This is a genomic window from Streptomyces sp. NPDC043685, from assembly GCF_056436585.1.
This window is the reverse complement of record NZ_JBWKCH010000001.1, coordinates 796749-851099: the sequence shown is the minus strand read 5'-3', so window position 1 is coordinate 851099 and position 54351 is coordinate 796749. Positions and strand designations below refer to the sequence as shown.

The window sequence follows — 54351 nt, the reverse complement described above, 5'->3', positions numbered from 1 at the left end:
CTTCGCCGTGTGCCCATCTGTCGGTCAGGCGGCGGTGCCGACCTTCGACGGCTCGGCGCGGATGCCGGCCTCGCGTGCGTCGTTGACGTTCCGCGCGTGCACCGGGTTGCGCCGGGAGACAAGCACGATGCCCGCCGCGAGGGCCGCGCCGACCAGGGCGACGACGGCCGTTCCGGTGTCCCCGCCGGCCTGCACGACCGCCGCGGCCAGACCCCCGATCAGGGCGGCGGCGGGCAGGGTGACCGTCCAGGCGACCGCCATCCGGCCCGCGACGCCCCAGCGGACCTCCGCGAGCCTGCGGCCGAGCCCGGCGCCGAGGATGCTGCCCGTTGCCACCTGGGTGGTGGACAGGGCGAAGCCGAGGTGGGCGGAGGCCAGGATGACGGTCGTGGAAGCGGTCTCGGCCGCGAAGCCCTGCGGCGACTGGATCTCGGTGAGCCCCTTGCCCATGGTGCGGATGATCCGCCAGCCACCGAGGTAGGTGCCCAGCCCGATGGCGAGGCCGGCGGAGGCGACGACCCACAGCGGAGGCCCGGCGTCGTGCCGGAGCGCCCCGGCCGAGATCAGGGTGAGGGTGATGACGCCCATGGGCTTCTGCGCGTCGTTGGTGCCGTGGGCGAGGGAGACCAGCGAGGCGGAGGCGATCTGGCCGATGCGGAAGCCCTTGGTGACGGAGTCCTCGTGGGCGCGGTCGGTGAGCCGGTAGGCGAGGTGGGTGGCGATCAGCGCTGCGACACCGGCCACGACCGGGGAGGCCACGGCCGGCATCAGCACCTTCTCGACGACCTTGTCGGCGTTGACGCCGTGACTGCCCGCCCCGACCCACACGGCCCCGATCAGCCCGCCGAACAGGGCGTGCGAGGAGCTCGACGGCAGACCGACGAGCCAGGTCAGCAGATTCCACAGGATCGCGCCGACGAGTCCCGCGAAGATCATGCCCGGCGAGACGAGGGTGTCGTCCACGATGCCGTCCGAGACGGTCCGGGCGACCTCCGTGGACAGGAAGGCACCGACGACGTTGAGGACACCGCTGATCAGGACCGCCGTACGGGGAGCGAGCGCGCCGGTGGCGATGGACGTGGCCATCGCGTTCGCCGTGTCGTGGAATCCGTTGGTGAAGTCGAAGGCGAGTGCCGTGACGATGACGACTGCCACGAGGAACGTGATGTGGTCCATTCCTGAATGCAAACAAGCGCGGGCCGAGGGAGGGGGTCGGTGCGGCGGCGGCCGGTCCAGGTTCACGCGGGTGGCGGGGGCGCACGCCCTCTACGATCGCGCCCATGACGATCAGCTGGACGTACGCCTTCATCGACCGCCCGCGTGAGGCCTTCGGCGCCGCCTGCGACTTCTGGACGGCGGTCACGGACACCCGGCTGTCCGAACTGCGCGGAGACCACGACGAGTTCGTCACCCTGCTGCCCGACGGTGCCGACGCGTGCGTGAAGGTGCAGGCGGTCGGGCCGGATGCCGGCGGCGCGCACCTCGACTTCTGTGTGGACGACGTACCGGAGTTCGCCGCCTCGGCGGTGCGGCTCGGGGCGAGCGTGGTGGCCGACCTCGGTTCGCTCGTCGTGCTGCGCTCGCCCGCCGGGCAGTTGTTCTGCGCCGATCCGTGGCGCGGGCAGTCGTCACGCCCGGGCGTGGTGCGGGGCAGCCGGCTCGACCAGGTGTGCGTGGACGTCGCGGCCTCGGCCTTCGACGCCGAAGTCGCCTTCTGGGGCGCGCTGCTCGCCGACTGGGAGTCGCTGCCGGGCTCCCTCCCCGAGTTCCACGTGGTCAAGCCGCCGCCCGGCCTTCCCGTCCGTCTGCTCCTGCAACGCCTCGGCGAGGAACGCCCGGCCTCCGCCCACCTCGACCTCGCCTGCGCGGACATCGCGACGACCCAGGCCCGGCACGAGGAACTCGGAGCCGCCTTCGTGTCCGGCTTCTCCGGCTGGACCGTCATGCGCGACCCGGCGGGCGGCACGTACTGCCTGACGTCCCGGGACCCGGAGACGGGTTCGGTGCGCGGCTGACGGCCCATGCTGGGCTGAGGGCGGCCGGGGTGGGGCGGAAGGTCGGGCGTCTCGCCGGGCTCGGCGTTCTGCCAGACGTACGGGCCCCGCGGCTCCACCGAGTCCCGCATCCACAGCGTCAGCCCGCCCGCGACGGCCACGGCCAGCACCCACCCGATCACCACCAGGCGCCACACCCTGCCGCGCCGCTTCCCCGTTCCACCCATGCCGCACACTCTGGACCGGACACGGCCTAGTCGTTCAACCGGGCCGCCCTGGACCGCAGATAGCGCTGCTCGGGCAGGCTGAGGGTCCGGTCGGCCGCCGACTCGTAGGCGGCCCGCGCGGCTTCGGGCTCGCCCGCGCGCTCCAGGAGGTGCCCTCGTACGGCGTCCGGGCGGTGGTCTCGCAACTCGTCGGTCAGGGCGTCCACTTCGGACAGCCCCGCGTGCGGGCCGTGGACCATGGCGACGGCGACCGCGCGATTGAGGCGTTCGACCGGGCCGGGAACCAGCCCCACCAGGACGTCGTACAGGCCCAGGATCTCGGCCCAGTCCGTCGCCTCGGGAGTGGGCGCCTCGTCGTGGACGGCGGCGATCGCGGCCCGCAGCTGGTAGGGCCCGGGCCGGCCGCGCGACAGAGCCCGGGTGACCAGTGCGACGCCCTCCTCGATCGCGGCCCTGTCCCAGCGGGCCCGGTCCTGCTCGTCGAGGGGGACGAGCTCGCCGTCCGGTCCGGTGCGCGCATCGCGCCGGGCGTCGGTGAGCAGCATCAGCGCGAGCAGTCCGGTCACCTCGCCGTCGTCGGGCAGCAGCCGGTGGACCGTGCGGGTCAGCCACAGCGCCTCACCCGCGAGGTCACGGCGCTGGAGCGCGGCACCGGAGGTGGCCGTGTAGCCCTCGTTGAAGATCAGGTAGAGGGTCTGCAGGACGGACGGCAGCCGCTGCTCCCAGCGCTCCGGGCGGCCGAACCGCACGCCCCGCACCTTCTGCTTGGCCCGGTTGATGCGCTGCGCCATGGTCGCCTCCGGGACCAGATACGCCCGGGCGATCTCCGCCGTGGTGAGACCGCCGACGGCCCGCAGGGTGAGCGCGACCTGCGCCGGCGGTGCCAGGTCCGGATGGCAGCAGAGGAACAGCAGCGACAGGGCGTCGTCCTCGCGGGGCGCCCGCTCCTGCGGCGCCGGTGCCGTGAAGGCGTCGCGGGGCGTGAGCGCCGCCGCCCGCTCCTCGCGCTGCCGCCGGGCCTCGGCGCTGCGCAGGGCGTCGGTGAGCCGCCGGGAGGCGACCTTGATCAGCCAGCCACGCGGGTTGCCGGGCACGCCGGCCGAGGGCCACCGCACGGCTGCCGCGAGCAGCGCCTCCTGGACAGCGTCCTCGGCCGCGTCGAAGTGCCCGTACCGCCTGACCAGCGCGCCGAGGACCTGCGGCGCGTGCCGGCGCAGCAGGTCCTCGATCTCGGGTGTGGTCCTCACCAGCGTGTCCGTCGGTGCCGTCCCGTGCGTCAGATGTCCCCGGAGCCGTCCATGATCGGCCGGATCACGACCGGGTGGTCGGGGGCGCCGGCCGGCTGGGGGCAGCGGGCGACCCGCTCGGCGATCTCCGTGACCCGCTCCAGGCTCTCGCATTCCAGGACCCAGTAGCCGGCCAGCAGCTCCTTCGTCTCGCCGTACGGCCCGTCGGTGATCACTGCCTTGCCGTCGCCACCGAGGGTGACGTGCCGGGTCTGGGCCGGCTCGGCCAGGCCCTGGCCGTCGACGAACTCTCCCGTCTCGGCCAGGTCGTCGTTGATGGCGCCCATGTAGGCGAACATGGTCCGGATCTCCTCCTGGCTCCAGGCCGGGGAGGTCGCCGAGGCCTTGCCGCGCATGGCGTCGTAGTCCGCCTGAGTGCCCTGCACCATGACCAGGTACTTCATCGGTCCGCTCCTTCGGCTCTCACCACCCTGGCGGGTGGCTCTTCACCAGGGACGTCGGAGCCGGGCCGCGCATCTCGACACGGACTCAGGAGTTTTTCGCGACGGTCTCTTCGGGGGACGTGTCCCCCGGGGCCGTCTCGGGTGGTCTCGAGGCGGGTTCGGCGGGGGTGCCGGAGGCGTCCGTGTCGGCGCCCTCTACGTCGTAGGCCCCGCATTCGGGGTTGCGGCACGGGCCCGCCACCCAGCGCGGGACCCAGGTGCCCAGCGTCTTGTGACGCCGGACGACCGTTTCCACCGGCTGTCCACAGCTGGGACAGACGTGTTCTTGGCTGCCCATGTCCTCAGGGTAGGCCGGTCGGGAGCTCAGCGCTTCCCGCCGTGTTTGTCCTGCGACGAGAGGGACCTAGGGACATGAGGAACCTAGGCGGGCCGCTGCGGCCGGGGCTCGCGCCACATGGGCCACATCCGCGGGCCGTCCGGCAGGACGAGGACCGGGCCGGCGGGCTCGAAGCCGAGGCGCTCGTACAGCTTGCGGCTGCGGTCGCTGCTGGCCTCCAGGTAGGCGGGCAGACCCTCGCGGTCGCAGCGGTCGAGGACGTCCTCGATGAGCGCGGTGCCGAGCCCCTCCCCCTGGCGACCCGGGGCGACGCCGATCATCCACAGGTACTCGTGGGCCCGCCCCGCGGGATGGACGGCGGCCGTCAGCCGACCGATCATCTCGATGCGTTCGTTGTCCGGGTCGACGGCCTGGCGCACCTGGGCCGGGCCTTCGTCCTCCGCGTCACCGTCGTGGTCCTCGTCCGCGGGTATGGAGAGCCACAACGCGCAGGCCGAGCCGTCCTCGGTGACGTCGACACGGCCGGCCGCGAGCACGATGTCGGTGAAGGCGGCCATGAGACCGGGGTGCTTGGCTCGGCGGTCGCGCGCGTCGGGAAAGACCCAGCCGCTGACGGGGTCGTCCTGGAACGCCTGGTCCAGCAGCCGGACGATCAGCTCCCTGTCCTCCGCGCCCGCAGTCCGGATGGCCACACCCATGCCCCGCCCCTTCGTTCGCCCCGACGGGCGTGATCGTAGGGCGGCCGGGCCGCGCGGAGGGATACGCGCGGGATCTTGGCGGGATTCGATCGAACGGTTGCTCAAATCCGACCCACGCGACGTACGGGGAGGGGGCGGGCCCCGCACACCGTGGGGCAGTGCGGGACCCGCCGGCCGGAGGCCGGGGGCGTGCGGGGTCAGGAGCCGCACGCCCCCCGGCCTGCCGGGGCTCTGCCCTTCGGTCGCCCGAAGGTCGTCACAGGTACTGCACGTGCTGCCGTCGACCACCGGTCACCGAGAGCGGGCACGGGTCGTCAACCGGTGCGCCTGGTCACGAACTCGGCGAGTGCCAGCAGGCCGCCCGCCGCCTCCGGGTCCGGCACCGCGCGGGCCAGCTGCTGCATCGCCCGGGCCATCCGGTCGGCCGCCTGGCCCTGTGCCCAGTCCCGGCCGCCCGCCCGCTCCACGGTCAGGGCGAGGTGGCCGAGGTCTTCCTTCTCGGCGGGCCGGGCGTACAGCTCGGCGAGTTCGGCCGCCGCCGGTGTGCCGGAGGCGAAGGCCGCGACCACCGGCAAGGACTTCTTGCGGGCTGCGAGGTCGGCCCTGACGGGCTTGCCGGTGCGGTCCGGGTCGCCCCATATGCCGATGACGTCGTCGATGAGCTGGAAGGCGAGCCCGGCCTCCCGGCCGAACGCGTCCAGCGCCCCGACTTCCTCGTCCGAGGCGCCGGCGTACAGCCCGCCGATCGCGCAGGCACTCCCGATCAGGGCGCCCGTCTTGGCCTCCGCCATGGCGAGCACCTCGTCGAGCGTGACGTCGGCCGGGTCGCACCGCTCCATCGCCGTGTCCGCGTGCTGTCCCGCGCACAGTTCGACCACGCAGTCCGCGAGCCGGGCTGCGGCGGCCCGGGCCGCCGGATGCGGGTCCTGTGCCAGCAGCCGCAGGGCGAGCGCCTGAAGGGTGTCCCCTGCGAGGATGGCGTCGGCGTCGCCGAACACCGTCCACGCGGTGGGCCGGTGACGGCGAGTGGTGTCGCGGTCCATCACGTCGTCGTGCAGCAGCGTGAAGTTGTGCACCAGCTCCACCGCCGCGGCGGCCCGAGTCGCCCCCGCCCGCGCCTCGGGCCCGCCGAGGGCAGCCGCCGCGGCCAGCACGAGCGCGGGCCGGATCGCCTTGCCCGAGCTCCCGTCCCCCGGGGTGCCGTCGGTCTGCTCCCAGCCGAAGTGGTACTGCGCGATCCGGCGCATCGACGCGGGCAGCGAGCCGAGCGCGGCCCGCAGCACCGGGTCGACCTCCGCTCGGGCCCGCTCCAGCAGCATGAACGCCTCATGCCCTTCGGCCCGTCCCGGTCCGCCGTCCCGCGGTGTCCCGATGACCCCCGGTCCTCCCGCGGCCCCGGCGGCCCGCCGGGACTCGGCGTCGCGCTGCCGCCCGGGGGCGGGCAGCGTCGTCTCCCCCCTGGACTCCGTGAGGGACTCACCCATGGGACCGCCTCGGAGAATGAGCGGACGGTGGCGCTTCCGCTGCCGCTGGGCTCGCACTCCCGGGATGTACCCGCCTTGCCGGGCGGGAACACGGCCGGCGCACCGGGATCGTCACCGCCAGCGGCCGATCTCGACGTTCTCCAGGACGCCGAGCGCGTCCGGTACCAGCACCGCCGCCGAATAGTAGGCCGTGACCAGGTACTTGATGATGGCCTGTTCATTGATGCCCATGAAGCGCACCGACAGGCTCGGCTCGATCTCGTCCGGGATGCCGGAGGCGCGAAGGCCGATGACACCCTGGTCGGCCTCACCGGTACGCAGGGCGATGATCGACGTCGTACGGGCGTCCGACACCGGGATCTTGTTGCACGGGAAGATCGGCACGCCGCGCCAGGTGGGAATGCGGTTGCCCGCCATGTCGATGGTCTCGGGGACCAGCCCGCGCTTGTTGAGCTCACGGCCGAACGCGGAGATGGCGCGGGGGTGCGCCAGCAGCATCTTGGTGCCGCGGCGCCTGCTGAGCAGCTCGTCCAGGTCGTCCGGGCTGGGCACGCCGTCGTGCGGCTGGAGCCTTTGGTCGTACTCGCAGTTGTGCAGGAGCCCGAAGTCGCGGTTGTTGATGAGCTCGTGCTCCTGGCGCTCCTTCAGCGCCTCGACCGTCAGCCGGATCTGCTGCTCGGTCTGGTTCATGGGCTGGTTGTAGAGGTCGGCCACACGCGTGTGGATGCGCAGGACGGTCTGGGCGACGCTCAGTTCGTACTCGCGGGGCCGGGCGTCGTAGTCGACGAAGGTGTGCGGGATGTCCGGCTCGCCGGAGTGGCCCGAGGAGAGGTCGATCTCCTTCTCGCCGTACTTGTTGGAACGCTGCGAGGGGATCGCGCGGCGCTGCTGAAGGTGCTCGCGCAGGGTGTCCGAGCGCTCGGTGATCTGCGCGAAGTCCTGGCGGGACAGCACGAGCACGGTGCACGCGGTGAGCGCGCGGACCGTGTACTCCCAGATCGCGTCGTCGTCGAGCAGCGCGTCGTCGCCGAAGTAGGCGCCGTCGGCGAGGATGCCGAGGGACTCGTCGTCCCCGTACGGGCCCGCGCCGACCTTCTCCACCCGGCCGTGCGCCAGGAGGTAGACCTCGTCGGACGCGCTGCCGAACGAGGCGATCACCTCGCCCGCCGGGATCTCCCGCTGCTCGCAGCGGCGGGCGATCTCGAAGAGCACCTCCTCGTCCTCGTAGGACCGCAGCGCCGGCAGCTCACCGAGCTCGGCGGGGATGATCTCGACGCGGTCGCCGGTCTTCACGAACGTGAGCCGGCCGTCGCCCACGGCGTACGTCAGCCGCCGGTTCACCCGGTACGTACCACCCTGGATGTCGACCCACGGCAGCATCCGCAGCAGCCAGCGGGAGCTGATCTCCTGCATCTGTGGCACGGACTTGGTCGTGGTGGCCAGGTTCCGCGCGGCCGCCGTGCCGAGACTCTGCTGCGGCTTGGTCTGCTCCGTGCGGACCTCTTCGCCTACCGACATAGAGAACTGCCCTCCCGGTTGTGACCGACGCCCATATGCCTCGGGCATCGATGTGCACGGGCAAGCCTTCCTCACTCAGCGTCGCGGTGCTATTACCCGAAAGAGCGGGAATGGATCTTCGCTCGGCTGGGCAGAGGGGCCCCTTCCGGGGTTCGAAAGCGTCGTTCGGCGGCTTCGGCGCGGCTGGCGACAACCCGTCGGAACCTGTCGCCAATGCCTCTGGGGGGCCGGCGGGTCCGGGCCTAGCGTGATGAGCCGCTCCCCCGACTCCTCGCAGAAACGGCCCCGTCCATGCAGTACATCGCGCCGATCGGCGTCGGCGTCCTCTACGCCCTGTTGATGTCCCTGGTACGTGAACCGCACCGGCGGCGCCTGAACGCGCTCATGGTCGGCGGTGCCGGAGCCGCCTATCTCAGCGGCGGCGGTCTCGGCGGCTGGGAGTTCGCCTTCACGGCGCTCCTCACGTACATCGCCTTCCGCGGCCTGGAGTCCTGGACGTGGATCGGCGTCGGCTGGCTGCTGCACACGGCGTGGGACGTCGTCCACCACATCAAGGGCAACCCGATCATCCCGTTCGCCCACACCTCCTCGATGGGCTGCGCGATCTGTGACCCGGTCATCGCGGTGTGGTGCCTGCGGGGCGGGCCGTCGCTCATCGCGTGGGCGCGGAACCGGCGGTGGCCCGGGCAGCGGCAGTCCGGCGCGACGTCGGACGTCGACAGCGGCTCCGAGACGGCCGGCCCGGACCGGGCCGCCACGCCCGCCTCTGCCACGCCCGGGTGACAATGGCCCGATGACCAGCCCCGACTCTCCCGGCCTCGACGCGCTCCGGCCCCGGCTTCCCTCGCCGGTGCAGGAGATCGTCGACGGCCGTTTCGAGCGCCGGGGCGTGCGGCTGCTGCTGAAGCGGGACGATCTCATCCACCCCGAGCTGATCGGCAACAAGTGGCGCAAGCTGGCACCGAACCTCGCGGCCGCTGACGGCCGCGCCATCGCCACCTTCGGCGGCGCCTGGTCGAACCACCTGCGCGCCACCGCCGCGGCCGGCCGGCTGCTCGGGATCGCCACGGTCGGTGTCGTACGCGGCGACGAGCTCGCGGACCGGCCCCTCAACGCGTCACTGGCCCGCTGTGCGGCCGACGGCATGCGGCTGCACTTCGTCGACCGCTCGACGTACCGCCGCAAGTCCGAACCGCACACCCTGACCGCGATCCTGCGTGCGGCGGGCGCCGAGGACGCGTACGTCGTCCCGGAGGGCGGCAGCAACGCCGAAGCCGTACGCGGCTGCCAGGAGCTCGGCGCCGAGCTGCGCGGCCGGGCCGACGTCGTCGCCGTGGCCTGTGGGACGGGCGGCACTCTGGCAGGGCTGGCGGCGGGCCTCGCTCCTGAGCAGCGCGCGTTGGGCGTGCCGGTCCTCAAGGGCGGCTTTCTGGCCGCCGAGACCGAGACCCTGCAACGGCGGGCCTTCGGCGGCCGACGGGGCACCTGGAGCCTGGACGACCGCTTCCATTTCGGCGGCTACGCGCGCGTGCCCGCCGAGCTGGAGGCCTTCGCCGCGGACTTCGAGGACCGGCACGGCCTGCCGGTGGAGCGCCTGTACGTCGCCAAGCTGCTGTACGGGCTCGTCACCCTGGCCGGCGAAGGCGCCTTCGCGCGCGGGACGGCCGTCGCGGCGGTGGTCACCGGGCGGCCCTTCTCCTAGGCGCCTTCCGTGAGGTGCCCACCTGACCCCACGTTCCCGAGGCCTCGCCCCGCCGTCACGCCGCCTCCCGGAAGGCCGCGGCCTCCTCCAGGTCCAGCCTGCGCAGCAGGGTGCGCAGCATCTCGTCGTCGATGTAGCGGCCGTCGCGGAGTCGTACGAACACCTCGCGTTCGGCACTGATCATCTCCCTCGACAGCCGCCGGTAGGTGTCGTCGACGGACTCCCCGGTGACCGGGTTGGCCTGCCCGAGCCGTTCCCAGACGGCGTTGCGGCGGCGTTCCAGAACGATGCGCAGACGGTCGGCGAGCGGGGCGGGCAGGGCGTTGCGCTCGTCGGCGAGGAGTTCGTCCAGGCGCCGTTCGGCGGCCCGGGAGGCCTGGGCCTGGGCGTTGGCCTCGGCCAGCGTCTCCGACTGCGCGTCCCGCCCGGGGAACTTCAGCAGCCGGATCAGCGGGGGCAGGGTCAGGCCCTGCACGACCAGGGTCCCGATGACCGTGGTGAAGGTCAGGAAGAGGATGAGGTTGCGCTGCGGGAACGGTTCCTCGCCGTCGTGCAGGGTGAGCGGGATCGAGAAGGCGATGGCCAGCGAGACCACGCCCCGCATTCCGGCCCACGCGATGACGAACGGCCCCTTCCAGGTCGGGCTGTCCTCCCGCTCCCGCACCCGGGCCGACAGCAGCCGCGGCAGGAAGGTCGCCGGATACACCCAGACGAACCGGGCCGCGACGACGACCAGGAAGACGGCGACCGCGTACCAGGCGGCCTGGACACCCTCGAACTCCCCGAGGCCCTTGAGGACCACCGGCAGCTGGAGCCCGATCAGCGCGAACACCGCCGACTCCAGGACGAAGGCGACCATCTTCCAGACCGCCTCCTCCTGGAGTCGCGTGGCGAAGTCGACCTCCCACGCGCGGTGCCCCAGGTAGAGCGCCACGACCACGACGGCGAGCACCCCGGAGGCGTGCACCTGCTCGGCGACGGCGTACGCGACGAACGGGATCAGCAGGGACAGCGTGTTCTGGAGCAGCACTTCCTTCACGTGCGTGCGCAGCCAGTGGATCGGCGCCATCAGCAGCAGCCCCACCACGACTCCGCCGACCGCCGCGAGCAGGAACTCCCCGATGCCCTCGGCCCAGGTCGCGCCCTCGCCGACGGCGGCGGCCAGGGCCACCCGGTAGGCGGTGATCGCGGTCGCGTCGTTCAGCAGGGACTCGCCCTGGAGAATCGTGGTGATCCGCGAGGGCAGCCCGACCCGGCGGGCCACCGCCGTCGCCGCGACCGCGTCCGGGGGCGCCACCACAGCGCCGAAGACCAGGGCCGCGGTCAGCGGCAGGTCCGGCACGATCAGGTACAGGGCCCAGCCGACGGCGAACGTCGCGAACAGCACGTATCCGACGGACAGCATCGCGACCGGCCGCATCTGCGCCCGCAGGTCGAGGTAGGAGCTGTCGGTGGCGGCCGTGTGCAGCAGCGGGGGCAGGATGAGCGGCAGGACGATGTGGGGGTCGAGGGTGTACTCGGGCACTCCGGGGACGTAGCTGACCACGAGTCCCACGGCCACCAGCAGCAGCGGGGCCGGCACCGGGGTGCGCCGCGCGGCCGCGGCGATCGCCGCACTGCCCGCCACGAGCAGCAGCAGTGGCATCACATCCATCGTTCTCGCCCACCCTCGTTTTCGACGCGGTCTTCCGCCCGACCGTCGTAACCTGGCAATCATGAAACAGTGCACGCACGCCGACGCGCTGCCGCACCCCGAGCCCGGCCCGCTCAGCGAGACCTGTCCGGAGTGCCTGGCGGAGGGCCTGGACCCGGTGCAGCTTCGGCTGTGCCTCAGCTGCGGTCACGTCGGCTGCTGCGACTCCTCGCCGGGACGGCACGCGGCGGAGCATCATAAGGAGTCGGGCCATCCCGTCATGCGGACCCACGAGCCCGGGGAGACCTGGCGCTGGTGCTTCGTCGACCATGTCCTGGTGTGACGCCACGAGGCCCCGGCGCCGGACGGTTCGACCGCCTGACGTCTGGGTACGTCAACCCGGCGCGCGCTCTTCCCATTTGGGCCCGCCCAACCCCTAGACACGGAGCGTATCCACAGGTTTACTGTGAGTGACGACAAGGGGTTGGGGTCCCGGGGACAGGACCGTCGAGAGCGCGATAGCGTCACCGCTGAACCACGTATCGCGTTGTTCCGAGGGGCGACCCTCGGCCCTGAAACGCTTGTACCACCATGGAGGTGAGGGTGTCCCAGATCGCAGGCGAGCCCGCGACCCAGGACTTCGTCGAAGTCCGGCTGCCGGCCGCGGGTGCCTACCTGTCGGTGCTGCGTACGGCCACGGCCGGTCTCGCGGCCCGTTTGGACTTCACCCTCGACGAGATCGAGGATTTGCGCATCGCGGTGGACGAGGCCTGCGCGATCCTGCTGCAGCAGGCCGTGCCCGGCTCGGTGCTCAGCTGTGTCTTCCGCCTCGTCGACGACTCACTCGAGGTCACCGTCTCGGCACCGACCACGGATGGTCACGCCCCCTCGCGGGACACCTTCGCCTGGACCGTCCTGTCCGCTCTCGCGGGCAAGGTCTCCTCTGCCGTGGACAAGGACAAAACCGTTTCGATCAGCCTCTACAAACAGCGCGGCGCGGGACCCGGGCCGGCGTGAGGAGCGAGGACGGGCCGGTGCGGGACGAAGAGCGCAGCACACGAGAGCTGCCGGCCGAGGGCACGGGCACGAGTGGTCCGAGCGGTGCCCGGCGCATGGCGGACGGCATCGACGGCATTCCCGAGCAGGCCCGCCCCCACCCTGAGGACGACTCCGCGGGGGCCGTCCTCCCGGGCGGCGGGCGGGACCGGGACGGTGCCGTACGGAGCGCGCCTCCGGGCGGGGAGATCACCGCATCCCCGGCCCAGGGGGGTTCCCCCACTCACGCGCAGTCGAGTGTGGCGGAGGAGGCGAGGGCTCGGGGAAGGGCGACGGGCGGGACGATGAGCGAGCACGAGCGACACTCCGAGGACGAGGCGCCGCGCGCCCACCGCGCGCAAAGTGCCCACCACGGCTCCCCGGACCGCAGCGGGGCGCGCGAGATGTTCCTCAAGCTGCGCACCCTGAGCAGTGGCAGCCCGGAGTACGCGGAGCTGCGCAACCAGCTGGTCCGGATGCATCTGCCGCTCGTGGAGCATCTGGCGCGCCGCTTCCGCAACCGCGGCGAGCCGCTGGACGACCTCACCCAGGTCGCCACGATCGGCCTGATCAAGTCGGTGGACCGTTTCGACCCGGACCGCGGCGTGGAGTTCTCCACGTACGCCACCCCCACGGTCGTCGGTGAGATCAAGCGGCACTTCCGTGACAAGGGCTGGGCGGTGCGCGTCCCGCGCCGGCTGCAGGAGCTGCGCCTGGCGCTCACCACGGCCACCGCGGAGCTCTCCCAGCTGCACGGCCGCTCCCCCACCGTCCACGAGCTCGCCGAGAAGCTGGCGATCTCGGAGGAGGAGGTCCTGGAGGGCCTGGAGTCCGCCAACGCGTACTCCACGCTGTCCCTGGACGTCCCCGACACCGACGACGAGTCCCCGGCGGTCGCCGACACCCTCGGCGCCGAGGACGAGGCGCTGGAGGGCGTGGAGTACCGCGAGTCCCTCAAGCCGCTGCTGGAGGATCTCCCGCCGCGTGAGAAGCGGATCCTGCTGCTGCGCTTCTTCGGGAACATGACCCAGTCGCAGATCGCGCAGGAGGTCGGCATCTCGCAGATGCACGTCTCCCGGCTGCTGGCCCGCACCCTGGCCCAGCTGCGGGAGAAGCTCCTCGTCGAGGAGTGACGGCTACTTCTCCGGGTCGCCGGAGTTGCCGGGCCCGCGGATCCCGAGGGCCCGGGTCGTCTCCGGGTTCACCAGCAGCACGAGCGAGGCGACGGCAGCGACCGCGAGGGCGATCCCGCCCGGAATGGCCATGCTGTCGGCCTGCAGCAGGTTGTAGGCCACCGGCAGCGCCATGAGCTGGGTGATCACGGCAGGGCCGCGGCTCCAGCTGCGCAGGGCGAGCAGTCCGCGGGCCGCGAGCAGCGGCAGCAGGGCGAGCACGATCAGCGTGATCCCTCCGGTCACGGCCTGCTGCCGGTCGTCCGGGTGCCCCGTGAGGCCGAGGACCAGGATCCAGACGCCGCCGACGACCAGCGCGAGGCCCTCCAGTGCCGCCAGCAGCGCGGCGTACGTCAGACGCCGGGGGCGGGGGCCGGTGGTTTCCTCGGTGACGGGGATCTGCTCGCTGCTCACCCCTGAAGGGTAGCCCCCGGCGCGCACGCCCCCTGGGGGGCGCTTCACCCCCGCTCTCTTACCGGATCCCTACCTCGGTATGGGCCAGGTACCACCCAGTAGGTACGCTGCCAGTCATGCGTGCACTTCTCGTGGTCAATCCGGCGGCTACCACCACAAGTGCGCGCACACGCGACGTACTGATCCATGCGCTCGCCAGCGAGATGAAGCTGGAGGCGGTCACCACCGAGTACCGCGGCCATGCGCGCGACCTGGGGCGGCACGCGGCCGAGAGCGACGACATCGACCTGGTGGTGGCCCTCGGCGGCGACGGCACGGTCAACGAAGTGGTCAACGGCCTTCTGCACGCCGGCCCCGCCCCGGGGCATCTGCCCGGCCTCGCCGTGGTCCCCGGCGGCTCCACGAATGTCTTCGCCCGCGCCCTGGGCCTGCCCAACGACGCCGTGGAAGCCACCGGCGCCCTGCTGGACGCCCTGCGCGACGGCAGCGAACGGACCGTCGGCCTGGGTCTGACCTCGGGCACGCCGGGCACGGAGGACGAGGCGGTCCCCTCCCGCTGGTTCACCTTCAACGCGGGCCTCGGTTTCGACGCCGGTGTGGTGGGTCGTGTGGAGCAGCATCGCGAACGGGGCAGGAAATCCACACACGCTCTTTACGTGCGCCAGGTGGTGCGGCAACTGCTGGGTGAGCCGAACCGCCGGCACGGGACGATCACACTGGAGCGGGCCGGCGAGGACCCGGTCACCGATCTGGTGCTGTCCATAGTCTCGAACACCTCCCCGTGGACGTTTCTGGGTAATCGCCCGATCTATGCGGCGCCTAAAGCCTCGTTCGATACCGGCCTTGATCTCTTCGGTCTCAGCCGCCTCTCCACCGCGGCGGTTGCCCGGTATGGCACCCAGTTGCTCACTTCGTCCCCCGAGCGTGGACCCCATGGCAAGCACGCCACCTCTCTGCACGACTTGACGGAGTTCACCTTGCATTCGAAGGTCCCGCTCCCCCTCCAGATGGACGGTGACCACCTCGGGCTCCGGACAAGCGTGACGTTCACAGGCGTACGCCGTGCACTGCGTGTGATTGTGTGAGCAGAACTGGCTAAAGTCCTTTCACTCGAACGTTTAGGCCAGGGTCCACCCCATGGAAGTACGGCTGTGACCTAGTAGACACCGAAGAATCAAAAAAAACTTTCCAGAAGGGGTTGTATCCGCCGCTGAGGTTTGCGAGTCTCTACGTGGCGATCGAGACGGCCCGCAACACCGGCCTCCACTGATCACCAGAACCCCTCTTCAACTCACAGGACCTTCGCCGGGGAACCTGGCAGTCGGCCCTTCACTTGTTGAGGGATTCGTGAAAGCGTTCACATTCACAAGCAAGCCCTGCACGTAATACCAAGGAGAGGTAGCAGCCATGGACTGGCGTCACAACGCCGTTTGCCGCGAGGAAGACCCCGAGCTCTTCTTCCCCATCGGCAACACCGGTCCTGCGCTGCTGCAGATCGAGGAAGCCAAGGCCGTCTGCCGTCGCTGCCCGGTGATCGAGCAGTGTCTGCAGTGGGCGCTCGAGTCCGGTCAGGACTCCGGCGTCTGGGGTGGTCTCAGCGAGGACGAGCGCCGTGCCATGAAGCGCCGCGCCGCCCGCAACCGGGCCCGTCAGGCCTCCGCCTGACAACCCACCCCTGCTGACAGCCTGAGCTTGGCGGCGCGTACAGCGCGTACGCATCTCCCGCCCCCGAGCCGCAGCGCGCAGTTCCCCCGATGCGCTTAGTTAAGCAGCAACGAGCTTTAGCCCCGGGCCACTTGGTGGCCCGGGGCTCAATGCTTTCCCGGCCCCGTCACCAGGGCCCGGGCTTTGCGCTACTTCTGTGACCGCACCGGAATGTCCAGGATCACGCGGGTGCCGCGCTCCGGAGCCGGGACCATGTCGAAGGTGCCGCCCAACTCGCCCTCCACCAGGGTCCGCACGATCTGGAGACCGAGATTGCCGGCGGTGTGCGGATCGAAGCCCTCCGGCAGGCCGACCCCGTCGTCCTGGACCGTGACCAGAAGCCGGGCCTCCTTGGTCGTGCCGCCGCGGACCGCAGAGACCTCGACCGTGCCGGTGTCGCCCTCGCGGAATCCGTGCTCCAGCGCGTTCTGCAACACCTCGGTCAGCACCATCGACAGCGGTGTGGCGACCTCGGCGTCCAGGATGCCGAAGCGCCCGGTGCGCCGGCCGGCGACCTTGCCCGGCGAGATCTCCGCGACCATGGCCAGCACCCGGTCGGCGATGTCGTCGAACTCCACCCGCTCGTCCAGGTTCTGGGAGAGCGTCTCGTGCACGATCGCAATCGATCCGACGCGCCGCACCGCCTCTTCGAGGGCCTCGCGGCCTCGGTCGGACTCGATGCGCCGGGCCTGGAGACGGAGCAGCGCCGCCACCGTCTGGAGGTTGTTCTTGACGCGGTGGTGGATCTCCCGGATCGTCGCGTCCTTGGTGATCAACTCGCGCTCGCGGCGACGCAGTTCGGTGACGTCCCGGAGCAGGACGAGGGAACCGATGCGGGTGCCCTTCGGCTTGAGGGGGATCGCGCGGAACTGGATGACCCCGTCGCTGGCCTCGATCTCGAACTCGCGCGGGGCCCAGCCGCTGGCGACCTTGGCGAGCGCCTCGTCCACCGGGCCCCGGGTCGGGGCGAGTTCCGCGGTTGTCCTGCCCAGGTGCTGGCCGACGAGGTCGGAGGCGAGGCCGAGCCGGTGGTAGGCGGACAGGGCGTTCGGGGAGGCGTACTGGACGATGGCGTCGGCGTCGAGCCGGATCAGGCCGTCGCCCACACGGGGCGAGGCGTCCATGTCGAGTTGCTGATTGGCGAACGGGAAGGAACCGGCCGCGATCATCTGCGCGAGGTCGGAAGCGCTCTGCAGATAGGTGAGCTCCAGGCGGCTCGGGGTGCGCACGGTGAGGAGGTTGGTGTTGCGGGCGATGACACCGAGGACGCGGCCCTCCCGCCGCACGGGGATCGACTCGACCCGGACGGGCACCTCCTCCCGCCACTCGGGGTCGCCCTCGCGCACGATGCGGCCCTCGTCGAGGGCGGCGTCCAGCATCGGGCGGCGACCGCGCGGGACGAGGTGGCCCACCATGTCGTCCTGGTAGGACGTCGGGCCGGTGTTGGGGCGCATCTGGGCGACCGAGACGTACCGGGTGCCGTCGCTGGTGGGGACCCACAGCACCAGGTCGGCGAAGGAGAGGTCGGAGAGCAACTGCCACTCCGAGACCAGCAGGTGCAGCCACTCGAGATCGGTGTCGTCGAGGGCGGTGTGCTGGCGTACGAGTTCGTTCATGGAGGGCACGTGTGCGAGCGTACCCGGGGGTTCGTACGGCCCTGAAACACCCGCGGGCCGCGGCGCCTGGGAGGGACCCTCAACCCTCCCGGCACCGCAGCCCGGAGCAGCATCGGCCGTGGGGTGTGCGGTCCCGGTCGGCCGAAGGATGAGGAGCCGGGGCAGTCAGGGCAGAGAGCCTCGGTTCCTCGGTCCGCCTTCCTGTGCGGGGAAGACGGAGTCCGGTGCGCGTGGTTCACGCGCTCTCGTCACGCATTGTGGACTAGACCACTTGCGGGTGTCCATGCGTGGGAGGCTGTTCGTTGTTGTCGTTTCCGCGACACGTCGGACGCGCCGGCGTCCAGCAGGCAGCCTAACCCGTGTGGGTTCCTGTGCGGGGCCAGATGGACAGGGCAATTTCCGCGACGGCCTCCAGTTCCTCCCGGCTCGCCCCGTCGCGCGCCTGTTGTGACATGCCCTGGATCATCGCGCCGGTGTGCCGGGCCAGGGCGGCGGCGTCGGTGGCCGGCGGCAGTACGCCTGCGGCGACATCGGCCCTGATCCGGCTCTCGAACGCGGCGATGTTGGCGTTGCGGCGGTCCCGCAGCGACTGCTCCACCTCGGGGTTCGAGCAGTTCGCGGCGGCGTGGACGACGAGGCAGCCGTGCGGGTGGCCGGGTTCGGTGTAGGCGACGGCGGCCTCGCGCAGGATGCGTTCGACGGCGGCCCGGGCGGTGGGCTCCTCGGCCAGGGCACGGTCGGTGAAGGAGCCGTGCCGCGCGCCGTAGACGCTGACGACCTCCTCGAAGAGGGACCTCTTGTCGCCGAAGGCAGCGTAGAGACTGGGGGCGCCGATGTCCATGACGCGGGTGAGGTCGGAGACGGACGTGGCTTCGTAGCCGTGCTCCCAGAAGGCCAGGAGGGCCTTCTCCAGCGCGGACTCGCGATCGAAGGAGCGGGGGCGACCCCGGGGCTTGGCCTTGACCTTGACCTTTCCGTCACCGGCGGACCTCGCGCTCGCGGCGTCCGGCCCGTTCACGTCGGGCGCCTTCGCACTCGGCGTGTGGGACACCTTCGCGCCTGCGGCGTCGGCGCCCTTCGCGCTGTCGGCGGTTCCGTCGGATACCTCGTCCTTCACCATGGGGTGGATTTTATAGCGGGCGCTAGAGAAATGTCGGCGGACTGCTGTACGGTCATTTTTGTAGCGACCACTACGGAAATGAAGGGGGCGCCGGCATGGGCGTGCTCACAGGCAGGACGGCACTCGTCACCGGGGCGAGCAGGGGCATCGGGCGGGGTATCGCCGAGCGGCTGGGGCGTGACGGCGCGCGGGTCGCGGTGCACTACGGCCGGAACGAGACGGCGGCGAAGGAGACGGTCGCGGCGATCGAGAGCGCCGGCGGCTCGGCCTTCGCGGTGGGCGTGGAGCTGGGCGTACCGGGGGACGCCGAGGCCCTGTGGGCGGAGTTCGACCGGCACGCGGACGGGCTGGACATCCTGGTGAACAACGCGGCGATCGGGAACACGCGGCCGATCGGTCAGCTGGAGGAGCGTGAGTACGACGAGGTCTTCGCGGTGAACGTGAAGGCGCCGTTCTTCATCCTCAAGCACGGCATGACCCGCCTGCGGGACGGCGGCCGGGTCGTCAACATCTCGTCCGGACTGGCCCGGACCGCGGTGATGCCGGACAACATCGCGTACGCGATGACGAAGGGCGCGCTGGACGTCTTCTCGCGTGACATGTCCAAGGTGCTGGGGCCCCGGGGCATCACGGTGAACTCGGTGGCCCCCGGCATCATCGAAACGGACAACACGGCCGACCTGCTGCACGGCAGCCCCGACGGCTGGGCCAAGGCCGCCGCGATATCCGCACTGGGCGGGGTGGGCCGGCCCGCCGAGGTCGCCGACGTGGTCGCGTTCCTGGTCTCGGACGCGGGGCGCTGGACGACGGGGAGTTGGGTGGACGTGACGGGGGGTTCGCTCACCTGACCGCCCCTACGGCTGTGGCTCGGCAGGGCGGCCGCAACGGGCCAGCCGCCGACCCATCGGCCCCTCGGCACGTCGACCCATCGGCTCGTCGGCCCGTGGGCCCATCGGCTCGTCGGTCGGCCCATCGGCTCGTCGGTCGGCCCGTCGGTGACGCTCCGCGACTCCCCCGTTCTCAGCGGGTCTCCGTCACCTTCGCCAACGCCCGCGGAGCGTCCGGGTCCTGCCCCCGGGCGATCGTGACCTCGTAGGCCAGGAGCTGGAGGGGGATGATCTCCAGGACGGGCTGGACCTCCTCGGCCACGTCCTCCGTGGGCAGGACGAAGCCGGCCGACGCCTGCTCGACCTGGTCCCGGGGGCCGATGACGACGAGGTCGGCACCGCGGCCACGCAGCCGGTCCAGCACGGGCTGGAGCGCTTCGCCGCCCTTGCCGTCGGTGACCACGGCGATGACCGGGGAGACGTTGTCGACCATGGCGAGCGGTCCGTGCAGCAGGTCCGCGCCGGAGTAGGAGAGGGCGGGGATGTAGCTGGTCTCCATCAGCTTGAGGGCGGCCTCCTTGGCAGTGGGATAGCCGTAGCCGCGTGAGGTGATCACCATGCGCTCGGCGAAGCGGTAACGGGCGGCCAGGGAACGCACCTCGTCCTGCCGGGCGAGCAGTTGCTCGGCGAGCTCCGGCAACACCCGCGCGGGCGCGCCGTCGCCACCGCGCAGACCCTCGACGAAGAGATAGAGCGCCAGAAGGGAGGCGGTATACGTCTTGGTCGCGGGGAGAGCCTTCTCCGGTCCGGCCATGATGTCGATGTGGTACTCGGAGACGCCCGCGAGCGGGGAGTCCGGGTTGTTGGTGACGGCCAGGGTGATCGCGCCGGCCTCGCGTGCGGCCCGGGTCGAGGCGACCAGGTCCGGGGAGCCGCCGGACTGGCTGACGGTGACGACGAGGACGTCGGTGAGGTCGGGCCGGGCGCCGTAGGCCGTGGTGGTGGACATCGAGGTGAGTCCGCAGGGCAGGCCGAGCCGGATCTCAAGAAGGTACTTCGCGTACAGGGCGGCGTTGTCGGAGGTGCCGCGGGCCGTCAGCAGAACGAAGCGGGGCGCGCGGGCGGCGATCTGCCGGGCCACGTCCTGGATGACGGGGGCGCCTTCGGACAGGATCCGGCGCAGGACGGCGGGCTGTTCCGACATCTCCCGGGCCATGGTCCGGCCCGGGAGCTCGCTGAGGGGATCCGGTGTGGCGGCGGTCATGGCGGAGTTCCTTCCGGGGACGGAGCGGCTGCGGATCCCATTCCACTCCCCCGGGCCGGCGGGCGCCCGCCCGGGTCCTCGATTCACCGTCCTAACCCGTGCGTAGCGGCGCGGTTCACCCCCCTGCTGACCTGGCCGGCACGGCGGCGCCATCCGCCCGGAAGCGGCGGCGGTCACCCTGGGAGAGACGGCTCCGCTCTGTTAGATTGGTCTAAACCACCCGACCCTTTCCGGGTCCAGTCCCAGTTGAGCATTCCTTCCAGATCGGCAGGCCCAGCGTGGAAGTTGTCATCGTTCCGGACGCCAAGGCGGGCGGCGAGCTCATCGCGGAGGCCATGGCCCGGTTGCTGCGGCGCAAGCCCGGAGCCCTGCTCGGCGTGGCCACCGGCTCCACGCCGCTGCCCGTGTACGAGGCGCTGGCGGAGAAGGTGCGCTCCGGCGCTGTGGACGCGGGGCGGGCCCGGATCGCCCAGCTCGACGAGTACGTGGGACTGCCCGCCGATCACCCGGAGTCGTACCGCTCGGTGCTGCGGCGTGAGGTGCTGGAGCCGCTGGGGATCGGGATGGACCAGTTCATGGGCCCGGACGGCACGGCGGAGGACGTGCAGGGGGCGTGCGAGGCGTACGACCAGGCTCTGTCGGACGCCGGGGGTGTGGACCTTCAGCTGCTCGGGATCGGGACCGACGGGCACATAGGGTTCAACGAGCCGTGCTCGTCCCTGGCGTCGCGGACACGGATCAAGACGCTGACCGAGCAGACCCGGATCGACAACGCGCGCTTCTTCGACGGCGACATCGACCAGGTGCCGCATCACGTGATCACGCAGGGCATCGGCACCATCCTGGAGGCCCGGCACCTGGTGCTGCTCGCCACCGGCGAGGGCAAGGCGGACGCGGTCGCGGCGACGGTGGAGGGGCCGGTCGCGGCAGTGTGCCCGGCGTCCGCGCTCCAGCTCCACCCGCATGCGACCGTCGTCGTCGACGAGGCCGCCGCCTCGAAGCTGAAGCTGGCGGACTACTTCCGGCACACCTACGTCAACAAGCCGGACTGGCAGGGAATCTAGGGCTTCCCGGCGGGGCCGCACACTGCGGTCGCCGTCGCTCGGGCCACACCATCGCCGTCCGGGCTGGACACCCATCGGCGCCCGAGCTGGACACCCCCGCCGCCCCGGTCGGACGCCACCACCTGCCGGGTCGCCCCCCCTCGACCCGGTCGACCCCATCGCCTGCCGGGTCGGACGCCCCGTCGCCCGGGTCTGACGCCCTCGCCCCCCCGGTGGCTCGAGCCCAATGAGTCCTCGCGGCCGGAAGCCCTGGTGCCCAACAGCGCCTCGCGGCCGAAAGCCCTGGCGGCCGAACGAAGCCTCGCGGCCGGAAGCCCTGTTGGCCGGATGCTCCAGCGGCCGAAGGCCCTTCGGCCTCAACGGCCGGTGGCCTCCGCCCCCATCACATCGTCGGCCGGTTCGTCCTGGGCGTGCCAGCCGGCCACCCACAGGGGTGTCAGCCAGTGGGTGGCGAGGACGGCGATGAGCAGGGGCGCGGCATAGGCCTTCGGGGCGTCGCCGGCGATCCCGCCCGTGATCAGCAGGGTGGCCGCCGCCGCGACCAGCAGCAGTGTGGTCACGCGGTGGGCCCGGGCCAGGACGCGGTTGCGTTCCGCAGACTGGCGTTCGTCCAGCGCGCGCTCGCGCAGTTCCAGCAGACCTCGGGTGGCACCGTTGATCACGCCGGTCGCGACCATCCAGGGCAGGAGCAGCACCGCCATCACGGCCGCGGCCCACAGCGGCTCGCCCTCGGCGAGGCAGAAGTGGGTCATCAGCCCGCCGAGGGCCAGGCTGAGGGTGACGTGGGTGACGACGACCAGGCGGCGACGTGCCGCCGTGGCGTACCAGGTCGCCGCGCGGCGGTCGTTCATCAGCCGGAGCATGCTCCGGTCGTAGCGGGTCAGGCGTGTCGTCGTCATGGCTGGTTCCTCCCGTAGACCTCGTCCATGAGCGGCCGGAACGGTTCGAGGGAGAACAGGGCCTCGACCGGCAGGCCGAAGAACTTGGAGATCTTCAGCGCCAGGTCGAGGCTCGGGTTGTACTGCCCCCGCTCGATGTAGCCGATGGTCTGGTAGTGGGCTCCCACTGCCTCGGCCAGGCTCTGGCGCGACACCTTACGTTCGGCGCGCACCACGGCCAACCTGTTGTGCACCTGCTCGCTCATGTATAAGAAGTACTACATGTGGAGGCAGTCCTACAACTACGAGTGAGAAGGGAGGTGGGGAAGGGAGAGGCGGGTCAGTGGTGGTGGCCGTGCCGGCCGAGGGTCTCCACGGGGGTCGCACCGGGGCGGGTCCACTGCGGTACGGGGCGGCTGGTCGGGCCCCAGGTGGGGTTGCCGTGGGCGTCCGAACGCCAGGACCAGCAGGAGTCGCGCCCCTCGGGCCACCCCGTGGGGTTGTCCTCCCACGCCTCGCCGCGGCCGTAGGGCGTCATGTCGAGGAGGCCGAGGGAGCCGTTGACGCGTTCGTTGCCGCGGCCTGTCGTGCGGTAGGTGAGGAAGGTCCGGTCGCCGTCGCGCAGGAAGCAGGTCAGGTAGCCCATGGCGCCGCCGACCGGTGCGGCCACGTCGCGCACGGAGTACCAGGGCTGGGTGTAGCCCATGAAGTCGATGTAGGCGGCCACTTCGTCCCAGGGGCCCGTGGTCAGGACGGCGAAGGAGACGCCGCGGGCGTTGAGGTAGACGGCGTCCTGGAGGTGCCAGGCAGTGGTGGTGCAGCCCTCGCACTGCCCCTGGTGCGGTGCGCCGTCGTACCACATGTGCTGGTAGACCACGAGCTCGTCGCGTCCCTGGAAGAGGTCGAGGAAGGGGACCGGCCCGTCGGGGCCGACGACCTCGACCCTCCCGTCGATCTCCACCATGGGCAGCCGGCGGCGGGCCGCGGCGATGGCGTCGCCTTCGCGGGTGTGGGCCTTCTCGCGGCTCAGCAGTTCGTCACGGGCGGCCTGCCAGGTGGCGAGGTCCACCACCGGCGGGCGGCCGGGCAAAGCGGGGGCGGAGTCGTCCGGCGTGGTCGTCATGCTGTCCTCCGTGGAGTCCGTGCCGGGCGGCGCCTCGCGGCACCGCGGCGGGGGTCACCGGAGAAGACCGACGGCCGGACCGGAACTCATCGGCGGAGAGCGCGTGTCCGGGCCGACTTACGCGAAGCGCCACCCAGTACAGCGGCGCGGCCACGTCCCACGCGAAGGCAACCCAACACAGCGGCCGGGTCACGCCCCGCCCAAAGCCCCACCCAACACAGCGGCCCGACCACGCCCCGCGCGAAGGCAACCCAACACAGCGGCCGGGTCACGCCCCACGCAAAGCGCCACCCAACACAGCGGCCCGGTCATGCCCCGCGCAAAGCCATCCGACACAGCGGCCCGACCACGCCCCGCGCCGCCGCCGAGCCACGGCCCCGCTCTCACCGCCCCTTGATCCCGGCGAGCACCTCGGCCGCCGCACGGCCGCAGACGCGGGCCGCGCCGTGGGTGGCGATGTGCAGGGCGCCGCGCGGGACGGCCTGGGGGACGCCCATCTCGATGACGACGGTGTCGGGGCGGGCCGCCAGCAGGACATCGAGGGCGGAGGCCATCCACGGATGGCGGTGTTCGTCGCGGACGACGGCGACGATGCGGCGGGGGCCGGCCGCTTGGAGGGCCGCCCGGCCCGCGCTCTGCCCGGCGTCGCGCCCGGGGCCGTCCCCGGCGGGGAAGCTGCCCGTCACCGTGCCCGGCAGGAGGTGGATGAGCTCGGCGGCGACGCCCCACGGGGTCTCGTCGCCCACGGCGATGTTGGCGACGGGGGTGAGGGCGGCGACGTAGGGGGGTTCGGTGAGGGGCTCGAAGGCGTCGGGGCTGCCGAGGCCCGGCGCGGCCGTCACGGTCAGGGCGCGGCGTGCGGCGTGCAGGCCGATCTCGGTGCCCTGGGAGCCCCGGGTGTCCTCGGGTCCGCGGCCCGCCGTGCCGGTCCAGCGGGCCAGTGCGCGCACCCGGCCGGCGGCCTCGGCGAGCCGTTCCTCCGGGAGTTCGCCGGCCCGCACGGCACTCACCAGGGCGTCGCGCAGACGCAGGACGGTCGCGTCGTCGGCTAGGCCGCCGCCCACGCAGATGGCGTCGGCGCCGGCCGCGACGGCGAGGACGCTGCCGCGTTCGATGCCGTAGGTGCCGGCGATGGCCCGCATCTCCATGCCGTCGGTGACGATGAGGCCCTCGTAGCCGAGTTCGCCGCGGAGCAGGCCGTTGAGAATGCGGCGGGAGAGGGTCGCCGGGTGCTCGGGGTCCAGGGCCGGGACGAGGATGTGGGCGCTCATGACGGCCCGGCTGCCGGCGGCGATGGCGGCGCGGAACGGGGTCAGTTCGCGCTCGGCCAGGACCTCGGCGGAGACGTCGATGCGCGGCAGCGCGTGGTGGGAGTCGACGGCGGTGTCGCCGTGGCCCGGGAAGTGCTTGGTGCAGGCGGCGACCCCGGCGGACTGCAGACCCGTCACATAGGCGGCGGTGTGCCGGGCGGCCAGGTCGGTGTCGGCGCCGAAGGAGCGGACACCGATGACCGGGTTGCGGGGGTCGGAGTTGACGTCGGCGGACGGGGCCCAGTTGAGGTTGACGCCGCAGGCGGCGAGGCGGCGGCCCAGTTCGTGGGCGACCTGCCGGGTCAGCTCCACGTCGTCGACCGCGCCGAGGGCGTGGTTGCCCGGGAAGGAGGAACCGGACCGCACCTCCAGGCGGGTCACGTCGCCGCCCTCCTCGTCGATCGCGACGAGGACGTCGTCGCGCTCGGCCCGCAGCTGGGCGGTCAGGGCGGCCAGTTGGCCGGGGGAGGCGATGTTGCGGCCGAAGAGCCCGACGGAGGCGAGCCCCTCACCGAGCCGGCGCAGCAGCCAGTCGGGGGCGGTGGTGCCGGTGAAGCCGGGCTGGAGAACGGTCAGGGCGTCGCGGGTGAGCGTGTCGGTGCCGCTGGCGAGTGTCGTCATCGGGTGAGGTCATCCCTTCACGGCGCCCGCGGTCAGGCCCGCGGCCATCTTGCGCTGGACGAGGAGGAAGAGGGCGACGATCGGCACGGCCATCATCGTGGCGCCGGCCATCATCGGGGCGTATTCGGTGCCGTGTTTGGTGGTGAAGTTGCCGAGCCAGACGGTCGCGGTCTGGTTCTTCTGGCTGAGCAGCATCAGGGCGTAGAGGTACTCGTTCCAGGCCTGGATGAACCCGTAGACGGAGGTGGCGACCATGCCGGGGGCCAGGAGCGGGAAGACGACCCGCACGAAGGCGCCGGTGCGGGAGCAGCCGTCGACCATGGCGGCCTCCTCCAGTTCCTTCGGGATGTTGACGATGAAGCCCCGCAGCGTCCACACCGTGAAGGGCAGGACGAAGGTCAGGTACGTGATGATGAGGCCGGTCAGCCGGTCGTACTGGCCCAGATCGTTGAGCAGCAGGAACACCGGGATGATCATGGCGACCAGCGGGACCATCTGGACCGCGAGGATGCCCACGATCACTATCTTGCGGCCGCGGAAGGCGAACCGGGAGATGGCGAGCGCGGCCAGCAGTCCGACGGCCATGCCGATGACGACCACGGCCAGCGACACCACCAGGCTGCGGCCCACCGGGCCCCAGAAGTCGGAGATGTTCAGCGCCCGGCTGAAGTTGTCGAGGGTGAGGCCGGTCGGCAGCAGGCTCGGGTCCGGGTCGATGGCGTCCTTGGCGGGTTTGAACGCCGTGTTGAGCATCCAGTAGAGCGGGAAGCCGACGATGACGAAGACCAGGAGGCCGAGGAGGTTCCAGCCCAGCCGTGACCTGCGCCGGCCGGCTCCGGCGAGCGTGCTCATTCGACCTCTCCGATCTTCAGCATCTGCCGCATGTAGACGGCGACCACACCGAGCAGCAGCAGGACGGTGATCAGCGCGATGGCCGAGCCCTGGGCGTAATCGTTGACCACGAACGCCCGGTCGTAGGAGTAGGTGTTGAGGACCTGGAACTCCGGCTCGGGGTGACCGTTGCGCATCACGAACACCTGAGGGAAGACGCCCATGTCCCAGATGACGGACAGGGTCGTGAGCATCACGATGATCGGTTTGAGGACGGGCAGGGTGACATAGCGGAAGACCCCCCAGGAGCCGGCGCCGTCCAGGCGGGCGGCCTCCTCCAGTTCCTTCGGCACCTGGGTGAGGCCCGCGCTGAGCGTGATGACCACGAACGGCACGGCTCCCCAGATCACCAGCAGCATGATCACGGCCAGGCCCTCGGGGCCGCTGGCGAACCAGTTGTGGCCGACCATCTCGACGCCGGGAAGCTTGCTGAGCAGTGCGTTGAGGACGCCGTAGTCGGAGTCGAAGAGCCACTTGAAGACCGTGGTGGCCACGATGACGGGCATGCCCCAACTGGCCACCAGCACGATGTTGATGAGCGTCTTCACCCAGCCGGACACCCGCTGGAGCAGCAGGGCGAGCGCCATGCCGATGACCATGGTGAAGACGACGGCGCCGGTCGCGAAGACGATCGTGCGCACGACGACGGCCCAGAACTCGCCGTCGCCCAGCACCTTGGCGAAGTTGTCGAAGCCGACCGTCTCGGCGGGCTGGAAGCCCCACAGCTGGGACTGCCCGAACTTCTGGAAGGACAGCGTGACCAGGCGGACCAGCGGATAGCCCATGACCAGGGCGAGGATCAGCAGGCAGGGCGCGAGCAGCAGCCAGGGGACGGAGGCGCCGCCCGACGTGCGCTGCCCGCGGGGCCGCCGGTCCTTCGCGGGCGGCGGTGGTGCCTGCCGCGGTGGCGGCACCTTGGTGGGGGTGGTGGTGTCTGCGGCACTCATCGCGCGCTCCTCGGCGGTCCCTCAGGTCTTGACGAGGGCGGGGTCCCACCGGGTGGGGCCCCGCCCGCCAGGTCACTTGGTGTTGATGACCTTGTCGATCGCGGCGTCCGCGTCCTTGGCGGCGGCCTCGACGGACTTCTTGCCGGTGCCGATGCTCTGCAGCATGGTCTGCAGGATCTGCGCCTTCTCGACCTGGCCCCAGCCCGGGGCCATGGGGACGAACCAGCTGGACTCGGCCGCGGTGGCGGGGACCGCCGTCTTCGGGTCGTTCTTGAGCGCCGCGAGGTCGGTCTTGTTGTTGGGCAGGTTGCCCTTGGCCATCAGGCCCTTCTGGCCGGAGGAGCCGGTGAGGGCGTTGATCCACTCGGCGGCCAGGGCCTGGGCGTCGGACTTCACCGGCACGGCGAGGTCGGAGCCGCCCAGGAAGACGGGCATGTTCTTGCCGGAGGGGCCGGGCATCACGAAGTTCTCGAGGTTGCCCTTGAGCTTGCCGCTCTTGTCGTTCTTCGGGTCCTCGGCGGTCGCGCCCTCCCAGGCGGCGGCGAAGATCATGGCGGACTTGCCCTGGCCGTAGACGATGTAGCGGTCGGACTCGTCCTTGGTCTTGTCGCCGTGCATGTACGAGTCGACGACGTTCTTGAACTCCTTGAGGCCCTTGAGCGACTCGGGCGAGGAGAGGGAGGCCTTCCACCGGCCGCCCGACTCCGTGGCGATGGCGCCGCCGGCGTCGTAGACGAAGGACATGGCGGCGTACCAGTCGCGGGTGGGCTGGTACCAGGCGCTGAACTTGTCACCCTGCTTCTTCTGGATCTTGTCCAGGGCGTCGGTCAGCTCCTTGTACGTCTTCGGCGCCGACTTCACCCCGACCGAGGCCGCCACGTCCTTGCGCCAGTTGGCCACGCGGCCGCCCGCGTAGTACGGGACGCCGTAGGTCTTGCCCTCGTAGGTGACGGAGGCCTTGAGGCCGTCGAGCCAGGCGTCGGAGTTGTCGAACGTGCCCTGGTCGAGGGGGGCGAAGGCGCCCTTGACCATGTAGCCGAGCATCTCGGTGTTGCCCATCTCGACCACGTCGGGGGCCTTGTCCGTGGCGAGGACGGCGTCGAGCTTGGCGTTCTTGTCGGGCCAGCCGTAGTACTCGTGGTTGATCTTGACGCCGGGGTGCTTCTTCTTCACCGCGGCGTCGGCGGCCTTCACCAGCTCCGGCCAGTTGTTCTGGGCGTCGACGGTGAGCCAGACGGTCAGTTCCTTGGCGTCCGCGCCCTTGTCGGAGCCGCCGTCACCCTCGCCCCCGCACGCCGCGATGGAGACCATCATGCCCGCGATACCGATCGCGGCTGTCAGCTTGCGCTTCACGCCACCCTCCTCAGGGATGCCACAAACCCCCCTGCTCCCCGCGGTGAGACGTGGGGCGCCAGGACCTGGACCAATGGTATAGACCAGTACGGGGAGCTTGGACCAGACCAGCAGGCCTGTCAAGGGTCGCGATACGGCCCTGACCAGCCGTTATGCGACCTACATATGCAGGAACCTTTAAGTAAGAAGCCAGCGAAAACCCAGGCGGGCACGGCATACTGCGGGTAGACCACAGGGAATGATGGACTAGACCAAAACAGGCGCCGACGGTATACAAGTGGGATCGTTCGGCGGACCGAGCCGGGAAGGCGGAGCATGAGCACCGACGTCAGCAGCGCGGAGAACGAGAACGGGGTGCCCGTCCGTACCGCGCGCGTGCCCAAGTACTACCGCCTGAAGAAGCACCTGCTCGACATGACGGAGACGCAGGCGCCCGGCACACCGGTCCCGCCCGAGCGCACACTGGCGGCGGAGTTCGACACCTCGCGCACCACCGTGCGCCAGGCGCTTCAGGAGCTGGTCGTCGAGGGCCGGCTGGAGCGCATCCAGGGCAAGGGCACCTTCGTCGCCAAGCCGAAGGTCTCGCAGGCGCTGCAACTGACCTCGTACACCGAGGACATGCGCGCCCAGGGTCTCGAACCCACCTCGCAGCTGCTGGACATCGGCTACATCACCGCCGACGACCGCCTGGCCGGGCTGCTCGACATCACGCCCGGCGGGCGCGTGCTGCGCATCGAGCGGCTGCGCATGGCCAACGGCGAGCCGATGGCCATCGAGACCACCCATCTGAGCGCGAAGCGCTTCCCGGCCCTGCGCCGCTCCCTGGTGAAGTACACGTCCCTGTACACCGCGCTCGCCGAGGTCTACGACGTCCGTCTCGCGGAGGCAGAGGAGACCATCGAGACGTCCCTGGCCACCCCGCGCGAGGCCGGCCTGCTCGGCACGGACGTCGGCCTGCCGATGCTGATGCTCTCCCGGCACTCGCTGGACCGGGACGGCCGGCCGGTGGAGTGGGTGCGGTCGGTGTACCGGGGCGACCGGTACAAGTTCGTGGCCCGGCTGAAGCGGCCGGCCGACTAGGTCGTGTCCGCGGCGCTTCCGTCGCTGCTGGGGCGTGGTTTCGGTTGGGTACCGCATTGCGGACGAGGGGTTCCGCTATGGCCACACCCTGACCTAGATTGCCTGCGCATTACAACAGGTGATCACCAAGGGGACGGAGCCGCCTGATGTCGCAAGCACCGCAAGTCAGCAGAGGGCCGGTGGTGACGCCCCTGCGCGTCGTCATCGCCGTCTGCCTCATCGCGCCCTTCGTGGCCATGCTGTGGGTCGGCTCGTACGCGAAGACCGACCCGGCCTTCATCGGGATCCCGTTCTTCTACTGGTACCAGATGGCGTGGGTGCTCATCTCCACCGTCCTGACGATGATCGCCTACAAGCTGTGGCAGCGTGACCAGCGCGCCCGCTCGGCCGCGAAGGGCGGTGCGTCGCGGTGAAGGACGGCGTGAACGGCGTCGCGCTCGGCGTCTTCATCTTCTTCTTCCTGGCCGTGACGGTCATGGGCTTCCTGGCCGCGCGCTGGCGCAAGGCCGAGAACGAGCACAGCCTGGACGAATGGGGCCTGGGCGGCCGCTCGTTCGGGACCTGGATCACCTGGTTCCTGCTCGGCGGCGACCTGTACACGGCGTACACCTTCGTCGCCGTGCCGGCGGCCATCTACGCGGCGGGCGCGGCCGGTTTCTTCGCGGTGCCGTACACCATCCTGGTGTACCCCCTGATCTTCACCTTCCTGCCCCGCCTGTGGTCGGTCTCCCACAAGCACGGGTACGTCACGACCTCCGACTTCGTGCGCGGCCGGTTCGGCTCGAAGGGCCTGTCGCTCGCGGTGGCCGTGACCGGCATCCTGGCGACGATGCCCTACATCGCGCTCCAACTGGTCGGCATCCAGGCCGTGCTGGACGTGATGGGCGTCGGCGGCGGCGAGAACACCAACTGGTTCATCAAGGACCTGCCGCTGCTGATCGCCTTCGGTGTGCTGGCGGCGTACACGTACTCGTCGGGTCTGCGGGCCCCCGCGCTCATCGCGTTCGTGAAGGACACGCTGATCTACATCGTCATCGCGGTGGCGATCATCTACATCCCGATCAAGCTGGGCGGCTTCGACGAGATCTTCGCCAAGGCCGGTGAGGCGTACGGCCAGACCAACCCGGCGACGGGTGCGCCGCGCGGTGCGCTGGTGCCCGCCGAGGCGGGACAGTGGACGTACGCCACGCTGGCGCTGGGCTCCGCCCTGGCCCTCTTCATGTACCCGCACTCCATCACGGCGACGCTGTCCTCGAAGAGCCGTGAGGTGATCCGCCGCAACACCACCATCCTGCCGCTGTACTCCCTGATGCTGGGTCTGCTCGCGCTGCTCGGGTTCATGGCGATCGCGGCCGGCATCAAGGTGCAGAACGGGCAGCTGGCGATCCCGCAGCTGTTCGAGACGATGTTCCCGGACTGGTTCGCGGGCGTGGCCTTCGCGGCGATCGGGATCGGTGCGCTGGTGCCCGCGGCCATCATGTCCATCGCGGCCGCGAACCTCTTCACCCGCAACATCTACAAGGACTTCATCAAGCCGGACGCCACACCGGCGCAGGAGACCAAGGTCTCCAAGCTGGTCTCCCTGCTGGTGAAGGTGGGCGCCCTGGCCTTCGTCCTCACCATGGACAAGACGGTCGCCATCAACTTCCAGCTGCTGGGCGGCATCTGGATCCTGCAGACCTTCCCGGCCCTGGTCGGCGGCCTGTTCACTCGCTGGTTCCACCGCTGGGCGCTGCTCGCGGGCTGGGCCGTCGGCATGGTCTACGGCACGTACGCCGCGTACGGCGTGGCCTCCCCGACCCAGAAGCACTTCGGCGGCTCGGCGAAGGAGATCCCCGGCATCGGGGAGATCGGCTACATCGGCCTCACGGCGTTCGTCCTGAACGTGGTGGTGACGGTGGTCCTGACCTTCGTCCTCAAGGCCCTGAAGGCCCCCGACGGCGTCGACGAGACCAAGCCGGAGGACTACACGGCCGACGCCGGCGACCCGGGCGTCAAGGTCGAACTGCCGCCCGCCACCGCGGGATCCGCCCACTGACGTCCCCGCCGACACCCCCGCGGGCCGCCGAAACGCATGGCGTCGGCGGCCCGCACCCGTACACACTCCTGCCATGGACTTCCGGATCGGCCCCGCACGCCCCGCCCACCACGCCGTCCTCGGCGAGATCACCGCCCGGGCGTACCTCGACGACGGCCTGCTCGACTTCGGCGAGAGCGACGCCTATCTCGCCGAGCTGCGTGACGTCGCCGGGCGCGCCGCCACCGCCGAGGTCCTGGTCGCCACGGCCGACGACGAAGTCCTCGGTGGCGTCACCTTCGTCCCCTCCGGCGGTCCGATGGCCGACATCGCCCGGCCCGGCGAGGCCGAGCTGCGGATGCTCGCGGTGGCTCGCGCGGCCCGGGGGCGTGGCATCGGCGAGGCCCTCGTCCGCGCCTGCGTCGACCGGGCCCGCGCCACCCCGGGCTGCCGCGGCATCGTGCTCTCGACCCAGCGCACCATGCGCTCCGCCCACCGCCTCTACGAACGGGTGGGTTTCGTCCGCACCCCGGAGCGCGACTGGAATCCCCTCCCGGAGCTGGACGACATCACGCTGCTCACCTACGTGCTGACCCTCTGAGAGCGACTGCGACACAACATCTGGGGGTGCCTTCGGCGCCCGGCACAAGATGTATGCTCATGCTCGCTGTCGCCGCAGGGGAATCCGGTGCGAATCCGGAACTGTCCCGCAACGGTGTACCCATGCCCTTTCACAGGTGTATGGGTGTCAGTCCGAGGACCTGCCGACAGCGCACCCGGCCACCCGGCCGGTGTGCCTGACGTCCGGGCCTCGTGGAATGGGCCGGTGGACGCGACGCCGCGTGCGCTCGTGTGCTCCCCCCTGCCCTCGACGAGGCCCCGTGCCGAGCGAGGGAGAGCCCCACGTGACCATCGCGCCAGCCGAACCGGCCTCAGCCGCCGAAGAAGAGCAGGACGCTCCCGGTGCCGCGTTGCTGCGGACCCTGACCGAGCTGACCGCCGACCTCCCCGACACCGATCCCGGCCGGGTCGCCGCCGCCGCGCTGCGCGGCCGGTCCTCGCGTGCGGCCTCCGCCGAGATGATCGCGGAGTTGCGGGAGCTGGCGACGGAGGCCGCGGCCGGTCTGATCTCCGAGGACCCCGCCTACTCCCGGCTGGCCGCCCGGCTGCTGACCATCGGCATCCGCGAGGAGGCCGCCTCCCAGGGCGTCACGTCGTTCACCGAGTCCGTCGCGGTGGGCCACCGCGAGGGGCTCATCGCCGACCGCACCGCCGCGTTCGTACGGCTGCACGCGGCCCGGCTCGACGCGTTGATCGACACCGGCGCCGACGACCGCTTCGGCTACTTCGGCCTGCGCACCCTGCACAGCCGCTACCTGCTGCGGCACCCGATCACCCGCAAGGTGATCGAGACGCCCCAGCACTTCATGCTGCGCGTGGCCGCCGGTCTGGCCGAGGACGACACCAGCCGCTCGGTGGACGAGGTCGCGGCGCTCTACCGGCTGATGAGCCGCCTCGACTACCTCCCCTCCTCCCCCACCCTCTTCAACTCGGGCACCCGGCACCCGCAGATGTCGTCCTGCTACCTCCTCGACTCCCCCAAGGACGAGCTGGACTCCCTCTACGACCGCTACCACCAGGTGGCCCGGCTCTCGAAGCACGCCGGCGGCATCGGACTGGCGTACTCCCGCATCCGCGCCCGGGGTTCGCTGATCCGGGGCACCAACGGGCACTCCAACGGCATCGTCCCGTTCCTGAAGACCCTCGACGCCTCGGTCGCCGCGGTGAACCAGGGCGGCCGGCGCAAGGGCGCGGCCGCGGTCTACCTGGAGACCTGGCACGCCGACATCGAGGAGTTCCTGGAGCTGCGCGACAACACCGGTGAGGACGCCCGCCGCACGCACAACCTGAACCTCGCGCACTGGGTGCCGGACGAGTTCATGCGGCGGGTGAACGCCGACGGGCAGTGGTCGCTGTTCTCCCCCTCGGACGTGCCCGAGCTGGTCGACCTGTGGGGCGAGGAGTTCGACACCGCCTACCGGGCGGCCGAGGCGAAGGGGCTGGCGAGGAAGACCCTGCCCGCCCGTGAACTGTACGGCCGCATGATGCGCACCCTCGCGCAGACCGGCAACGGCTGGATGACCTTCAAGGACGCCGCCAACCGCACCGCCAACCAGACGGCCGAGCCGGGTCACGTCGTGCACTCCTCCAACCTCTGCACGGAGATCCTGGAGGTCACCGACGACGGGGAGACGGCGGTCTGCAACCTGGGCTCGGTCAACCTCGGCGCGTTCGTGACCGGGGGCGGCATCGACTGGGAGCGGCTGGACGAGACCGTCCGTACGGCCGTCACCTTCCTCGACCGGGTCGTCGACATCAACTTCTACCCGACGGAGCAGGCGGGCCGTTCCAACGCCCGCTGGCGCCCGGTCGGCCTCGGCGCGATGGGCCTGCAGGACGTCTTCTTCAAGCTGCGCCTGCCCTTCGACTCGCCCGAGGCCAAGGCGCTGTCCACCCGCATCGCCGAGCGCGTCATGCTCGCCGCGTACGAGGCCTCCGCCGACCTGGCCGAGCGCAACGGCCCGCTGCCGGCCTGGGAGAAGACCCGTACGGCCCGGGGTGTGCTGCACCCCGACCACTACGACGTGGAGTCGACCTGGCCCGAGCGCTGGGCGGCCCTGCGGGAGCGCATCGCCACGACCGGCCTGCGCAACTCGCTGCTCCTCGCGATCGCCCCCACGGCCACCATCGCCTCGATCGCGGGCGTATACGAGTGCATCGAGCCGCAGGTGTCCAACCTGTTCAAGCGCGAGACGCTGTCGGGCGAGTTCCTCCAGGTCAACTCCTACCTGGTGGACGAGCTCAAGCGGCTGGGTGTGTGGGACGCCCGTACCCGGGAGGCCCTGCGCGAGGCCAACGGCTCGGTGCAGGACTTCGCCTGGATCCCCGAGGACGTCCGCGCCCTCTACCGCACGGCCTGGGAGATCCCGCAGCGCGGTCTGATCGACATGGCGGCGGCCAGGACCCCGTTCCTGGACCAGTCCCAGTCCCTGAACCTGTTCCTGGAGACGCCGACGATCGGCAAGCTCTCCTCGATGTACGCCTACGCCTGGAAGTCCGGGCTGAAGACCACGTACTACCTGCGCTCGCGCCCGGCGACCCGTATCGCCCGCGCCGCCCGAGCCGCCGTCCCCGTGCAGGCCACCCCGGACCCCGAAGCGGTCGCCTGCTCCCTGGAAAACCCCGAGTCCTGCGAGGCCTGCCAGTAATGAGCACCCAGAACCTTCTCGACCCCGGCTTCGAGCTCACCCTGCGCCCCATGCGCTACCCGGACTTCTACGAGCGCTACCGGGACGCCATCAAGAACACCTGGACCGTGGAGGAGGTCGACCTCCACTCCGACGTCGCCGACCTCGCCAAGCTCTCCCCCGCGGAGCAGCACCTGATCGGCCGGCTGGTCGCCTTCTTCGCGACGGGTGACTCGATCGTCGCGAACAACCTGGTGCTGACGCTGTACAAGCACATCAACTCCCCCGAGGCGCGGCTGTATCTGAGCCGTCAGCTCTTCGAGGAGGCCGTGCACGTCCAGTTCTATCTGACGCTGCTCGACACCTACCTGCCCGACCCGGAGGACCGCGCGGCGGCCTTCGCGGCGGTGGAGAACATCCCGTCCATCCGCGAGAAGGCGGAGTTCTGCTTCAGGTGGATGGACTCGGTGGAGAAGCTGGACCGGCTGGAGACCCAGGCCGATCGCCGCCGGTTCCTGCTCAACCTGATCTGCTTCGCCGCGTGCATCGAGGGCCTGTTCTTCTACGGCGCCTTCGCCTACGTCTACTGGTTCCGCAGCCGGGGCCTGCTGCACGGCCTCGCGACCGGCACCAACTGGGTGTTCCGCGACGAGACGATGCACATGTCCTTCGCGTTCGACGTGGTCGACACCGTCCGCAAGGAGGAGCCGGAGCTCTTCGACGACCAGCTCCAGGAGCAGGTCGTCGGCATGCTGCGGGAGGCCGTCGAGGCCGAGCTGCAGTTCGCGCGCGACCTGTGCGGGGACGGCCTCCCGGGCATGAACACCGAGTCGATGCGCCAGTACCTGGAGTGTGTCGCAGACCAGCGGCTCACCCGCCTCGGCTTCGCTCCGGTCTACGGCTCGGAGAACCCCTTCTCCTTCATGGAGCTCCAGGGTGTTCAGGAGTTGACCAACTTCTTCGAGCGGCGGCCCTCGGCGTACCAGGTGGCGGTGGAGGGCACCGTCGACCTCGACGAGGACTTCTGAGCCGGCACCTCTCCGCGGGCCTCCTGGGCCTCCCTGATCTGACGGTCGATGCGCCTCTCGCGCACCAGGCCGATCACGGACGGGAGGACCAGGAGGACCAGGATCCCGAGGGTGGCGGTCATTCCGATCAGTGCTTCGATCTGGTTCGTGTTCATGGACACCACTGTCGCGCTGATTGCTCCTTACCGTCAGTGGCAGTACTGCCGTAGACCCTCGAATTACTGCCACCGGCGAGGCACACTGGACGCATGCTGCAGAACGTGGCCGTCGCCCTCCTCGACGGCGTGAATCCCTTCGAGCTCGGTGTGGTGTGCGAAGTCTTCGGCACCGACCGCAGCGACGAGGGCCTGCCGGTGTACGACTTCGCCGTCGCCTCGGCCGAGGGCCCGGTGCTGCGGATGAACTCGGGCTTCTCGCTCCAGGTGGAGCACGGCCTGGAGCGGCTGGAGACGGCCGACCTGATCGCCGTGCCGGCCGGGCACAGCTACGCGTCCCGGGATTTTCCGCCGGAACTGCTGGACGCCCTGCGCCGCGCGGTCGGCCGCGGGGCGCGCGTACTGAGCGTCTGCTCCGGCGTCTTCGTGCTGGCCGCGGCCGGGCTGCTGGACGACCGCCGGTGTGCCACGCACTGGAAGCACGCGAAGGACCTCGCCCGGCAGTACCCGCGCGTGGTCGTCGAGCCGGACGTGCTCTACGTCGACGAGGACCCGGTGATCACCTCCGCCGGCACGGCCGCCGGCATCGACGCCTGCCTCCACCTGGTGCGCAAGGAGCAGGGCAGCGAGGTCGCCAACAAGATCGCCCGGCGGATGGTGGTGCCGCCCCACCGCGACGGCGGCCAGGCCCAGTTCATCGAGCGCCCGCTCCCCCAGCCCGAGGGCGACACCATCGGCGAGGTGCTGGCGTGGATGGAGCGCCATCTCGACGAGGAGGTCACCGTCGAGCAGCTCGCCACCCACGCCCACATGTCCCCGCGCACGTTCGCCCGCCGCTTCCAGCAGGAGACGGGGACGACTCCCTACCGCTGGATCCTGCGCCAGCGGGTGCTGCTGGCCCAGCGGCTGCTGGAGGCGACGGACGAGACCATGGACGCGATCGCCGGCCGCACGGGGTTCGGCAACGCGGCCACCCTGCGCCACCACTTCGTGCGGGCGGTCGGGACCACCCCGAACGCCTACCGGCGGACCTTCAGGGGTCCCGAGGCGGCCTGAGGCCTGGGGCTCTCACCTCGCCACCGGCCGCACCCGCAGGTCGTGGGGCCGGAGCGTGATCCCCACCCGGGTGTCGTCCCGCGACCCCGCCACCTGCTCGAAGCGGTACTTGGTCGCCAGCGCCGCCGTGATCAGCGTCAGCTGGGCCATCGAGAAGTGGTCGCTCGGGCACTTGCGGTTGCCCACGCTGAAGGGGCTCATGGCGTGCTTCGGGATCTCCTTGACCCGGTCCGGAAGCCAGCGGTCGGGGTCGAACTCCAGATTTCGCTCGTACGACTTCGGATCGCGCTGGATCGCGTACGGGCTGTAGATGATGTCCGCCCCGGACGGAATACGGTATGCACCGAGTTCCGTGTCCCGCACGGCCCGGCGCGTCAGAATCCAGACGGCCGGGCTCAAACGCATGGACTCGACGACGACATTGTTGGTGTGCCTGAGTCCTCGGACGTCTGCGAATGCCACCGGCCTACCACCGGTGACGGCCTGCACTTCGTCCCGCACCCGGTCGGCGTGTTCGGGGTGCTCCGCGAGCATATGCAACAGCCACATGATCGTGGAGGCGATGGTTTCGCTGCCGGGGGTGAGGATGGCGACGACCTGATCGTGGATCTCCTGTTCCCCGATCGGGTCGCCATTCTCGTCCTTCGCCTCCAGCAATGCCGTCAGCAAATCGTCCGGCTTTTGACCGGATGCGCGGCGCTCGGCGACGATCTCGTCGACCAGGAGGTGCAAATCGGCCAATGCCCGGTTGAATTCGCGGTTGGCCGGGAGAGGCAGGTGGTAGAGCGGCCCGAGCGGGACCACCATGCGCCGGTACATCCCGCGGAAGACGGTGGCGAGGGCGACGCACAGCCGCTCCGCCCGCTCGTCCATGAAGTCCCCGCGCAGCAGACAGCGGGCCGCGATGCGCACGGCCACCCGGAAGGACTCGGAGGTGCAGTCGATCGTCTCGCCGGGCTTCCAGCGCTCGGTGAGGGCGTGGGCCTCCTCCTCCATGATCGGGCCGTAGGCGGGAATGGCGTCGAGCCGGAACGCTGGCTGGATGGTGCGCCGCTGGCGCCGGTGCCGGGGGCCGTTCGCCGTGGCCACGCCCTCCTTGCCGAGCAGGCCCTCCAGGGACTCCCACAGCGGCCCGGCGATGATGAAGTCGTTGCTCAGCGCCAGGGCGCCGGTCAGGTCCGGGGTGGTGACCGCGTACACCGTCTTCGGCCCGATCTTCAGCCGGACGACCTCACCGTGGTCGCGCAGCCGGGACATGAACGCCAGCGGGTCGCGCGCCAGCCTCCAGCCGTGCCCGAGCAGGGGCACACCACCGCCCGCCCGGGGCGGCTCGCGCAGCTCCACGGCCGGCGGGATCCCGGGCTTCACTGACTCGACGGTCATTTCTCACCTGCCGCTTCGTTGTTGACGTACGGGGGCGTGGACCGGTCGTCCCAGCTGTCGACCATGTACCGGCCGGACTCATGGTGGAACCAGTAGACGGAACTGAACCAGTTCCGCATATTGCCGAGGCAGGCCCGCACGGCGGCGCTCAGTTCCTTTCCGCGCACGGAGCCGTCGGCGAGTTCGTCGGCGAACCGTAAGGCGTCCAGTTCGACGTCGATGAAATCGGTGATGCATTTCTCGACACGGTTTCTGACTTCCGCGACCGCCTGTTCCAGCGTCAGCCCCTCATGGGTGATGAGGCTGATTCCTAGATTGTGCACCTCGTCGCCGGCTATCTCCTTAGGCAATGAGCAGAGATCGTTGTACCACGCGGCGAATTCCTGGCTGAGCAGTGCCGCCCGCCGATAGGCCGGGTGGTGCCGCACCGCATCCGGCAGTTCACAGCCGGCGGTCGGCTCCAGCAGGTCCGTCCATATCCAGTGCGCGAAGGTGAGCCGGCGCAATCGGAGGTATTCCTCCACCGTCGGCACGATTCCCCGCGTGCGGTTGTGGAACTCCTGGTCGTACGCGTCGATCACCGCGTGGAAGTGCCGGGCGAACCGGAGGTTCCACGTCTGGGGCAGGAAGCCGTACAGCCGCAGCACACTGTCCGCGAACCCGGCGACCAGTGCGTCCTCGTGGTGCAGATGCTCCCCGGGCGAGTCCAGCGCCGAGTGCAGCCGGTCCCGCAGCAGCGCCCAGGCGGCGGGACGGCCGTGCACGATGTCCCGGTCGTGCCGGTCGTCCCAGACGAAGAACCATGCGCTGTAGTCGGCGATCGCCTGCATGACCTCGTCGGGGGCTCCGATGTAGTACCCCGCCATGAGGTCGGTGTAGCAAAGGCCGTCGGCATATTCCTCCACCTTGTCCGCGGGCATGAGCCGCTTTTCGAGCAGCCAGGCCCTGGTCTTCTCCTGGCACTTCGGCCAATACGGGTGGAGTCGCCGTGGAAACGCCGCCTCGATCACCGGGAGAGAGAGCGACGGTGGAACTGCGATCGTGGCCGGTGTCGGTGTGGTGCCGTGTGACAAAGCATGCACGAACTAACCCCTCTCAGCCGCCAGTTGGCGCGGGCGCCCCTCCCTTCGTGCCGGGCGTGCGCCGTTGCATACCCCGCTCAAACCATTCAGCACTACAACTGACCGTTCTGGGAACGTATTTGCTTCATTCACTACCCCACACTGCCGGGTATCTCCCGTTGTGTGACTGGCAGCGGATCACCAGGAGAGCAGAAGCGATCGAACGTGCGACGGACAGGCGAACGGCACAGACGAACGGCGCCTGTTCAGGGTGGGGAACCCGAACAGACGCCGTGCGCCAGGTGAGCCTGAGGTTTCAGTCGTTGGCCACCACGGGGTAGCGGGGCTCGTTCTCGGCCATCTGCCGCAGCGCGTCCTTGCGCTCGCGCTTGGAGAGCCGGTCGATGTACAGGTAGCCGTAGAGGTGATCCGTCTCGTGCTGCAAACACCGAGCGAAGTATCCGGTGCCGCGCACCTTGATCGGGTTGCCCTTCTCGTCCTGCCCGGTCACCTCGGCGTAGTCGGGCCGGGCGAGCGGCGCGTACGCGGTGGGCACCGACAGACAGCCCTCGTTGCTGTCGTCCAGGCGGCGCTTCTCGGCGGGCAGCTCGACGAGCTTGGGATTGCAGACGACACCGGTGTGCCGGACACCCTCGTCGTCGGGGCAGTCGTAGACGAAGACCTTCGCGTCGACGCCGATCTGGTTGGCGGCCAGGCCCACGCCCTCGGCGGTGCGCTGGCTGGCGAACATGTCCGCGACGAGCTGCTGGAACTCGTCGCCGAAGTCGGTGACGTCCTTGCACTCCTTGTGCAGCACCGGGTTCCCGACCACCGTGATGGGCCGCGAGGTCCCCCGCTCACGCCAGGCCGCCTCGCGCTCCTCGCAGTCCTCCGTGTCGATCACGTACCCCTCGTCATCGACGGGGAGCACGCCCGCGTGCTGCTGATCGGTGTCCTGCTGAGCCATGACGTTACGTACGCCTTCCTGAACCTAACCGGGCTGAGATGCTGATACAGGGTACGGGGCAGGTGCCCCTTCAGGGGCGCGGGGAACTGCGCGACAAGCCCCCACGCCGCCGCAGCGGCACGACGGCCTCAGCACACTTCTTCCAAATCCCGCCAATCCCGGGAATCCGGACTGTCGGCCACCCACCCGTCCAGCAACCCCCGAACCAGCGAAGCCGGCGCGGCCAACCCGCACTCCCGCTCCGGCACCCACAACTGCCCGTCCGTCCGATGCCCCAGCGGCCCGGGATGCCCCGGCTCACTGTGGTCGTGCGGATCGAGATGCTCCCCGTCGCCCTCGTCGGACGGCATCCGGGACTCCGAGCACATCCGGCACAGCAACCGCACCGAGGACGACCAGTCCTCCGCGGCGAACCCCGCGTCCCCGGCGAGCTGCTCCAGCGCGTCCCGGTCCTCCTCGGTCGCCGCCTCCAGCAGCACCACCCACGTCGGCACCGGCGAGGGCGCCCACAGCTCGATCTCGTCGAACACCGGGTAGGTGTGCCCGGCGGCCGTGGTCCGCTCGCCGTGCGGCACGCCGTCGTGCAGCACGACCTCGCCCCAGCGCCGCCCCGAGGAGGGCAGCGGGATGGACAGCACCTCGATCCGCGCGGGATCCAGCCGCCGTCCCCACACGACCTCGGCCTCGCCCTCCGGGGACAGCCGCACGGCCGCGCTGCCGAGGTCCATGCCGAGGGGCTCACCGGAGTCGTTGGCCGCCCCCGGCACCCGCAGCCCGTAGGCCTGCCAGGCCCGCCGGGCCAGCGGCCAGTCCTGGAGCGCGGTCGCGGCGATGCCGACGTTCCACCAGTCGGGCGCGCCCGCGTCCCGGTCCAGCAGGGCCACGGCCCTCAGTCCGGCCGCCCGCGCCTGCTCCCAGTCGTGCCGGAACTTGTGCAGCAGCGCGAGGTTGAACCAGGACTCGGAAAGCCAGGGCTCCAGATCGGCGGCACGTGTCAGCAGCGCGCCCGCGTCCTCGTACCGGCCGTCGCCGATGAGGGTGAATGCCCGGTCTGTGGCCTGCCGCCAGGAGGCGGAGGGCCGGTGCCGTCCCTTGCCGAAGATCCTCACGATTCCCGCCTGCCAGTTCCGTGCGGTGGGCTGGCCGTAGCTGTGTTTCGAGCCCCCGGACACCTTCTCCTTCGCATCCAACCACGTACGGCCTCGAGGGCGCTCATTACCCATGGGTTACCCAGCCACGGGCAGCGTCAGACTGCTCCTTGCCAGTACCCGGGCCAGTGATTCCACCACCTCCGGGGCGTACGTCCCGGCGGTGGCGAGCCGGAGTTCCTCCAGCGCCGTCAGCGGCCCGCCGGGCCCTCCTTCCCTGGACTTCTCCTCGTACGCGTTCACGGCCCGGACGATTCGCGCGGCGAGGGGCTGCTCGGGGTCGGGGTCGGCCTGCCGCTCCACGACCACGGCCACCGCCTCGTCGACTCCCGTCTGCCGGACGACGGCTCCGCCGAGCAGCGCGATCCGCCGCTGCTCGGCGGCGGGCAGCGCGGCGGTGGCGCCCGCGGGCACCGGGTCGACAAGGCTCAGCTGCCCGATGTCGTGCATGAGCGCGGCGTACTCCAGCACGGCCAGCTCGGGCTCGGTCAGCCCCAGGTCACGCCCCACCGCCTGGCTGAGCGCGGCGACGCGCCGGGCGTGCCCGGCCGGGGTGTAGCCGGCGACCTCGGTGGCCCGGGCCAGGGAGGCGATGGTCTGCCGGTAGGTGGCGCGGACGGCGGCGTACCTGCGGAACGACAGCTGGGCGAGCAGCAGCGGCACCGAGAAGACGGGCAGCGCCCACAGCCCCACGACGGCGACCGCCAGCGCCATCACCGCGCCCGTGGCGATGACGGCGGACCCGATGCCGCACACTGCCCGCAGCTCGTCCCGCAGCACCGGCCCGAAGGGCCAGCCGGTGCGGGTGCGGGCCAGGGCTGCGGCGAGGACCGCGTCGCACAGCGCGGTCAGCGACAGCAGCGCGAGCAGCAGCAGCGCGTAGGCGGGTCCGCCCCAGTCGTCGAACATCCCCCGGTTGTAGGGGGGCTGGAAACACACGGCGACGAACCCGACGGTGAGCACCCGGCGTGCCAGGTGGTCGAGGGTGGGCCCCTGCCCGCGCGCGATGTGCGGCACGCTGCCGAGCAGCGAGGCGGCCAGCACCACGGCGACGACCTGGGCGGGACCGTGGTGCGTGGCCTGCCCGCCGGCCTCCCCCAGCAGCCCGTACGACAGGGCCGCGGCGGCGCCGAGCGGTGCCGGTTCCCGGACCTGTGCGCCGTTGTGGCGGCTGAGCTCACCGACGGTGACGAGGACGCCGAAGGCGAGGGCGACCCCGCGCTCCTCCAGCCCGTCGTGGAGGGTGACGGCGAGGGAGCCGGCGGCGAGCAGGGCGGCACAGGCGTGGACGAGGGTGAGGAGCGGTGGCGGCCGGTACGCCCTCATCGGTGCGCTCCCGGCCGGCTGGACAGGGGCGCGCCGGGCGGGGGCACCCGGGGCGGGCGCCGTTCCTCGTCGTCGGCGGTCACCGCGGGGTGCCATCCCGTGCGCCCGACGGCTTCGACGAGGGCCGTCACCATCACCGGGTCGAACTGGCTGCCCGCGCACCGCTCCAGCTCCGCCAGGGCCATGGGAACGGGCCGGGCCCTGCTGTAGCTGCGGGTGGAGGTCATGGCGTCGAAGGCGTCCGCGACCGCGACGACCCGGGCGGACTCCGGGATCTGACGGCCCACCAGGCCGTACGGGTAGCCGCTGCCGTCCAGCCGCTCGTGGTGGTGCAGCACGGCGGCGCGGGCCTCGCCGAGGAAGCCGATGCCGCGCACCATCTCGTGCCCGTACTCCGGGTGCAGCTCGATGACCCGCCGCTCCTCGGGCGTCAGCGGCCCGTCCTTCCTGAGCAGCCGGGTGGGCACGCCCAGCTTGCCCACGTCGTGCAGGATCCCGGCGAAGCGGAGCACCTCGACGCGCTCGTCGGCCATGCCCAGCTCGCGCGCGATCATCATGGAGGCCTGGCCGACGCGCTCGCTGTGCCCGCGGGTGTACCCGTCCTTGATGTCGACGGCCTGGACCAGCGCCCGGATGGTCGCCTGGTGTGCGGCGCGCTCCCGGTGGTACTGCGCGAACGCCCACCACGAGACGCACATGGGCAGCAGCACGAGCAGCGCGGCCACGGGACCGTAGGGGCTGCGCCACAGGACGGCCATCATCAGCCCGGCGAGGCCGTGCACGGCGATCGGCGCGAGGGAGCGCGCCACCAGGCCACGCCAGGCCCGCCGTGCCGGCACCCGCTCCGCCGTGGCCAGGATCCCGCCGTCCAGCAGCGCCAGCACCAGGCAGAACACCAGCACGGCCGCCCCTGCGGGCCCGAGGGCGTACGGGACGTCGCCCGCCGCGACCGCGTCCCGCCCGCCGAGCAGCCGGTGCGTCTCGGCGGCGGCTCCCACCCCGAGGACGAGCTGGGCGGCCCGCCACACGCGCCGGGGCGCCACGGGCCGCCGCCCGACCTGCGAGAGCAGCGCACCGGGTACGACCACCAGCGCCGCGGCGGGCGCGGGCAGCAGGAAGGCCCCGGCGAGCAGCACGGGATAGAAGGTCCCGGCCGGATGGGAGATGCCCACGAACCGGGACCGGGCGACGCGCTCGCATCCGGCGTACAGCGCGGCGAGCAGCGCGACCGCCCACCAGGAGGTGCGCACGCCCGGCAGCGGCAGCAGGCAGAGCAGCGCGGCCGTGGTGACACAGGCGATGTAGACACGTGCCCGTGCCGGTACCGCTTCCATGAGCCCCCTCCCCCGGCCATGTCCGTCAGGCTCGGAGCCTAGGGCGGAGGCAGGGGGGTGCACGGGCGTATCACGCGCTGATTAGCACGGTCGAGTGACACGTTCGAGGGCGACTACCCGCTCAGAACGGGGTAGTTGAAAAGCGCAGGAGTGTCAGGACTCCTGGGACGTGGCGGGCGAGGCCGTGACGTCCTGCTCGGGGACGGCCTGGCCGGAGCGGATCAGCTCGATCCGCCCCATGACCTTGTCCCGCAGGTCGCCCGGCACGTCGTCGTGCCCGCAGCAACGCTTGACCAGCTTCTTGACGGCCTGCTCGAGCCCGTACTTCTCGAGGCAGGGCGAGCACTCCTCGAAGTGGTGCTCGAACTTCACGCAGTCCGAGTCCGGCATCTCACGGTCGAGGAACTCGTAGAGATGATCGAGGATTTCGCTGCAATCCGTCTCGTGCGGCTCTCCGCAGCTCATGACCCCGAGCCTTTCGCTTCGTTCGACTCTCCGGCGCCGGCCGGGACCATCCCGCGGTCACGGGCGTAGTCCTCCAGCATGCCGCGCAGCTGACGGCGGCCCCGGTGCAGCCGGGACATGACCGTACCGATGGGTGTCCCCATGATGTCGGCGATCTCCTTGTAGGCAAAGCCCTCGACATCCGCCAGATAGACGGCGATGCGGAACTCCTCGGGGATCGCCTGGAGTGCTTCCTTCACGTCCGAGTCGGGCAGGTGGTCGAGCGCCTGCGACTCCGCGGAGCGCAAGCCCGTCGACATGTGCGACTCGGCACGGGCGAGCTGCCAGTCCTCGATCTCCTCGGCCGCGGAACGCTGGGGTTCGCGCTGCTTCTTGCGGTACGAGTTGATGAAGGTGTTGGTGAGGATCCGGTACAGCCACGCCTTGAGGTTGGTGCCCTCGCGGAACTGGTGGAAGGACGCGTACGCCTTGGCGTACATCTCCTGCACCAGGTCCTCTGCGTCGGCCGGGTTGCGCGTCATGCGCAGCGCGGCCGAGTACATCTGGTCGAGGAACTCGAGCGCGTCCCGCTCGAAGCGCGCACTGCGCTCCGTGGCCGTCTCCGCACCCGTGCCGCCCTGGCCCTCGGGCTGCTCCGCCTGGCCGTTTTCGGTCCCTGCGTCGGTCCCAGTGACCGGACCCACCTCCTCGAATGCTCTCGTGAGACCGAGACCGGTCTCACCCGAATCGGAGGATAGACGACGATCCGGCCCGCCCGCCGCCCGAACAGGGGCGGTCTTCGCCGCGTGCAGCACCGTCCAGTCCAGGTCGGCGCGGCTGCTGCGGGTCGAATCAGATTCTGCCGGGCGCAGCCCGTCCACGGGGTGGTGGCGGGTGACGGGCGGGCAGATGGTCGAACCCATGCGGCGGACTCCCTCTCCTACGACGTCGGTGCTGGTCTCCAGCACGTACGTCCCGCACAACAGCGACCACCGCCACGGCATTCCCGAAGCTTTACCCGAGTGACCCGGTCCACTTGACGACCGCGTCCGTGATGAGCGCCACGGCCTCATTCTGCGAGAGGTCCGCACGTTTCGGCACGGCGAAACCGTGATCTCCGTACGGGACCTCCACGAACTCGTACGGTCCGCCGGGAAACTCCTCCGGCCTCCCGAACGGGTCGTTGCCGCCCTGCACCACGAGGGTGGGCACCCCGGAGCCCAGCAGCTCCTCCGCGCGGGATTTCTCCGGCTTGCCCGGCGGGTGGAGCGGGAAGCTGAGCGCGAGCACCGCGCGGGCGCCCAGCTCGGTGGCGGTACGACAGGCGACCCGGGCTCCCGCGCTGCGCCCGCCGGAGATCACCGGCAGTCCCGGGGCGGCCAGCGCGGGCCAGACGCCGCGCCAGCCGGTGTCCAGGGTCCGGGGCGCGGGCGCCAGCTTCTTCCCGGCCACGCGCCAGGGCTGTTCCACCCGGGCCACGGTCACCCCGTGCGCGGGCAGGACCTCGGCCAGGGCTTTCAGGTCACGGGCCTCGATACCGCCGCCGGCGCCGTGGCCGACGGCGAGGACCAGGCGGGCCCGGTCGGCGGGGTGCCAGGTGATGCGGGCGGTTCCGGCCTCGGTCTCGACGGTCTCGGTGGCCTCACCGGCTGCGTTCGCGTTCGTCACGTCAGAAGAGTGTGCCCTCTTCGGGTCCTTCCAGCTCCTTCAGCAGCTCCGGCCCGTTGTTGCGGACGTTGCTGACGGCCGTGGTGACCGGGTAGGCGCGCATCAGGCCGGCGGGCGGTGGGGCGAGCAGCTCGCGCAGCTCGCCGGCGTCCGTGCGGGACGGGTCGAGCCAGGCGTCCCAGCGGTCGGGCGTCAGCATCAGCGGCATCCGGGGGTGGATGTCCGCCAGCGCCCGGGGCCCCTCGGCCGGCGCCACCCCGAGCGGGCTGGTCTCGGCCTCCGTGGTGATGACCGAGCACGTCACCCACCAGGCCTGCGGGTGGTCGTCCGGCAGCGTCTTGTCGCGCCAGAACTCGTACAGCCCGGCCATGGCGAAGACCGACCCGTCCGCCGGGGTCACGAAGTACGGCTGCTTGCGGGGGCGCTTCTTCCTGCCCTCGACCTCCAGCTCGCGCTCCTGGGTGCCGGTGACCCACTCGTAGTAGCCGTCGGCGGGCAGGATGCAGCGCCGGGAGGTGAAGGCCCGGCGGTAGGAGGGCTTCTCGTGGACGGTCTCCGCGCGGGCGTTGATCATCCGGGCGCCGCCCTCCGGGGTCTTGGACCAGGACGGGACGAGCCCCCACTTCAGGGTGCGCAGCTGGCGAACCGGCCGCGGGTCGTCCGCGTCTTTCAGGGGGCGGTCCAGGACGGCGTGGACCTCTTTGGTGGGCGCCACGTTGTAGTCCGGCGCGAGGGTCTCCTCGGGCTCCCACTTCTCGACCTCGAAGATTCCCGCGAGATCCTCTGGCCTACGACTCGCTGCATACCGTCCGCACATACGTGCCACACTGCCAGATTCCATCCGACCGCAGGGAGCCAACGCCGCACATGGACAGCACCGCAACCGCCTCGCTCGCCTCCCTCTGGGACGAGGTGTCCGGCACGCAGCCCGATCCCGACCTGTGGGTGGTGCTCGCGACGCTGGGCGCCGCCCTCGCCGTGGTGGTCCCGCACGGCCTGTGGCGCATCTCCCGCAACGCCATCACGATCGCCCACGAGGGCGGCCACGGGCTCGTGGCCCTGCTGACCGGCCGCACCCTGACCGGCATACGTCTGCACTCGGACACCAGCGGCCTGACCGTCAGCCGCGGCAAACCGCACGGCATCGGCATGATCCTCACTGCGGCCGCCGGCTACACCGCCCCGCCGCTGCTGGGCCTGGGCGGTGCGGCCCTGCTCGGCGCCGGCCGCATCACGCTCCTGCTGTGGCTGGCGACGGCCCTGCTGCTCGCCATGCTGGTGATGATCCGCAACGCCTACGGGGCCCTGACCATGCTCGTCACCGGTGGCCTGTTCGTGACGGTGTCCTGGCTTGCCGGGCCTCAGGTGCAGGCGGCGTTCGCGTACGCGGTGGTGTGGTTCCTGCTGCTCGGCGGGGTCCGTCCGGCCTTCGAGCTCCAGGCGAAGCGGGCGCGGGGCGGGGCGGGCGACTCGGACGCGGACCAGTTGTCGCGGCTGACGCACGTACCGGCGGCGCTGTGGTTCTTCCTCTTCCACGCCGTCTCGCTGTGCTCGCTGCTCGGCGGAGGACGCTGGCTCCTGGGTCTGTGACAACCGGCCGGGGAGGGCCTGGGGCCGCCCCGGCGCACGGCTCGTCCCGTGGGCGCCACCGGTCCCACGGCGCCGTACTCGGGGCTCGGGCTGCTTATAAAGTAAAGGCATGGCCCCGAACACCGCAGACACCGCCCTCTGGCCCGCCCCGCACGCGAGCGGAGCCGTCGACGCGACGGTCCACGTGCCCGGGTCCAAGTCCGTCACCAACCGCGCCCTGGTCCTCGCCGCCCTCGCCTCCGAGCCCGGCTGGCTGCGCCGCCCCCTGCGCTCGCGCGACACCCTGCTGATGGCCGGCGCGCTGCGCGCGATGGGCATCGAGATCGAGGAGGGCGTGGGCCCCGACGGCACCGGTGAGGCCTGGCGGGTGCTCCCCACCGGCCTGCGCGGCCCGGCCCAGGTCGACGTCGGCAACGCCGGCACGGTGATGCGGTTCCTGCCCCCGGTCGCCGCCCTCGCGGACGGCCCCGTCCGCTTCGACGGCGACCCCCGTTCCTACGAGCGTCCGCTGAACGGCGTCATCGACGCGCTGCGTCAGCTCGGCGCCCGGATCGACGACGACGGCCGCGGGGCGCTGCCGATGACCGTGCACGGCAGCGGCGCCCTGGACGGCGGCACGGTCGCCATCGACGCCTCCTCGTCGTCGCAGTTCGTGAGCGCGCTGCTGCTGTCCGGCCCGCGCTTCAACCAGGGCGTCGAGGTCCGCCACACCGGCGCCACGCTGCCCTCGATGCCGCACATCCGCATGACCGTCGACATGCTGCGCGCGGTCGGCGCCCAGGTGGACACGCCCGAGTCGGGCGGTGAGCCGAACGTCTGGCGGGTCTCGCCGGGTGCCCTGCTCGGCCGGGACCTGGTCGTCGAGCCGGACCTGTCGAACGCCCAGCCGTTCCTGGCGGCGGCGCTGGTGACCGGCGGCAAGGTCGTCGTCCCGGACTGGCCCTCGCGCACCACGCAGCCCGGTGACCGGCTGCGCGAGATCTTCACCGAGATGGGCGGCTCCTGCGAACTGACCGAGTACGGGCTGGTCTTCACCGGTTCCGGCTCGATCCACGGCATCGACGTCGACCTGGGCGAGGTCGGCGAGCTGACGCCGGGCATCGCCGCGGTCGCGGCCCTGGCGGACTCCCCCTCGACCCTGCGCGGGGTGGCCCACCTCAGGCTGCACGAGACGGACCGGCTGGCCGCACTCACGAAGGAGATCAACGAACTCGGCGGCGACGTCACGGAGACCGCCGACGGCCTGCACATCCGCCCGCGCCGCCTGCACGGCGGGATCTTCCACACCTATGACGACCACCGCATGGCCACGGCCGGCGCGATCATCGGGCTGGCGGTGGAGGGCGTGCAGATCGAGAACGTGGCGACGACGGCCAAGACCCTGCCCGATTTCCCCGATCTGTGGACCGGGATGCTCGGGGCGTAGGACGCAGGGATCACGTCATGCGCCGCTACGGCAAGCACACCGACGAGGACGACATCCGCACCCGTCCCGGCCGCCGCAACACCCGGCCCCGGACGAACCTGCGTCCCAAACACGACGACGCCGCCGAAGGCCTCGTCCTCACCGTCGACCGGGGCCGTCTGACCTGCCTCGTCGAGGACCGCGTGGTCATGGCGATGAAGGCCCGCGAGCTGGGCCGCAAGGCAGCGGTGGTCGGCGACCGGGTGGCCCTGGTGGGCGACATGTCGGGCAAGAAGGACACGCTCGCGAGGATCGTGCGCATCGAGGAGCGGACCTCGGTCCTGCGCCGCACGGCGGACGACGACGACCCGTACGAGCGCGTGATCGTCGCCAACGCCGACCAGCTGGCGATCGTCACCGCCCTGGCCGACCCGGAGCCCCGCCCCCGGCTGATCGACCGCTGCCTGGTCGCCGCCTTCGCCGGCGGCCTGGAACCGCTGCTGGTCCTGACCAAGTCGGACCTCGCCCCGCCCGACAAAATCCTGGAGCTGTACGGTCACCTCGACCTCCCGCACGTGGTCACCAGCCGCGAGGAACTGCAGAACGGCAGCGCCGTCGCCCGGGTGCGCGAGCAGCTCGACGGCAAGATCACCGCGTTCATCGGCCACTCCGGTGTCGGCAAGACGACCCTCGTCAACGCACTCGTCCCGGAGGAACGGCGCCGTACGACGGGACACGTGAACGCGGTGACGGGCCGGGGCCGGCACACCACCACCTCGGCGCTGGCGCTGCCGCTGTCGGGCGGTGACGGCTGGGTGATCGACACCCCGGGCCTGCGGTCCTTCGGACTGCACCACGTGGATCCGTCCCAGGTGATCCACGCCTTCCCCGATCTGGAGCCGGGCACCGAGGGCTGCCCGCGCGCGTGCAGCCACGACGAGCAGGACTGCGCGCTGGACGCCTGGGTGGCCGCGGGGCACGCGGATCCCGCGCGCCTGTACTCGTTGCGGCGGCTGCTGGCCACGCGGGAGCGGACGGAAGGCGACTGACCTCCGCGTTGTTTGTCCTGGGGCGCGGGCGGTAAGTGCATAATCGCACCCAAGCCGGATGCGGGCCCGGCCCGAGCCCGGCGGGCGCGATGGACGCGACGCGTCGACGAAGCGGTCACTGAACGTGGGATACGGGAGGACGACTCATGGCGTGGCTGCTGGTCATCGTGGCCGGGTTGCTCGAGACCGGCTTCGCGGTGTGTCTGAAGCTCTCGCACGGCTTCACCCGGCTCTGGCCGACGGTCGCCTTCTGCGTCTTCGCGCTCGGCAGCTTCGGCCTGCTGACCCTCGCGCTGCGCAAACTCGACGTGGGTCCCGCGTACGCGGTGTGGACCGGCATCGGGGCGGCGGGGACGGCGATCTACGGCATGGTGTTCCTGGGTGACCTGGTGTCGACGCTGAAGCTCGTGTCGATCACCCTCGTCATCATCGGCGTGATCGGGCTGCAGTTGTCGGGGTCGGCCCACTGACGCCCTGTCAGTCCGCCTGCCGTTGCAGGGCGCTGCGGACCAGGTCGGCGACGCCGCCCTCGCCGGGCGGCGCGGCCACGCAGGACAGGGCCAGCCGGACGGCGAGTTCACAGGAGCGGGCCAGGTCGGCGGTGTCCGGCCTGGGCGTGCCAGCGCCCGCCAGGACGGTGACGGCCCGGTCGCGCACGAGGGCGACGAAGTCGCCGGGTGAGGGCAGCGGCCCGTCGGCGCGGCGCTGGGCCGGTACCGCCGAGGTCGACGGCGCGGACGCCAGGGCCGGGGCGGGCAGCCGCTCGCTCCAGCAGCCGGTGAGCATGGCGCGCACGAGGATGTTCTCCCGGGCCGCGGAGGCGGTCCACTCCGCGGTGGCCGTGAGCCGGTCGCGGGGATCGCTGTAACCGGCGAGAGCACGGTCCACCCCGGCGAGATATCCGTCGGCCTCGCGTCTGACGAGCGCCCGGGCGAGACCGTCCTTGCTGCCGAACTCGTTGTACAGCGTCTGCCGGGACACTCCGGCCGCCGCGGCCACGTCCACCATCCGTACGGCGGACCACGGCCGGCGCGCCAGTGCCGTGAAGGCGGCGTCCAGAAGAGATTCCCGCGCTGCAGGCATCATCGCCTCCCCTTGGGGCGAGCGGCTCTGGGCCCAGGTTTGACGCGCCCGGACCCACTGTCAAGGGTTCGCGAATGCGCGTGGGGGCGCGTTTCGGCCTTGTCGCGCGGGGTGTTGGCCCACGCGACCCGTCACCTCCGGTCCCGGCATTCGGGGGTGCTCCTTCGGGAAGGCCGCGCCCGTTCAGAGGCTGCGGGCGGTGATGTCGCCGTGGCCGGTGGTGGCGTGGAGGGTGAGGGCGGCCGTGGCTCCGTCGGCGTTCTTGAGGGAGTTGTGGATGCGGCCGTGGCCGGTGCCGGCGTCCAGTGAGGCGGAGACGCCGTGGGCGGCGCCGACTTCGATGTCGCCGTGTTCGGTGCGCAGGGTGACGGCTCCGCGGACGGCCTGGGCGATGCGGAGGTGGCCCTTCTGGGTGCTGACGCGGGCCGGTCCGCCCAGGCGGCCGACGGTGATGTCACCGTCGAGCAGGCTCAGGTCGGCGCTGCCGGTCTCGTCGAGCTTGACCGTGCCCTGTGCGGCCTCGAAGGTGACGTCGCCGAGGCGTCCGACACCGCGTAGTTCGGCGGTGGCCGCCTTGGCCTCGACGCGGGAGCCGGCCGGCAGCTGCACGGTGACCTCGACGGAGCCGGAGGGGCCGAGGATGCGGTTCCTGGCCGCCGGGGCCTCGATGCGCAGGACGCCGTCGGTGCAGGTGACCTCGATCTGCTCGGCGGCCTTGGTGTCACGGCCCTTGGCGGCATCGGCGGGAAGGACCTCGACGGTGGTGTCGGTGCGGTCGGCGGCGATGAACCGCAGGTGCCCGGCGGGGATGTCGACGACGGCGGTGAGGGGGGCGGCGGTGTCGAAGGTCTGCATCGGGTGCTCCTCGTTCGTGGGTCTGTTGTTTCCGATGAAGGAAAAGCTACGTTGCATTCACAGCTCCAGCAACATGCGCGTTGCGCTCAACGGACATAACCCCTGGTGAAAGCAGAGAAATCAGAGCAATGAGCCTGCCGGGTAACGCAACAACCCACCTCCCCTCGTTGCAATGAATGTGCATGAACGCTATGGTGCGATCACTGCCGCACAACGAAGGAGACCCGATGCCGGGAGGCAGACTCACCCAGCAGGAACGCCAGCAGATCGCACTGGGTCTGGCCGACGGCCTCGCCTACGCGGAGATCGCCCGGCGCCTCGACCGCCCCACCTCGACGGTCACCCGCGAGGTCATGCGCAACGGGGGCCCCACCGCCTACCGCGCCGACCTGGCCCACCGCGCCACCGAACGCCGCGCCCATCGCCGCAGGCAGGCCGCACCCCGGGACCCGAAGGCGCCCTCGCCGGCCGACGGGCGGGACGCCGAGGCCGTCCGCGAGTTCGAGGAGACGTTCACCACCGTCCTCATGGGCTCGGGCATGCCCAAGATGATGTCCCGGGTGATGGCATGTCTCTGCATGACCGACTCCGGCAGCCTCACCGCCTCCGAACTCGCCCAGCGCCTCCAGGTCAGCCCCGCCTCCGTCTCCAAGGCGATCGCGTTTCTCGACAGCCAGGGCCTGGTCCGCAGGGAGGCGGGCGAAGGCCGCCGCGAGCGCTATGTCGTCGACGACGACGTCTGGTACCAGTCGATGATGGCCAGCGCCCGGTCCATCGCCCAGGTCGTCGACATCGCACGGCAGGGCGTGGGCGTCCTCGGCCCGGGCACGCTCGCGGCCGCCCGCATGGAGAACGTCGCCCGTTTCCTCGACTTCGTCTCCGAGAGCACCGCCCGCGCGGCGGAACAGGCACGCGCGATCCTCCACACCCGGCCCGAAACCACTTCCGACTCCCCCACAAACCCCGTGTAGCCCCACCCCCACCTCGGCAGATAGGTTCGTTGCATGCCCGACTACCTCGACGACCTGCGTCTCGCCCACGTCCTCGCCGACGCCGCCGACGCCGCGACGACGGACCGGTTCAAGGCCCTCGACCTCAAGGTCGAGACCAAACCGGACATGACCCCGGTGAGCGAGGCGGACAAGGCCGCGGAGGAGCTCATCCGCGGCCAGCTCCAGCGCGCCCGCCCCCGGGACGCGATCCTCGGCGAGGAGTACGGAGTGGAGGGCACCGGTCCCCGGCGCTGGGTGATCGACCCGATCGACGGCACCAAGAACTACGTACGGGGCGTTCCCGTCTGGGCCACGCTCATCTCGCTCATGGAGGCCGGCGAGGGTGGCTTCCAGCCCGTCGTCGGCGTCGTCTCCGCCCCCGCCCTCGGCCGCCGCTGGTGGGCCGCGAAGGGCCACGGCGCGTTCTCCGGCCGCAGCCTCAGCAAGGCCACGCGGCTCCAGGTCTCCCGCGTCTCCAAGCTCTCCGACGCCTCCTTCGCGTACTCCTCGCTCAGCGGCTGGGAGGAGCAGGGCCGGCTGGACGGCTTCCTGGACCTGACCCGCGAGGTGTGGCGCACGCGCGCGTACGGCGACTTCTGGCCCTACATGATGGTCGCGGAAGGCGCCGTCGACATGTGCGCCGAGCCGGAGCTGTCCCTGTGGGACATGGCGGCCACGGCCATCGTCGTCACCGAGGCCGGCGGCACCTTCACGGGCCTCGACGCCCGCCCGGGCCCCCACAGCGGCAACGCGGCCGCGTCGAACGGGCTGTTGCACGACGAGTTGCTGGGGTATCTCAACCAGCGCTACTGAGCCCCCCGTTGTTACCGAGCGCCCCCT

General features: G+C 71.1%; 55 protein-coding genes and 1 riboswitch. Of the genes, 23 read left to right on the top strand and 32 right to left on the bottom strand.

Going from position 1 to position 54351, the window contains the following annotated elements; all coding sequences use genetic code 11:
- Nucleotides 1–24: 24 nt before the first annotated feature.
- Nucleotides 25–1176 (bottom strand): inorganic phosphate transporter, encoded by a 1152-nt coding sequence (locus tag AC0665_RS04015; RefSeq protein ID WP_478704371.1) that lies wholly within the window; start codon nt 1174–1176, stop codon nt 25–27.
- 104 nt (nt 1177–1280) lie between these two features.
- Between AC0665_RS04015 and AC0665_RS04010 the strand changes: the two genes are divergently transcribed.
- Nucleotides 1281–2015: a VOC family protein gene (locus AC0665_RS04010; protein WP_478704370.1), complete on the top strand. Its 735-nt coding sequence runs from the start codon at nt 1281–1283 to the stop codon at nt 2013–2015.
- Between the two features lie 232 nt (nt 2016–2247).
- Here the strand turns inward: AC0665_RS04010 and AC0665_RS04005 are convergent, their stop codons facing one another.
- The 6 genes from AC0665_RS04005 to AC0665_RS03980 form a co-directional block, all read right to left on the bottom strand.
- Complete coding sequence (locus tag AC0665_RS04005; protein WP_478704369.1) at nt 2248–3468, bottom strand: RNA polymerase sigma factor; 1221 nt, start codon at nt 3466–3468, stop codon at nt 2248–2250.
- 29 nt (nt 3469–3497) lie between these two features.
- Entirely contained in the window at nt 3498–3911 is a 414-nt protein-coding gene (locus AC0665_RS04000; protein WP_478704368.1) for a YciI family protein, read from the bottom strand.
- An 85-nt stretch (nt 3912–3996) separates the two neighbouring features.
- Nucleotides 3997–4248 carry an LITAF-like zinc ribbon domain-containing protein gene (locus AC0665_RS03995; protein ID WP_478507195.1) on the bottom strand — a complete coding sequence of 84 codons (252 nt, stop codon included), beginning with the start codon at nt 4246–4248 and terminating at the stop codon, nt 3997–3999.
- A gap of 83 nt (nt 4249–4331) precedes the next feature.
- Nucleotides 4332–4946 (bottom strand): GNAT family N-acetyltransferase, encoded by a 615-nt coding sequence (locus AC0665_RS03990; RefSeq protein ID WP_468638663.1) that lies wholly within the window; start codon nt 4944–4946, stop codon nt 4332–4334.
- Nucleotides 4947–5260: 314 nt separating this feature from the next.
- Nucleotides 5261–6430: a family 2 encapsulin nanocompartment cargo protein polyprenyl transferase gene (locus tag AC0665_RS03985; RefSeq protein ID WP_468638665.1), complete on the bottom strand. Its 1170-nt coding sequence runs from the start codon at nt 6428–6430 to the stop codon at nt 5261–5263.
- 111 nt (nt 6431–6541) lie between these two features.
- Nucleotides 6542–7948, bottom strand: coding sequence for a family 2B encapsulin nanocompartment shell protein (locus AC0665_RS03980; protein WP_478704367.1), 1407 nt, complete (start codon nt 7946–7948; stop codon nt 6542–6544).
- A 291-nt stretch (nt 7949–8239) separates the two neighbouring features.
- On the opposite strand from AC0665_RS03980, the gene AC0665_RS03975 reads away from it, so the two are divergent.
- Together AC0665_RS03975 and AC0665_RS03970 are read left to right on the top strand one after the other, a co-directional pair.
- Complete coding sequence (locus AC0665_RS03975) at nt 8240–8731, top strand: DUF6010 family protein (protein ID WP_478704366.1); 492 nt, start codon at nt 8240–8242, stop codon at nt 8729–8731.
- 10 nt (nt 8732–8741) lie between these two features.
- Nucleotides 8742–9650, top strand: coding sequence for a 1-aminocyclopropane-1-carboxylate deaminase/D-cysteine desulfhydrase (locus tag AC0665_RS03970; RefSeq protein ID WP_478704365.1), 909 nt, complete (start codon nt 8742–8744; stop codon nt 9648–9650).
- A gap of 55 nt (nt 9651–9705) precedes the next feature.
- Here the strand turns inward: AC0665_RS03970 and AC0665_RS03965 are convergent, their stop codons facing one another.
- Nucleotides 9706–11304, bottom strand: a complete 1599-nt coding sequence (locus tag AC0665_RS03965; RefSeq protein ID WP_468407471.1) for a Na+/H+ antiporter — start codon at nt 11302–11304, stop codon at nt 9706–9708.
- Between the two features lie 61 nt (nt 11305–11365).
- Here AC0665_RS03965 and AC0665_RS03960 point away from each other — a divergent pair, with 61 nt between their 5' ends.
- The 3 genes from AC0665_RS03960 to AC0665_RS03950 all read left to right on the top strand — a co-directional run bounded on the left by AC0665_RS03960 (nt 11366) and on the right by AC0665_RS03950 (nt 13451).
- On the top strand, nt 11366–11626 hold the full coding sequence (locus AC0665_RS03960; protein ID WP_078615354.1) for a UBP-type zinc finger domain-containing protein: 261 nt from the start codon (nt 11366–11368) through the stop codon (nt 11624–11626).
- A 260-nt stretch (nt 11627–11886) separates the two neighbouring features.
- On the top strand, nt 11887–12300 hold the full coding sequence (locus tag AC0665_RS03955) for an ATP-binding protein (protein ID WP_003992877.1): 414 nt from the start codon (nt 11887–11889) through the stop codon (nt 12298–12300).
- Between the two features lie 17 nt (nt 12301–12317).
- The gene (locus AC0665_RS03950) at nt 12318–13451 is read left to right on the top strand and encodes an RNA polymerase sigma factor SigF (RefSeq protein WP_366052536.1); all 1134 of its coding nucleotides are present in this window, start codon (nt 12318–12320) and stop codon (nt 13449–13451) included.
- A 3-nt stretch (nt 13452–13454) separates the two neighbouring features.
- Here the strand turns inward: AC0665_RS03950 and AC0665_RS03945 are convergent, their stop codons facing one another.
- The gene (locus AC0665_RS03945) at nt 13455–13904 is read right to left on the bottom strand and encodes a hypothetical protein (RefSeq protein WP_468407466.1); all 450 of its coding nucleotides are present in this window, start codon (nt 13902–13904) and stop codon (nt 13455–13457) included.
- A gap of 116 nt (nt 13905–14020) precedes the next feature.
- On the opposite strand from AC0665_RS03945, the gene AC0665_RS03940 reads away from it, so the two are divergent.
- Nucleotides 14021–14989 carry a diacylglycerol kinase family protein gene (locus AC0665_RS03940; protein ID WP_366052538.1) on the top strand — a complete coding sequence of 323 codons (969 nt, stop codon included), beginning with the start codon at nt 14021–14023 and terminating at the stop codon, nt 14987–14989.
- A gap of 322 nt (nt 14990–15311) precedes the next feature.
- A complete protein-coding gene (locus tag AC0665_RS03935; protein ID WP_003992873.1) occupies nt 15312–15569 on the top strand; it encodes a WhiB family transcriptional regulator in 258 nt (85 codons plus the stop codon).
- A 188-nt stretch (nt 15570–15757) separates the two neighbouring features.
- Here the strand turns inward: AC0665_RS03935 and AC0665_RS03930 are convergent, their stop codons facing one another.
- Nucleotides 15758–17224 (bottom strand): sensor histidine kinase, encoded by a 1467-nt coding sequence (locus AC0665_RS03930; protein WP_053672411.1) that lies wholly within the window; start codon nt 17222–17224, stop codon nt 15758–15760.
- A gap of 352 nt (nt 17225–17576) precedes the next feature.
- The gene (locus tag AC0665_RS03925; protein WP_478704364.1) at nt 17577–18344 is read right to left on the bottom strand and encodes a TetR/AcrR family transcriptional regulator; all 768 of its coding nucleotides are present in this window, start codon (nt 18342–18344) and stop codon (nt 17577–17579) included.
- Nucleotides 18345–18439: 95 nt separating this feature from the next.
- Between AC0665_RS03925 and AC0665_RS03920 the strand changes: the two genes are divergently transcribed.
- Nucleotides 18440–19192, top strand: coding sequence for an SDR family oxidoreductase (locus AC0665_RS03920; RefSeq protein WP_468407462.1), 753 nt, complete (start codon nt 18440–18442; stop codon nt 19190–19192).
- 172 nt (nt 19193–19364) lie between these two features.
- Here the strand turns inward: AC0665_RS03920 and AC0665_RS03915 are convergent, their stop codons facing one another.
- Nucleotides 19365–20435: an SIS domain-containing protein gene (locus AC0665_RS03915; RefSeq protein WP_478609930.1), complete on the bottom strand. Its 1071-nt coding sequence runs from the start codon at nt 20433–20435 to the stop codon at nt 19365–19367.
- Nucleotides 20436–20713: 278 nt separating this feature from the next.
- Here AC0665_RS03915 and nagB point away from each other — a divergent pair, with 278 nt between their 5' ends.
- The gene (gene nagB, locus AC0665_RS03910) at nt 20714–21499 is read left to right on the top strand and encodes a glucosamine-6-phosphate deaminase (RefSeq protein ID WP_468407458.1); all 786 of its coding nucleotides are present in this window, start codon (nt 20714–20716) and stop codon (nt 21497–21499) included.
- A gap of 356 nt (nt 21500–21855) precedes the next feature.
- Here nagB and AC0665_RS03905 read toward each other — a convergent pair whose 3' ends face one another.
- From AC0665_RS03905 to AC0665_RS03875, 7 genes are all read right to left on the bottom strand, one after another.
- Nucleotides 21856–22398: a hypothetical protein gene (locus tag AC0665_RS03905; protein WP_478609928.1), complete on the bottom strand. Its 543-nt coding sequence runs from the start codon at nt 22396–22398 to the stop codon at nt 21856–21858.
- Complete coding sequence (locus AC0665_RS03900; RefSeq protein WP_478704363.1) at nt 22395–22643, bottom strand: helix-turn-helix transcriptional regulator; 249 nt, start codon at nt 22641–22643, stop codon at nt 22395–22397. Before AC0665_RS03900 ends, AC0665_RS03905 begins: the two co-directional genes overlap by 4 nt.
- A gap of 74 nt (nt 22644–22717) precedes the next feature.
- A complete protein-coding gene (locus AC0665_RS03895; RefSeq protein WP_478609924.1) occupies nt 22718–23500 on the bottom strand; it encodes a DUF899 domain-containing protein in 783 nt (260 codons plus the stop codon).
- Nucleotides 23501–23883: 383 nt separating this feature from the next.
- A complete protein-coding gene (locus AC0665_RS03890; protein WP_478704362.1) occupies nt 23884–25431 on the bottom strand; it encodes a glycoside hydrolase family 3 protein in 1548 nt (515 codons plus the stop codon).
- Nucleotides 25432–25440: 9 nt separating this feature from the next.
- Complete coding sequence (locus AC0665_RS03885) at nt 25441–26283, bottom strand: carbohydrate ABC transporter permease (RefSeq protein WP_468407449.1); 843 nt, start codon at nt 26281–26283, stop codon at nt 25441–25443.
- Nucleotides 26280–27269 carry a carbohydrate ABC transporter permease gene (locus AC0665_RS03880; protein ID WP_468638691.1) on the bottom strand — a complete coding sequence of 330 codons (990 nt, stop codon included), beginning with the start codon at nt 27267–27269 and terminating at the stop codon, nt 26280–26282. Before AC0665_RS03880 ends, AC0665_RS03885 begins: the two co-directional genes overlap by 4 nt.
- Nucleotides 27270–27341: 72 nt before the next feature.
- Complete coding sequence (locus AC0665_RS03875) at nt 27342–28622, bottom strand: extracellular solute-binding protein (RefSeq protein WP_478704361.1); 1281 nt, start codon at nt 28620–28622, stop codon at nt 27342–27344.
- Nucleotides 28623–28937: 315 nt separating this feature from the next.
- Between AC0665_RS03875 and AC0665_RS03870 the strand changes: the two genes are divergently transcribed.
- The 6 genes from AC0665_RS03870 to AC0665_RS03845 all read left to right on the top strand — a co-directional run bounded on the left by AC0665_RS03870 (nt 28938) and on the right by AC0665_RS03845 (nt 35995).
- Nucleotides 28938–29702, top strand: coding sequence for a GntR family transcriptional regulator (locus AC0665_RS03870; protein WP_363117207.1), 765 nt, complete (start codon nt 28938–28940; stop codon nt 29700–29702).
- 146 nt (nt 29703–29848) lie between these two features.
- Nucleotides 29849–30115 carry a DUF3311 domain-containing protein gene (locus AC0665_RS03865; RefSeq protein ID WP_468407441.1) on the top strand — a complete coding sequence of 89 codons (267 nt, stop codon included), beginning with the start codon at nt 29849–29851 and terminating at the stop codon, nt 30113–30115.
- Nucleotides 30112–31740: a monocarboxylate uptake permease MctP gene (mctP, locus tag AC0665_RS03860; RefSeq protein WP_478704360.1), complete on the top strand. Its 1629-nt coding sequence runs from the start codon at nt 30112–30114 to the stop codon at nt 31738–31740. The genes AC0665_RS03865 and mctP overlap by 4 nt, the downstream gene beginning before the upstream one ends.
- A gap of 73 nt (nt 31741–31813) precedes the next feature.
- Nucleotides 31814–32320 (top strand): GNAT family N-acetyltransferase, encoded by a 507-nt coding sequence (locus AC0665_RS03855; protein WP_478704359.1) that lies wholly within the window; start codon nt 31814–31816, stop codon nt 32318–32320.
- A gap of 16 nt (nt 32321–32336) precedes the next feature.
- A riboswitch (cobalamin riboswitch) is annotated at nt 32337–32502 on the top strand.
- 122 nt (nt 32503–32624) lie between these two features.
- Complete coding sequence (locus AC0665_RS03850; RefSeq protein ID WP_478704358.1) at nt 32625–34988, top strand: ribonucleoside-diphosphate reductase subunit alpha; 2364 nt, start codon at nt 32625–32627, stop codon at nt 34986–34988.
- The gene (locus tag AC0665_RS03845; protein ID WP_468407433.1) at nt 34988–35995 is read left to right on the top strand and encodes a ribonucleotide-diphosphate reductase subunit beta; all 1008 of its coding nucleotides are present in this window, start codon (nt 34988–34990) and stop codon (nt 35993–35995) included. The genes AC0665_RS03850 and AC0665_RS03845 overlap by 1 nt, the downstream gene beginning before the upstream one ends.
- On the opposite strand, the gene AC0665_RS03840 is transcribed toward AC0665_RS03845, so the two are convergent.
- Entirely contained in the window at nt 35908–36150 is a 243-nt protein-coding gene (locus AC0665_RS03840; protein WP_363117201.1) for a hypothetical protein, read from the bottom strand. The genes AC0665_RS03845 and AC0665_RS03840 overlap by 88 nt on opposite strands.
- A 93-nt stretch (nt 36151–36243) precedes the next feature.
- Here AC0665_RS03840 and AC0665_RS03835 point away from each other — a divergent pair, with 93 nt between their 5' ends.
- Nucleotides 36244–37206 carry a helix-turn-helix domain-containing protein gene (locus tag AC0665_RS03835; RefSeq protein ID WP_366052549.1) on the top strand — a complete coding sequence of 321 codons (963 nt, stop codon included), beginning with the start codon at nt 36244–36246 and terminating at the stop codon, nt 37204–37206.
- 12 nt (nt 37207–37218) lie between these two features.
- Here the strand turns inward: AC0665_RS03835 and AC0665_RS03830 are convergent, their stop codons facing one another.
- From AC0665_RS03830 to AC0665_RS03785, 10 genes are all read right to left on the bottom strand, one after another.
- Nucleotides 37219–38589, bottom strand: coding sequence for a bifunctional albaflavenone monooxygenase/terpene synthase (locus tag AC0665_RS03830; protein ID WP_478609907.1), 1371 nt, complete (start codon nt 38587–38589; stop codon nt 37219–37221).
- Nucleotides 38586–39671 (bottom strand): epi-isozizaene synthase, encoded by a 1086-nt coding sequence (gene cyc1 / locus AC0665_RS03825; protein WP_478609905.1) that lies wholly within the window; start codon nt 39669–39671, stop codon nt 38586–38588. Before cyc1 ends, AC0665_RS03830 begins: the two co-directional genes overlap by 4 nt.
- 295 nt (nt 39672–39966) lie before the next feature.
- Nucleotides 39967–40617: a peptide deformylase gene (gene def, locus AC0665_RS03820; protein WP_363117197.1), complete on the bottom strand. Its 651-nt coding sequence runs from the start codon at nt 40615–40617 to the stop codon at nt 39967–39969.
- 128 nt (nt 40618–40745) lie between these two features.
- Nucleotides 40746–41726, bottom strand: a complete 981-nt coding sequence (locus AC0665_RS03815) for a tetratricopeptide repeat protein (protein WP_478610052.1) — start codon at nt 41724–41726, stop codon at nt 40746–40748.
- Nucleotides 41727–41843: 117 nt separating this feature from the next.
- Complete coding sequence (locus AC0665_RS03810) at nt 41844–43091, bottom strand: HD domain-containing protein (RefSeq protein ID WP_478704357.1); 1248 nt, start codon at nt 43089–43091, stop codon at nt 41844–41846.
- Nucleotides 43088–44425 carry an HD-GYP domain-containing protein gene (locus tag AC0665_RS03805; RefSeq protein ID WP_478704356.1) on the bottom strand — a complete coding sequence of 446 codons (1338 nt, stop codon included), beginning with the start codon at nt 44423–44425 and terminating at the stop codon, nt 43088–43090. Before AC0665_RS03805 ends, AC0665_RS03810 begins: the two co-directional genes overlap by 4 nt.
- A gap of 153 nt (nt 44426–44578) precedes the next feature.
- Nucleotides 44579–44890, bottom strand: a complete 312-nt coding sequence (rsrA, locus tag AC0665_RS03800) for a mycothiol system anti-sigma-R factor (RefSeq protein ID WP_031132298.1) — start codon at nt 44888–44890, stop codon at nt 44579–44581.
- Complete coding sequence (sigR, locus tag AC0665_RS03795) at nt 44887–45573, bottom strand: RNA polymerase sigma factor SigR (protein ID WP_468407661.1); 687 nt, start codon at nt 45571–45573, stop codon at nt 44887–44889. Before sigR ends, rsrA begins: the two co-directional genes overlap by 4 nt.
- Before the next feature lie 310 nt (nt 45574–45883).
- Nucleotides 45884–46537, bottom strand: a complete 654-nt coding sequence (locus AC0665_RS03790) for an alpha/beta hydrolase family protein (protein WP_478609902.1) — start codon at nt 46535–46537, stop codon at nt 45884–45886.
- Between the two features lies 1 nt (nt 46538).
- Nucleotides 46539–47354 carry an SOS response-associated peptidase gene (locus AC0665_RS03785; RefSeq protein WP_363117191.1) on the bottom strand — a complete coding sequence of 272 codons (816 nt, stop codon included), beginning with the start codon at nt 47352–47354 and terminating at the stop codon, nt 46539–46541.
- A gap of 50 nt (nt 47355–47404) precedes the next feature.
- Between AC0665_RS03785 and AC0665_RS03780 the strand changes: the two genes are divergently transcribed.
- The 4 genes from AC0665_RS03780 (at nt 47405) to AC0665_RS03765 (ending at nt 51051) form a co-directional block, all read left to right on the top strand.
- A complete protein-coding gene (locus tag AC0665_RS03780) occupies nt 47405–48127 on the top strand; it encodes a M50 family metallopeptidase (protein ID WP_468407420.1) in 723 nt (240 codons plus the stop codon).
- Between the two features lie 109 nt (nt 48128–48236).
- Nucleotides 48237–49553: a 3-phosphoshikimate 1-carboxyvinyltransferase gene (gene aroA, locus AC0665_RS03775; protein WP_478609898.1), complete on the top strand. Its 1317-nt coding sequence runs from the start codon at nt 48237–48239 to the stop codon at nt 49551–49553.
- Nucleotides 49554–49570: 17 nt separating this feature from the next.
- Nucleotides 49571–50581, top strand: a complete 1011-nt coding sequence (rsgA, locus tag AC0665_RS03770) for a ribosome small subunit-dependent GTPase A (protein ID WP_468638716.1) — start codon at nt 49571–49573, stop codon at nt 50579–50581.
- A gap of 146 nt (nt 50582–50727) precedes the next feature.
- The gene (locus AC0665_RS03765) at nt 50728–51051 is read left to right on the top strand and encodes a DMT family transporter (RefSeq protein ID WP_468407414.1); all 324 of its coding nucleotides are present in this window, start codon (nt 50728–50730) and stop codon (nt 51049–51051) included.
- A gap of 7 nt (nt 51052–51058) precedes the next feature.
- Here the strand turns inward: AC0665_RS03765 and AC0665_RS03760 are convergent, their stop codons facing one another.
- Entirely contained in the window at nt 51059–51667 is a 609-nt protein-coding gene (locus AC0665_RS03760) for a TetR/AcrR family transcriptional regulator (RefSeq protein WP_478609895.1), read from the bottom strand.
- 180 nt (nt 51668–51847) lie between these two features.
- Complete coding sequence (locus tag AC0665_RS03755) at nt 51848–52519, bottom strand: DUF4097 family beta strand repeat-containing protein (protein ID WP_478704355.1); 672 nt, start codon at nt 52517–52519, stop codon at nt 51848–51850.
- 227 nt (nt 52520–52746) lie between these two features.
- Between AC0665_RS03755 and AC0665_RS03750 the strand changes: the two genes are divergently transcribed.
- Entirely contained in the window at nt 52747–53490 is a 744-nt protein-coding gene (locus tag AC0665_RS03750) for a GbsR/MarR family transcriptional regulator (protein ID WP_468407410.1), read from the top strand.
- 33 nt (nt 53491–53523) lie between these two features.
- Nucleotides 53524–54324, top strand: a complete 801-nt coding sequence (hisN, locus tag AC0665_RS03745; RefSeq protein WP_468407408.1) for a histidinol-phosphatase — start codon at nt 53524–53526, stop codon at nt 54322–54324.
- The last annotated feature ends 27 nt before the right edge of the window (nt 54325–54351 follow it).

What these genes read in the sequence shown, in the direction of transcription:
- AC0665_RS03780 (WP_468407420.1), top strand. Translation starts at nt 47,405, where the DNA reads ATGGACAGCACCGCAACCGCCTCGCTCGCCTCCCTCTGGGACGAGGTG.
- rsgA (WP_468638716.1), top strand. Translation starts at nt 49,571, where the DNA reads ATGCGCCGCTACGGCAAGCACACCGACGAGGACGACATCCGCACCCGT.
- AC0665_RS03920 (WP_468407462.1), top strand. Translation starts at nt 18,440, where the DNA reads ATGGGCGTGCTCACAGGCAGGACGGCACTCGTCACCGGGGCGAGCAGG.
- AC0665_RS03995 (WP_478507195.1), bottom strand. Translation starts at nt 4,248, where the DNA reads ATGGGCAGCCAAGAACACGTCTGTCCCAGCTGTGGACAGCCGGTGGAA.
- AC0665_RS03975 (WP_478704366.1), top strand. Translation starts at nt 8,240, where the DNA reads ATGCAGTACATCGCGCCGATCGGCGTCGGCGTCCTCTACGCCCTGTTG.
- AC0665_RS03750 (WP_468407410.1), top strand. Translation starts at nt 52,747, where the DNA reads ATGCCGGGAGGCAGACTCACCCAGCAGGAACGCCAGCAGATCGCACTG.
- AC0665_RS03765 (WP_468407414.1), top strand. Translation starts at nt 50,728, where the DNA reads ATGGCGTGGCTGCTGGTCATCGTGGCCGGGTTGCTCGAGACCGGCTTC.
- AC0665_RS03905 (WP_478609928.1), bottom strand. Translation starts at nt 22,398, where the DNA reads ATGACGACGACACGCCTGACCCGCTACGACCGGAGCATGCTCCGGCTG.
- AC0665_RS04000 (WP_478704368.1), bottom strand. Translation starts at nt 3,911, where the DNA reads ATGAAGTACCTGGTCATGGTGCAGGGCACTCAGGCGGACTACGACGCC.
- AC0665_RS03965 (WP_468407471.1), bottom strand. Translation starts at nt 11,304, where the DNA reads ATGGATGTGATGCCACTGCTGCTGCTCGTGGCGGGCAGTGCGGCGATC.
- AC0665_RS03900 (WP_478704363.1), bottom strand. Translation starts at nt 22,643, where the DNA reads ATGAGCGAGCAGGTGCACAACAGGTTGGCCGTGGTGCGCGCCGAACGT.
- AC0665_RS03835 (WP_366052549.1), top strand. Translation starts at nt 36,244, where the DNA reads ATGCTGCAGAACGTGGCCGTCGCCCTCCTCGACGGCGTGAATCCCTTC.
- AC0665_RS03930 (WP_053672411.1), bottom strand. Translation starts at nt 17,224, where the DNA reads ATGAACGAACTCGTACGCCAGCACACCGCCCTCGACGACACCGATCTC.
- AC0665_RS03960 (WP_078615354.1), top strand. Translation starts at nt 11,366, where the DNA reads ATGAAACAGTGCACGCACGCCGACGCGCTGCCGCACCCCGAGCCCGGC.
- AC0665_RS03980 (WP_478704367.1), bottom strand. Translation starts at nt 7,948, where the DNA reads ATGTCGGTAGGCGAAGAGGTCCGCACGGAGCAGACCAAGCCGCAGCAG.
- AC0665_RS03985 (WP_468638665.1), bottom strand. Translation starts at nt 6,430, where the DNA reads ATGGGTGAGTCCCTCACGGAGTCCAGGGGGGAGACGACGCTGCCCGCC.
- AC0665_RS03885 (WP_468407449.1), bottom strand. Translation starts at nt 26,283, where the DNA reads ATGAGCACGCTCGCCGGAGCCGGCCGGCGCAGGTCACGGCTGGGCTGG.
- AC0665_RS03970 (WP_478704365.1), top strand. Translation starts at nt 8,742, where the DNA reads ATGACCAGCCCCGACTCTCCCGGCCTCGACGCGCTCCGGCCCCGGCTT.
- hisN (WP_468407408.1), top strand. Translation starts at nt 53,524, where the DNA reads ATGCCCGACTACCTCGACGACCTGCGTCTCGCCCACGTCCTCGCCGAC.
- AC0665_RS03785 (WP_363117191.1), bottom strand. Translation starts at nt 47,354, where the DNA reads ATGTGCGGACGGTATGCAGCGAGTCGTAGGCCAGAGGATCTCGCGGGA.
- def (WP_363117197.1), bottom strand. Translation starts at nt 40,617, where the DNA reads ATGGCTCAGCAGGACACCGATCAGCAGCACGCGGGCGTGCTCCCCGTC.
- AC0665_RS03805 (WP_478704356.1), bottom strand. Translation starts at nt 44,425, where the DNA reads ATGGAAGCGGTACCGGCACGGGCACGTGTCTACATCGCCTGTGTCACC.
- AC0665_RS03870 (WP_363117207.1), top strand. Translation starts at nt 28,938, where the DNA reads ATGAGCACCGACGTCAGCAGCGCGGAGAACGAGAACGGGGTGCCCGTC.
- AC0665_RS03880 (WP_468638691.1), bottom strand. Translation starts at nt 27,269, where the DNA reads ATGAGTGCCGCAGACACCACCACCCCCACCAAGGTGCCGCCACCGCGG.
- AC0665_RS03940 (WP_366052538.1), top strand. Translation starts at nt 14,021, where the DNA reads ATGCGTGCACTTCTCGTGGTCAATCCGGCGGCTACCACCACAAGTGCG.
- AC0665_RS03840 (WP_363117201.1), bottom strand. Translation starts at nt 36,150, where the DNA reads ATGAACACGAACCAGATCGAAGCACTGATCGGAATGACCGCCACCCTC.
- AC0665_RS03760 (WP_478609895.1), bottom strand. Translation starts at nt 51,667, where the DNA reads ATGATGCCTGCAGCGCGGGAATCTCTTCTGGACGCCGCCTTCACGGCA.
- AC0665_RS03865 (WP_468407441.1), top strand. Translation starts at nt 29,849, where the DNA reads ATGTCGCAAGCACCGCAAGTCAGCAGAGGGCCGGTGGTGACGCCCCTG.
- aroA (WP_478609898.1), top strand. Translation starts at nt 48,237, where the DNA reads ATGGCCCCGAACACCGCAGACACCGCCCTCTGGCCCGCCCCGCACGCG.
- AC0665_RS04015 (WP_478704371.1), bottom strand. Translation starts at nt 1,176, where the DNA reads ATGGACCACATCACGTTCCTCGTGGCAGTCGTCATCGTCACGGCACTC.
- AC0665_RS04010 (WP_478704370.1), top strand. Translation starts at nt 1,281, where the DNA reads ATGACGATCAGCTGGACGTACGCCTTCATCGACCGCCCGCGTGAGGCC.
- AC0665_RS03990 (WP_468638663.1), bottom strand. Translation starts at nt 4,946, where the DNA reads ATGGGTGTGGCCATCCGGACTGCGGGCGCGGAGGACAGGGAGCTGATC.
- AC0665_RS03845 (WP_468407433.1), top strand. Translation starts at nt 34,988, where the DNA reads ATGAGCACCCAGAACCTTCTCGACCCCGGCTTCGAGCTCACCCTGCGC.
- rsrA (WP_031132298.1), bottom strand. Translation starts at nt 44,890, where the DNA reads ATGAGCTGCGGAGAGCCGCACGAGACGGATTGCAGCGAAATCCTCGAT.
- AC0665_RS03925 (WP_478704364.1), bottom strand. Translation starts at nt 18,344, where the DNA reads ATGGTGAAGGACGAGGTATCCGACGGAACCGCCGACAGCGCGAAGGGC.
- AC0665_RS03890 (WP_478704362.1), bottom strand. Translation starts at nt 25,431, where the DNA reads ATGACGACACTCGCCAGCGGCACCGACACGCTCACCCGCGACGCCCTG.
- AC0665_RS03755 (WP_478704355.1), bottom strand. Translation starts at nt 52,519, where the DNA reads ATGCAGACCTTCGACACCGCCGCCCCCCTCACCGCCGTCGTCGACATC.
- AC0665_RS03855 (WP_478704359.1), top strand. Translation starts at nt 31,814, where the DNA reads ATGGACTTCCGGATCGGCCCCGCACGCCCCGCCCACCACGCCGTCCTC.
- AC0665_RS03935 (WP_003992873.1), top strand. Translation starts at nt 15,312, where the DNA reads ATGGACTGGCGTCACAACGCCGTTTGCCGCGAGGAAGACCCCGAGCTC.
- AC0665_RS03895 (WP_478609924.1), bottom strand. Translation starts at nt 23,500, where the DNA reads ATGACGACCACGCCGGACGACTCCGCCCCCGCTTTGCCCGGCCGCCCG.
- AC0665_RS03830 (WP_478609907.1), bottom strand. Translation starts at nt 38,589, where the DNA reads ATGACCGTCGAGTCAGTGAAGCCCGGGATCCCGCCGGCCGTGGAGCTG.
- AC0665_RS03915 (WP_478609930.1), bottom strand. Translation starts at nt 20,435, where the DNA reads ATGACCGCCGCCACACCGGATCCCCTCAGCGAGCTCCCGGGCCGGACC.
- AC0665_RS03810 (WP_478704357.1), bottom strand. Translation starts at nt 43,091, where the DNA reads ATGAGGGCGTACCGGCCGCCACCGCTCCTCACCCTCGTCCACGCCTGT.